Source organism: Trueperella bialowiezensis, assembly GCF_900637955.1.
Taxonomy (GTDB): Bacteria; Actinomycetota; Actinomycetes; order Actinomycetales; family Actinomycetaceae; genus Trueperella; species Trueperella bialowiezensis.
Genome location: NZ_LR134476.1, coordinates 1842130 through 1899034, shown reverse-complemented (window position 1 = coordinate 1899034; position 56905 = coordinate 1842130). Strand labels below are relative to the sequence as shown.

Genomic DNA, 56905 nt, shown 5'->3' with positions numbered 1-56905 from the left:
ATCGACCGTGAACGAATTGTTGGTAGCAACAGCCGTACACGCGTTCGTCGGCACAGTGTTCGTTCCCGCATCCGGTGCGCCGAGAGTTGACGAGAGGGTTTCCCAGCCAGCGTGCGTGTTCAAATCGACGTTGGTGATTTCGTAGAGCGTGAACTGCACGTCGGCGATCGCGTCGCCTTCAACGTTTCCGGTGCCGTCCGGCTTCGCCGCCGTGTTGCCCTTTGTCTCGTGCTTGTGAATGGTAAGGGACCGTGGTGTGTCCGGATTGATGTTATCGGGTACGGCGTATGCGGCGCTACCGGCAGCGATTGCACCGCCGAATGCTAGCGCGGCCGTGACCGCGACAGCAAAGCCTTTACGAAGGCTCCTTGTCGATCTCATTATCTTTCTCTTTCTGTGTTGTGATGACTAACGAATTAGCCCTACTTGGTGGTGCGCCTCCGCCACCACCAAGTGGCGGTGATCGCAGTAGCTCCTATCACGACCAGCGCTGCTGCGCCGATCAGGAATGCGTCCCGACTCATCCCGCCCGTTAGCGGCATTCCAGGCACTGACGGGTTGGTGTTGACGAATCGGTAAATCTTGTGTTCCCCTGGGTAGTCTGTTGACACGACGGTTGTGGGATTGCCGTATTCGTCAACGACGGACTCCCACACGTCTGGATCGTCCCAGCTCGACGAGTCATACGGGTTCTTCGGATCGCCTATATAGACCTCAAGGTTGTTGTAGAGGTATGCGACGTCGGACGTTTCGGAGAGCGTGTACTTGTGCCCGGGTTTGACGAACATCGTGTTCGCCTGATTCGGCTCGTTGCTTCCCGCAACGTTGTCAAGCTTCGGCAAGTTAGGTACAGGTTGGCCGTCATCCCCCGCGTCCGGAGTTGCACTGAGTTTAATCTGCGCTGGGTCTCCGGTTGGGAAGTCCTTGAGAACGGTAATTGCCGACGTCGTGTTAGTAACGAAGCAGATAACATCAATGTCTGACGGGAGATTGACGGTTGCTGTGCCGTCGCCCTTGGCTTCGAATAAACGGCCGCGGCTTTGTAGCAAACTACCGTGGCTTTGCATGGCGAATCCATAGGGTTCACACGTCCAATCGTAAGACAGATCCTGCTCGTAATACGGCCGCGTGTCAGGGATGACCTCGCTGAGCGTGTAGGTTCCCGCACTGAGGTTCTCAACAGTCACCGATTTCGCGTTTCCGTACAGCGAGGCATCGTCCGTAGGGGAAGCGTCAACGGCGTAGTCGGTTGCGCCTTCCTTTTGGGCGCGGAGCTTGAACTCGCTCGGATCGGCCGCCTCAAGGATCCCGTACGTCGGCTCATCCTCGACGATCTTGACGAGCGTCAGATTTGACCTCGGCGTATTGGTGAACTGACAGTTCACTGACTGTATTGGGAGCCCGGCCGTTCCACTCGGACCGGGAATAACAACCTTGTAGGTCAGGTAATTAGTGGCAGCCGGATTCGGCTCATACGGTGTGGCAGTCAGTTCCTGAGGCTGCCCGCCGTCTTTCGTGACGGTACAAGTCAGTTCCTTGTCATAAGCGTTGAACGCCTGGTCACTGACCTCGAGCTGGCCACCCTCATTGTCTCTCTTGAACCGTTCCGTGATGTAGTAGGTGGTACCAGCCTTGATCGGCGACGTGATCTTCTGATTTTGCACGCCCGGAGCGTTGCCAGCAGTCGTCACCGAAGCTACCGCGGCGTTGTCGAGCGGTGCGCTCACATCATCGGGTGCTTTCTCGGTGACGATCAAATCCACCTGATCAGACACGTCGCGCCTGCCCTCGAAATTCTTAGTCACTTCGAGCGTGGCGGGCGTGTTCGTGAACTGGCAGCTCACAGCCGGATCAGCATAAGAGCCGTCGGTGAGATCAGCGGGCAACGTGACTTTGTGGATCACAAAACCTTGAGCCGGATTTGTATCTGCGGGCGCGGTGTTTACGTTGACCCTGGTGCCGTCGGCTTTCTTGGCCGTACACGTCAATGCCTTGTTGTATTGCGTGTATGCGGTGCCGTCTTCTTGACCGTTCCGAAGGAACTGTTCGGCAACATAGTAGGTGCCGCCTGCACTCACCGGGGTGGGAGCAATCTTTTGATCTTGGACGCCCGTAGCGGTACCTGCCGTGGTTGCTTCTGCCAGCGGGTCAGTGAAGTCTGGGGTGTTGTTGAGCACCAGTTTCACCTGGTCCGACGAATCGGCACGCCCGGCGAAATTCTTCGTGACGTCAATCTGTACCGGCGTGTTCGTGTATCGGCAACTGATAGCTGGCTCGGGGTAATCAGCTGTTGCCAACTCCGCAGGAATCGTGACCTTATTCGTCACATAGTTTTCGCCAACCACGTGGGGTGTAACGGGCAGATGTTCAACGCTACCTGGCTGTTTACTCATGGTACACGTGAGCTGCTTTTGGTAGCTCTTCATAGCATCCGCACTCGGGGTGCCATCACGAAGGAAACGCTCTGTAATGAAGTAGTCGTGCCCAGTTCGTACCACGGCTGGGCCAATGTACTCTGGCTGCACGCCGTTCTCCGTACCAGCTGTGGTTACTTGAACATACGGATTATTGATGTCGTCTGACGTGCCGAGGATCAATTCGGCCTGATCCTTCGAATCAGCTCTCCCCTTAAAATCTTTATCCACCAGAATCGTTGGCGGGAAATTACACGACGCCAAATCCTGAGACGTCTGCCCCTGAGTCATCAAGGTTTTGGATACCGGTTTCCAATCTTCGCCGAGCTGTTCCCCGGTCGCCGCACTGAGTTTCCGCACCGCGGTCTCGCCAGAATGCACGTATCCGGCGACCATGGTTCCATCACGATTCACCGCAAGGCCGTTGAACATTACCCCGCCGCTTGCCCACGTCCCGTAAGGATTCTTTTTCGGTAGCGGAGCTGTAGCGATAGCCTTGCCTGGGTCGGCAATCGCCGCGTCGAGAGCTGCCTTGCGCACAGTCACAAGGCGGCCGTCTCCGGTGGTGGCGTTGTGGTACAGGATCATCATGTTGCCCTGAGCGTCGAACGCCAGATCGCCATTCGTTGAATAACTTGTCGGGTCTAAGTGACTATCCCAATTCCGCCGGAAAGAATCGACCTCGACAAGACCAACGTGTCGCACAACCCCATGGCCACTCGGATTGTGCGAAAACTCGTAGAGATGGAAATAAACTGAGTACTGCCAGTAAAATCTATGCCAGTACCTATTTCCCCATCTGTCGTATCGATATTCCCCGACATCTTTGTCAACGGTTTTATAGCCGCCAAAGTAGAACTTGCCATCCTTGTTCGGCGACATGCCACCAGCGATCAGATAGAAGTTATTCCCAATGCCGCCAAGGTTATATCGGGCGTCAAAGACCTTTTTGGTCTCGTTACTGGCCGCATCCCAGCGATAAATCTCTAAAAACGGCGACGAGTTACGCTGCTTTTGAATATTGTAGGCGTATGCGACTTTGCCGTTATCTCCTACAGCCAAGCCGTTGTACTTGCCGTTCCTCTTCGGACTGTTGGGATCCTGCATCGTGAAAACACGTTCAGGATCTGTTCCCTTAGCACCGCCGCCGGTGAGCTTCCACACCTGGCCGTCGTCCAAGCTCAGCCCGTAGTAGACGCCCGGATCACAGCTCAGCGCATTCGCGCTCCGCGACGTGCCCGAAAAGCCCATCTGCTGCGCACCGCGAGAATGCGCTGATAGGGCAGGCCCCTGTTCCAAGGAATATCTGCCCTGCTCGAGGATGTCAGCTTGAGAAGAAGCAGGTTCAAGTGCTTCCGCCTCTTGTTCTTGCTGAACGGGCGCGGGGGCTTCCGGCGCCTCGGCGTCGTCGGCCGGACTGGTGTCGTCTACCGGTGCAGGGTCAGAACTTAATCCCCCTCCCGCGGGATTTTCGGAGGTCTGAGAATTCTCGTCCGCACCTTCTAATGGCGCACTAACGGCAAAACTTCCCTGAAAAATCGTTAACATGAGGAACACAGAAAGAACAACCGCGAAAACCGCACGCCACGGCGTCGCCAACCTTGTGTACCGACCAGACCGTGAGCTGACCTTAGCCATGCCCCTCCTCACCAGTGCAACACGCATCGGATCACCCATGAAAAGCGTGTCTAAAACTTGTGAACAATCAGCCAAAAGCATAGGCCGACTACTCGAAACTAGAAGTATCATATACGCCGCCATAACTCGAAGACAAATTTTTTCCCAACACCCCCTCCCACCTGCAGTTTTACCTGCAACAAATGAACGGCTGACAGAGCGCTAACGTACGGTTGATCGCGCTCGAATATTTATACAACTCGAGGATGATCATCGCCGAATAATACGAGAGTAAAAAAGACCTTATGACTTTTGGACCTGCCTCCCGTTCACTCTTCGGGCTCCTATGCCTACTTATTGTGATCTGCGCTGTGATTGCCGTCGTCGCCATTCGCAAACACCGTCCGCTTCGAGCCGTGCTCGCCACCGTGCTAGCCGGCACGATGGCCATGGGCGGCATTGGTATCCTCGCCAACCGCGAAGGCCAATTCGTGTTCACCTGGCAACAACTAGCTGACTGGCTCAAAGGCACAGACGCAGTCGCAGTGCCACAAGGCATAGCACCCGCCATCGACCCCGAAACCGCAGCAGCAGACCCCGCCTACCACGCGGACTTCATCCCCGCTGGAGACAGCGTGCCAAGCAAAGGCGCCCCCCGCGGCGAATACAAAGTCGTCACCTGGAAAGGCCCACAATCGGGCATTGAGTCTAACGTCGTCGTCTGGCTACCCGACGGATGGCAGAACATGAGCAACCTGAACGTCCTCACGCTCCTGCACGGGCACCCAGGCAAACCCCACCCCGTACCCGAAGCACTCAACATGGACAAAGTCATGGCAGAGGCAATCGACTCCGGCAAACTCCCACCCACCATGGTCGTCCTCCCCCAGCTGCGAATCGACGACCAAGAACCAGACTGCATCGACACCGTCAACCGCCCCAAATGCGGCACCTGGGTAGCACGCGACGTTCCCACGATGATCAAAGCAAACTTCCCCGTCAGCCACGATCCAGCAAAGTGGGCCATCGGCGGCTACTCGTCAGGCGCCTACTGCGCCGGCGTCATGGGCGTCATCGCACAAGACGTTTTCAAAACCGCGATGATATTCTCCGGCTACGACGTACCCGTCGTCGGCTCACTACAAAACGCCTCCCCCAGAATCAAAGCCGAATACACGCTGTCTAACATGATCGCGAAAATGGAACACCCACAAATCCTCGCCTCATCATCGGGAGCTGATCTCGACGCCAACAAACTCGTCGAAAACCTCGGTCACATCGACCCCGGCGACGGCGTTATCACCCTCCACTACGAACCCAGCGGCGGCCACGGGTGGGTGTACTGGGAAAAAGAATTCCCCCGCGTCGTCGACTGGCTCGGCCAAATCGCCGCCAAACAAGCGGAATCCTCCAACGCCGACGTCACCGCCGAAGCTCCCTTCCACCAGTCCATCTACGCGGTCTACACCATCGTGGCAGCAGCCTTTGCGCTGTGGGCGGTAACTCTTATCTGGAGATTACGGTACTACCGGCAGCCGGACGCACTGGCTTCGCACGAACTGGTTCTTGAAACCAGCGCCCGCGAAAGTAGTCCCGACGCCCGGCGTGATGGCCGCCTTGCCCAAACAGGGCGCTTACTGATGGACCTCCTGCCAGTAATCATCGGAATTGCGGCGGTCACCCTCGGAATCGGCATGGCAATCAACCACGCAATCGGAACCATCGGCTCACCGGCAGACCTATGGGGCTTCCTCGTGAAAATCACGCCTCGAAGCCTGCTGTGAGCCCTTTGTGTAACTTCCCGGAATGTTTGATTCTTCATTCCGGGGGTACACGTTCTGTTCTCGGGGTAGACAAATCGCCGGATTCGATACCCCGGGAACGAAACAGGTACCCCGGGAACGCGGATGCATCAGCAGAAACAAAAGTAGATTGCATTTTGATTGCATTGCGCAATATACTTTTCATCCTTCAGCCCATCGGCCATTCCAAGCCAAAAAACACGGGCATCCAGTCACGTGTATTTCCGATTGCGGGCAACCTAATTGGCACTGAGCAAAAAGGCCAAGATTTCGAGTTCGCCACACTTAGGTGCTCGGTTTCGGAAAATCGACTTGTTAGTTTCCACGAGGACACCCTCAAGCGAAAGGCTCCCGGACGTTGGTCCGGGAGCCACTTAGCCGTACCCCGTACCGGATTTGAACCGGTGTTACCGCCGTGAGAGGGCGGCGTCCTAGGCCGCTAGACGAACGGGGCCCGCCATGACTTTCCACCACGAGAGCGGATCATCACCGAGTCAAAAGGCAATCTCACTCAGAAACATCCGATGAATATATTGCTTTTGACTTGTACCCCGTACCGGATTTGAACCGGTGTTACCGCCGTGAGAGGGCGGCGTCCTAGGCCGCTAGACGAACGGGGCCTATGCGCTAACCGCATGATCTTTCGATCGCTGGGGTACCAGGACTCGAACCTAGACTAAATGAACCAGAATCACTCGTGCTGCCAATTACACCATACCCCAATATGGCGCGCCTCCTACTGGAGGGCAACGGATATTTATCTTACGCATCTGCCCTCTTTGTGGCAAACTCACGCACACGTGAATGTACTCACCATCTGCACTGTGGTCTTCTATATGCTGAAAACATGCCCACACGGGCGCCACATCGCCACGTTCATGCAAGGAGAATCCATGCCCGCCAACAAGCACCGTAAGGTTCGCGATTGGCACCCCACCCAGCTACCCGTCCATCGGGGCATCCAAGGCAGGTGTACGGTACGCCAGGTCGCGCGGGCACTTCCGCCGGAATCGCCCTGGGCATGCGAACTTCCGGATATTCCTTTTATTGATCTGCTTCCTGAGCCCGAGCCGAGCACAGCTCAAAGTTTTCTTGCATTCCTTGGAGATGTTACGCAGGCGCAGTTGGGGATCTCGAAGGATCTCCAACCTGACGCCCAGCTCGCCGACGTTCAAGATTTCGTGCACAGCTACGTCGATGCGGTCTTGATGTGGGTGCGCGCGGCGCTCGACGCACGGGCAATATCCCCGCCCGTAGTCAAGTGCGCATTTTCTGACGCGTCGGTTAGCTACGCGTTCGGCACCCACTGGTTGGACATCGCCGTCGATTCGCTTGCTTCTGCCGAACAGCGCCAGCAAGCAGACGCGTACCTGGCTGACCTGCTCGCACTTCCCGGCTTAGAACAGTGGCACGCCTTCCCGCGCGTAGCATACGTGGAGCACCGCACGGATTCCACAGCCACGTTCTCTAACGACTCCGCGCCTGGCGTCGCGCCTACAGTCTCCGATATTCAGTGGTGGGCAAGCTCGCAGATGCCGGCACCCGTCTGGATCGCCTACGACCCCGAAGTCGCCGACCACTTCACCGATCCAGACGATCCGGACGACGACGTGGGCGCGGTACCCGTCGAATCCACCGGCAACGTGTATGGCGACGACGCCGGCGACTTCCCCATCGCCCAACACGCCCGCCTCCTTCGCCCCGGCCTGCGAGTTTACGAGTTCACCGACGTCGCATCCGTGAAGGCCCTCGTCGAACGCTACCCAGCCCGCATTGCCGATCCTGAAGCTGCGGGGCTCTACGACGACTGGGCTGGCAACGACGCGCCCATCAGCGTGGGTGTGGACTGGCGCGGCGTCGCTCAAGATTACGACGGCGTACGGCTCAGCGTACCTGCCGCCATGCACCTTGCCTACGTGCCTGTCAGGGTTAACGTGCCGGCTAGTTCGACTGCCAGCGAGCTCGGCAACTCGCCCACCGGCGAACTGCGCGGCACAGCCATGCTCACGGGCTGGACGCCGGGATCAACAATCTATTTCACCGATCCCGCGGCGCACTAACCCCGCAGTACCCCAGCTCGCTGCGAACCAACCCACGACGAGTTAGAACCAGAGCGCAGTACCCCGCACTTAGAGCGTGGCGCGGAAACGCCGCAGACGCGCCAGAGTCTCGTCTTGCCCCAAGATCACCATGGAATCAACCACGGGAAGTGACACGTTGGTCCCCGTCATCGCCACAAACAGCGGCTGATAGGCAAAGCGTGGTTTGACCTCAAGAGCAGAGATCACGTGCTCGTCCATGGCAGCGCGAATAGCGTCGATACTCCACTCAGACAGCTCACCGAACGCATCAATGGCCGCATCGAGCACCGCCGGAGCTGTGTCGCGAAGTTTGCCTACGGCCTTTTCGTCATACGCCAGGTCTTCGCCGTCTTTAAACAAGAACGCCATCAGTGCCGGCGCTTCGCCGAGCAACTGAATCCGAGTCTGGACTAACGGCGTCGCCTCATCAACGAGGTACTGTTCGCGCTCGGACAGCTTGCCATACTCGGCAGCGGAGACCACGCCGTCGCGATGCAGGTAAGGAGTCAACCGCTCCCGCAAATCCTCAACGTCCAGACGGCGAATGTGCTCCGCGTTGATCGCTACTGCCTTCTTGTCGTCAAAACGCGCCGGGTTCGGGTTGACGTCGTATACGTCAAACTTTTCGATCATCTCATCCCGGTCAAATAGGTCACGGTCAGCAGCAACCGACCAGCCGAGCAGACCCAAATAATTCAGCAGACCCTCGGGGATCATTCCACGCTCGCGGTGCAGCAGCAGGTTGGCCTCCGGGTCACGCTTGGAGAGCTTCTTGTTGCCCTCACCCATGACGTACGGCAGGTGCCCATACTCCGGGATCACTTTCGCGATCCCCAGCTCGAGCAGCGCGTGGTAGAGCACGATCTGCCGCGGAGTAGACGACAGCAGGTCTTCGCCACGCAAAATGTGCGTCACTTCCGTCATCGCGTCATCCACCGGATTCGTCAGCGTGTAGAGCGGCTGGCCGTTCGCACGCACGATCACGTAATCGGGCACCGTACCCGCCTTGAAGGTGACGTCCCCACGCACAATATCCGTAAACGTGATGTCCTCATCCGGCATGCGCATGCGTAGCACGGGCTCGCGGCCTTCCGCGCGATAAGCCGCCTTCTGTTCCTCGGTCAGGTCGCGGTCAAACCCGTCATACCCCAACTTGGGGTTACGACCAGCCGCAACATGGCGAGCCTCGGTTTCCTCCGGCGTCGTAAACGATTCATACGCGTAGCCAGCCTCCACCAACTGACGGGCGACGTCCGCGTAAATATCCATCCGCTGCGACTGCCGATACGGCTCATGCGGGCCGCCAACCTCAACGCCCTCATCCCAGTCCAAACCCAACCAGCGCAACGACTCCAGCAACTGCTGGTACGACTCCTCCGAGTCACGCGCCTGATCCGTATCCTCGATACGGAAAATGAACGTGCCGCCCGTGTGGCGCGCATACGCCCAGTTAAACAGACAGGTGCGGATCAACCCCACGTGCGGGGTGCCGGTAGGAGATGGACAAAAACGAACGCGTACATGTGGTGTGCTCATAGTAGTCCTAGACTACCGCGCTAAAGTAGAAACATGAATTTTGACGACATCACCATCGATCAGCTGCGGTCCTCCGGCAACCTCAAGTGGGCGGGCAGCCCGGATTCGATTGGCATGTTCGTCGCCGAAATGGATTTGGGGCTCGCCGAACCCATTCGCCGCGTGTTACGCCAGTACGCTGACTCCCCCGGCATCGGCTACCGCTCAGCCAGCGCGAAACGTGATCTGCAAGAGGCGACGGCGGGCTGGCTTGCGAAGAATACGGCGTGGGCGCCGCGGCCTGAGCAAGTCCGGGCGGTTCCCGACGTCGTCTCCTCGGCTCGCGTGGTCCTCGACCAGTTAACGACGCCGGGCTCGCCCGCCATCTTGCCCACCCCGGCTTACATGGGGTTCACCTCCCTGATCCCGGCGATGGGCCGCGAGATGATCGAAGTACCCTGTGTGCTCGAGGGCGGGCGCTACCGGCTCGACCTTGACGGTATTCGTGCCGGTTTCGAACGTGGCGCGCAGGCGCTCATGCTCGTCAACCCGGCCAATCCCACTGGGCGGGTCTACACGCGCGAAGAACTGCGTGAGCTCTCTGAGGTGGTGGCTGAATTTCCGGATGCCATCGTGTTCTCCGACGATATCCACGCCCCGCTCGTTCTCGAGGGCGAACACATTCCTTACGCGTCGGTGTCTGAGGTGGCGGCCTCGCACACCGTCACCGCGGTGGCCGCCTCTAAGGGCTGGTCGATCCCTGGCTTGAAATGTGCCCAGCTCGTCATTTCAAATCCGGATCACGTCCGCCGCCTCGAGCCCTACCTAGGCTGGGCAGACTCGATCACGTCAACGGTGGGCGCCGCTGCCGCCGTCGCCGCCTACACCGAAGGCGAAGCTTGGCGAGCAGCACTACTGGACTATCTACGCGGCAACCGCGATCTTTTCGCCGCAGCCGTGGCAGGCTGGCCGGGCGTGTGGGCACCGCACATCGAAGGCACCTATATTGGCTGGCTCGACTTCACCGACGCGCTCGAGGCGGGCGCGCTGGCAGACAGGGGCGGCTCTGTCGGCGGCAAGCAGATCGCCGAATGGCTGGCCGAGCACACCGGCGTCGTGCTCACTCCCGGGGCCGCGTGCGGCAAAGGCTATGAAGCGTTCGCACGCATCATCCTGGCCACGCCGCGCCCGATCTTGGAAGACGCGCTCGGCAGAATGACGGCCGCACTCGAGGGCTAACGCTCGGCCGCGCGGCCGATCCTAGCCGTGACAAGGATGGACGCCACTTCCGGCCTAGACGACCGGGTTGCGCAGTTCGCCGATTCCCTCAACGGTGCACACGACGTCGTCGCCCGGCGCGGCCGCAACAGCAGGGAACGGGCTGCCCGTCAAAATCACGTCGCCAGGCAGCAAGGTAAACATCTGCGAGGCGAGCACAACAAGCTCGCGCGCATTACGTACCAAATCAGCCGTAGTGCCCCGCCCGCGCACCTCACCATTGACCGCGAGCGTAATCTCGAGGTTTGCCGTGTCCAGGTCCGTCACAATCACCGGCCCAATCGGACACGACGTATCGAAGCCCTTCGCCCGCGCCCACTGCGGATCGGATGCTTGCGCGGCAAGATCACCGACGTCGTTGGCCACCGTATAGCCAAAGATGACGTCGTCGACCCGCTCGAGTGGCACATCCTTCGCAATCCGCGAGATCACAACGGCCAGCTCGGCTTCGTGGCGCACGTCCCCCGCCCACTCCGGGATCGTAATCGGTACGTTCGGGCCGACGACGGCGGTGTTCGGCTTCAAAAAGCACGTGGGCAACACGTCCGGGTCAGGCCGGTAATCAGGGCGATTGTAGTTGTCCCCAAAACCAATCACCTTCGACCGCGGAATCATCGGAGAGACCAGGTTCGCATCCGCCGGAGCGACCACCTGCCCTGTGGGGCTCACCTCCGAATACAACGGATCATCAGCAAGAACAATGTAGTTACCGGTGTCCTCATCAACCATCGCAAAACGAGGACCTTGAGCAAGAGATAGGCGCGCAATCTTCATACGCCCAAGCTTAGCGCGCCGCGGACGTCTAGCTGAAGTGGCGGGGTTCTGCGGCGTCGTTAACCAGCTCGACCTGCCCCGATACGTGCCCGCCGTCGAAGAACCACTCGCCGCGCACCACCAACGATTCCGATTCCAGCAAGGACGGCACGTGGCGAACACGCCGATCAAAATCAGCAATAAACTTGTAGAACCGCGGATCCAAATCCACGTACGGAATTTTCTTCCCCACCTGATGAAGCCGCGAGCGCTCATCCATCGTAAACAGGTCTGACCGGATGACCATGAGATCATTCGTGGTCTTCACGGGAATGAAACGTTCACGGCCCACAACAATGGGTTTGGCGTGCTCGAATTTTTCGACGATCGCACCCATCGCGCATTCAATCTGGATAACCTGCGGAGAGTTGGGATCCGTGGGGTCGACGGTCTGGTGATTGCGGATAACCGGCAGATCGACCAACCCGCCCGTGGTCCGAAGCAGGTCACGTAGCGCTTCGATGTTGAACCACATGTTGTTCGTGTTGAAATAAGGATGCCGGTCAATGTCGGTAAAGTGCGCCATATCGTCGGCAGACGTTTGGGCTCTATCGCGGAGAATGACCCGGCCGTCGTCGTTGCGAACCGCCAAATGGCCGCCTTTCCGGTCAGCCGGGCTTCGTTCGCACACTTCCAGCGAACACTGCGAACCGGACTCTTCAAACCAAGCCGCGAGCCGGCCGCTCGGATACGCGCCCAGGTTATCGGAATTAGAGGTCATGAGGTTGCGATAACCCGCGGCAAGGAGATCATCAAGAATGCCAGAATCGAACATGGCCGTATAAATATCGCCGTGCCCGGGCGGGCACCATTCGAGATCAGGATTCTTCTCCCACTGCACGGGATACAGCGTGTCTGCCAAAATCTTCGGCTCACGGTTTTGCAGCAGATCAATCGGAAGATCACCGTGCATGTCCGCAGCCAACACGTCTAACGTGTCTTCTCGCGTGCGAAACGAGTTGAGGAACATGAGCGGAATGAACGACCCCGAACGCTGCCGGGCATCACGCACCTGGGCGGTCATGATGTCAAGGAACGTTTTACCGCTACGGACCGGGAGCAAAGATTTCGCCTTGTCTAAACCCATCGACGTGCCAAGCCCGCCATTGAGTTTCAGGAACACGGTACGGCCAAGCGCATGCACGTCGTCTTCACGTTCGGCCGAATCGTCAACGGCGTCGATATCAACCAGCGGACTGATCGTCTCTTCTGCGATCAAACCGGTCTGCCCGCGCACTATCTGCCCAAAATAGTTGCTGAACACCTGGCGGACCGTTTCGCTTTGCCCATCGGCGCGCATTTTCTGCAGATTTGCCTCGAGCGCCTCGGTAAACTCACCCAACCCGCTGGCATTGCCCATCAAGGACCTCCTCATCCGCAACCGGCGGATTCAGCGTAGCATAGTTGTGCAAAGACGCGGATTCACTATATCAATTAACAGAAGAAGGTCATCATGGCTACCATAAAATTTACGAACCTCAGCGTTTACCGCCAACCAGAGGCAACCGAAATCCTCGTGGAAGACGGCAAGTTTTCCCAGATCGGAAGCAACCTTCCCGATGCCGACGAAACCGTTGACCTCGACGGCATGCTCGTGGCACCACCCTACGTCGATTCGCACCTCCACTTGGACTACGTGGGAACAGGGCGCGACGACGAAGCAGCCGACAACGTATCAGGCACCCTGTTCGAGGGGATCGAGCGGTGGTCGCACATCAAGAAGAATCAGACCATCGAGGACGTCAAACGCAGAGCGCTACGCGGCATTCGCGAAGAAATGATCCACGGCGTCCAATACATTCGCACGCACATTGACGTCACCGATCCCGAGCTCATCGGCATGCAAGCCATGCTCGAACTGCGTGAAGAACTCAAAGACACCGTGACCATCCAGATCGTGTCCTTCCCACAAGAAGGCATGCACAACTACCCGCGCGGGGCCGAACTCGTGGAAGAAGGGCTCAAGATGGGGGCCGACGTCGTCGGCGGTATCCCCCACTCAGAATGGGCGCGCCAATACGGTGAAGAAAGCGTGCACAAAACCGTCGACCTCGCACTCAAATATGACAAGCTCATCGACGTCCACTGCGACGAAACCGATGATCCGATGTCACGCTTCGTGGAACTACTGAACGCGCGTGTGCTCGCCGATGATTACGGCCCGCGTACAACCGCCTCGCACACCTGCTCGTTCGGATCCGTTGATGACGCCTATGCCTTCCGCATGATGGGACTCTTCCGCAAGTCCGGCATCAACTTCACGGCGCAAGGAACCGAGAACGCCTACCTACAAGGCCGCGCCGACACCTACCCGAAACGCCGCGGCCTGACCCGCGTGAAGGAATTCCTTGAGGAAGGCATCAACGTCTCGTGCGGACAGGATTCGATCGTCGATCCGTGGTATCCCGCGGGCAACGGCAACCTCATGAACGTCCTCGACAACACGCTCCACTTGGCGCAAATCATGAGCTTTGACGACATGGAAGTCGGACTCGATCTCATTACCTACAACGGTGCCAAGACCCTATCGATCGAAGACATCTACGGCATCGAAGTTGGTAAGGATGCGAACTTCATCGTCCTCAACGCACCCAACGCGCTCGAGGCGGTACGCCAACGTGCAGACGTGCTCCGCTCGGTTCGCCGCGGCAAGACCATCTTCCAACGCTCGATCACGATAGACAAGGATCTGGAACTGCCCAGCATCTAAGAGAGCTGATCACCGCAGGCTTAGCCGCGGCGGTCTCTCACGTGCGCCGATTCCCGGGGTACACGTTGCGTTCCCGGGGTAGACAAATCGCCGGATTTGGTACCCCCGGAACGTAACAGGTACCCCGGGAGCAGCAACAAGTTCGGTGCGCGAGGTGGGACTTGAACCCACACGTCCGAAGACACTGGAACCTAAATCCAGCGCGTCTGCCAATTCCGCCACTCGCGCGTACCGGTACAGCATACCGGTTTAGCCGGCTTGAGCGTAATCCCGGCCGGGTGCAATTGGGCACGCACGTTTCGTAGATTTACGAGTCGATACCGAGCTCGCGGCGCAGGCGTGCCACGTGCCCGGTGGCTTTCACGTTGTACTTCGCGAGCTTAACCTTGCCATCCGTATCAACCACTACAGTGGAACGGATGACACCCTCGAGCAGCCGGCCGTAGCTATTCTTCTTGCCGAACGCGCCATAGGCTCGCATGACGACCTTGTCCGGATCGGAGGCAAGTGGGAAGTTGAGCGACTCCTTGTCGGTGAACTTGCGAAGCGACTCTACTGAGTCCGGCGAAATCCCGATCACCGTATAGCCGGCTGATTTGAGCGAGTTTTCGCTATCCCGAAAGTCGCAGGCTTCTTTCGTGCAGCCCGGGGTCATCGCCCTGGGGTAGAAGTAGACGACAACTCCGGCGTCGGCCTTCTTGACCTCCTCCGACAGCGTGACCTCGCCATCGGGTGTGGCCAGGGTGAAATCGGGAGCGATATCGCCCACGTCGAGTCGTTGTGTGGTTGCCATGTGGTCCTCTCAGTTCTCGAATGTGCTGGTAAACATGCGCAGTGAAACGATCAGAATGAAAAGTACGAAGCCGATGATCATTGGAATGTAGCCGAACGTGGTCGGGAACAACAGGCCGGCTCCGAGCGCTCCACCCGCTACGAAATAGGCGGAGTCGCGGGACATGCCATAGATGCCTCCACCGGTTGCTACGGAGCCAATGACGGCGGCTGTCACCACTGCTGGTTCAAACTTGACCCGCACCACTGTATACCAGCCGATGACGGCCATGGCGATCATGAAAATTATCGCCACGATCAAAAGGGGACGTTCGTACTTGTGCACACGCCAACTCTTCCACAATCGGGCCGCGCCTGCACCATTGGCTCGTTCACCGGTGGCTAATACGTGCCGTGACACGGCCACGGCCTGGCGTGATGCTGGCACAATGAAACCATGAGTGAAGTGGCATCCGGAGATATGGGACCGTGGCTGTCGCCAGAAGATTTAAGTTTTGTGCGCAGGAAAGTGCCGATCCTGTACGTGGACGCCGTCCCGGTCAAGCTTAACGACGACGGCTCACTCGACTCCGTCGGACTGCTGCTAACCGTTGAGGCCGACGGGCTGACCAGATCCCTCGTGTCCGGGCGCGTGCTCTATCATGAGACGATTCGCGACGCCCTCATTCGCCACCTTGATAAAGACCTCGGCCAGATGGCGCTCCCCCAGTTGCCGGCCAGTACCGTGCCGTTCATGGTTGCTGAATACTTCCCCACCCCGGGTGAAGGCTGGCATGATCCGCGTCAGCACGCCGTGTCCTTGGCGTACATCATTCCGGTCATGGGCGACTGCAAGCCGGCCTCCGATTCGCTTGAGGTCAACTGGTTTACTCCCGGAGAGCTACTCACGCCCGATTTGCAGCGGGAAATCTTGCCCAAGCACGTGGGCATCGTTAAAGCCGCACTGGCATCGCTTGGCTGGGTGTAACGACGGCTGCAGCCAGGCTAACCGAGCACCCCCGGAATATGTGCGGCCAGCTTTTCGAAAGCCTTGCGCCGGTGTGAGATCGCGTTCTTCTGTGTCGGGGTGAGTTCAGCGTTCGTCACGGTAAAGCCCTCCGGCTCAAAAATCGGATCGTAGCCGAAGCCGTTGCTACCTGCGCGCTCAAAGCGTAATGAGCCGCGCATCTCGCCTTCCTCAATCATGACCTCGCCGCTGGGGAGCGCTAATGCCGCGGCGCACACGAAGCGTGCGCCGCGGTTACCCGGCAGGACATCGGCCAGCTGCGCCAACAACAGATCAAGGTTGGCCGCGTCGTCGCCGTGGCGGCCTGCCCACCTGGCAGAAAAAATCCCTGGAGCGCCGCCCATGACGTCCACGCACAGGCCAGAATCGTCGGCCATCGCGGGAACGCCCAACGCGTCTGCTACATGCCTGGCTTTGATCGCGGCGTTTTCGGCAAAGCTCACGCCATCTTCCACTGGCTCACCCAAGTCGCTCGGCATGCCCAGGATGTCGCTGAGCCCCGGCACGAGCGGCTGCACAATCTCACGCACTTCGGCGAGCTTATGCGCGTTGCCCGTGGCAAAGTAAATTACACCCATTGCCCGAGCTCCACCGGCGCCTCCGATTCCAGCGCCAACTTTTGCAGCTCGGCGAGCTCCCGGTTTCCTTTCACTGCCAGATCAAGCATGTCGTTCAGCAACTCGCGGCTAAACGGGCGCTCCTCGGCGGTACCCTGTACTTCCACGAATTCGCCTGCGCCCGTCATCACCACGTTCATGTCCGTCTCCGCAGCCACGTCTTCCACGTACGGCAGATCGAGCACGGCCACGCCATCCACCACGCCTACCGAGATCGCGCTGATCGTATCGCGCAACACCGGTTTGCCCGCTCGCGGCGTGATCATTCCCTGTTCGATCCCGTAGGCCACGGCGTCGGCGAGCGCCACGTATGCTCCGGTGATCGACGCCGTGCGCGTTCCGCCGTCGGCCTGCAACACGTCACAATCCAGCACAATCGTGTTCTCACCGAGCGCCGCAAAATCGACGACGGCGCGCAAGGATCGGCCAATCAGCCGCGAAATCTCCGACGTACGCCCGGAAACCTTTCCCCGCACAGACTCACGCTGCGAACGAGTGTCCGTCGCGCGCGGAAGCATCGCATACTCGCCGGTCACCCAGCCCAGCCCGGAATCTTTGCGCCAACGCGGCACGCCCTCGGTCAGCGAAGCAACACAGAGTACTTTCGTGTTGCCAAACTCCACGAACACGGAGCCTTCGCCCTGTGCCAAATAGTTACGGGTGATACGAATAGGGCGCATGTCAGCGCGGCTACGGCCATCGGCGCGAGTAAATTCAGTCATGGCTCTAGTCTAAAGGGTGAGGACGGCCCTAGATGGTGTAGACATCACCAGCGCTGACCACGGTGACCTCGCCGTCGTAGACCGCCTGCGCGTCACTGGCCGTACGTTTGCGGCTCGTCCACGGCTGCAAATGCGTGAGTAGCAGGCGCTTCACGCCCGCTTCGGTCGCGATCTCGCCAGCACGCTTGCCCGTCAAGTGAATACCACGCGCCTCGTCACGCCCTTCTTCGAACGCGGCTTCAGACAGCAGGACGTCAGCATCCTGAGCGGCCTCCACCACCGTGGGAGCATAGTCCGTATCGCCCGTATAACTCAGCACCACAGAACGCTGCGGATCCTCCTCAGACGGGCCGGTTATCCGAATCGACACCGCTTCAATCGTGTGATTCGCTTCGAAGAACTCGACGCACATCGGTCCCACTTGAACCGTGTCGCCGGGCACCACACGCTGGAAATCAAACTCGGTCTCGTAGGTTTCCCCCTCCGGATCGCCCGCAATACCGCGAGTGCGCTCGGCTCCATCACCGGGCGAGAACACGGGAAGTTGCGACAGCGCGCCCTCCGGATACCACCGCCGGTACACCTGCATGCCCACCAGATCCACACAGTGATCGGCATGCAGATGCGAGATCACGATCGCGTCCACCCGCGCAGGATCCACGTATTTCATCAGGTGCCCCATCGCCCCCGGACCGAAATCCACGACGAGCGACCAGGTGCGGCTTCCCCCGGCGTCGTCTTCACCTTCCGCTTGGACCAGATACGACGACGCCGGTGACTGGGCACCAGACATCGATCCGGAACATCCAATGACAGTAAGCTTCATTGCTTCCTCCCCTCGGTTTCATGCATGGGTTGTACGCCGGTGACTTCCGGGCCTAAAAATCTGCGAGCGAGCCGGCGGAATTCGTCGACGTCGCCGGTTGCGCTAAACGTGTGCGTGGGCGGTGTGGAGGTGCTCTCGCGAAGAAGCCCGCGGGCAGTGAGTTCCCGGTACACGTCCCGGGCAGTTTCCTCCGCTGACGACACGAGGGTCACCCCATCGCCCATCACGTACGAGATCACCCCGGTCAGTAGCGGATAGTGCGTGCAGCCAAGCACCAGCGTGTCAACGCCGGCCGCCTTGATCGGAGCCAAATACTGTTCGGCAAGCGCCAACAACTCCGAGCCGGTGGTAATTCCCCGCTCCACAAACTCAACGAAACGTGGCGCGGCCGCAGTCGTCAACTCCACGTTCGGCACGGCCGAAAACGCGTCATGGTACGCACCCGATTCAATCGTGGCCTGCGTGCCAATAATCCCAATCTTGTTGTTGGACGTCACCCGCGCCGCCCCACGCACCGCCGGATGAATCACTTCCACCACGGGAATGCCCTTAGCTATCGTGTAGCGCTCACGAGCATCATGCAACACCGCTGCCGACGCCGAATTGCAGGCGATCACCAACATTTTCACACCCGAATCAACCAAGCGATCCATAATATTCAACGCGATCTGCCTGATCTGCGCGATCGGACGCGGCCCATACGGGTTGTTTGCCGTGTCGCCAATATAGCTTATCGATTCACCAGGGAGCTGATCGATGATCGCGCGGGCCACTGTCAGCCCGCCGACCCCGGAGTCGAACACCCCAATTGGTGAATTGTCCATAGCCCAATGCTACCTGCGGGCCGCCTTATTCCTGACCGCCGTCACTAGTGAATCTTGCCACCAGGTCGTCATTGTATACAGCACTGCGAGCATGTCGTCCGTTGTTTCAATCACCGGCAGGTCATCCGCATTGCGCGAATGCGAGCCAGTAAACATACCTGCCCGCGCATAGACGGCTGCCGATGAATCGTCGTCGGTAATGTTCAACCGAGCCGCCACCACGAGACGAATGTCATTAAGCGCCGCCATCCACGCGGCCGCATTCTCGTTCGGCACAAAAATCACGTCATTACCCGGCGGAAGCGCTTCCAAACCCTGATAGAACGTGACCAGATTTTCGATCTTGGCGGCCGCCACCGAATTTTCTGTGAGCTCCCGCAACACTCCGGCCTCGTGCGGATCCTCGCTCATGTCCGGCAAGAGCCTTTGGATTGCGCTATCAAGAGGCGGCACCGGAGCCGGATTTTCTTCAGCAGCTATCGCCTCCGCAATATCGGCGACGTCGGCCTCCAACGCTGCCAGCGGATCGTCCGGATCGACGATCTGGTTCCGACGCTCCGATTCATGCTCCACATCAGAGCCGAGAAGAAGGACGACGTCCCGAGCCAAACCCGCCAGCATGGATCGTTCCTGCACATCCGCGCCCGCCTCATAACCGCCACGAACAATGCGAAAGGCTCTCACTCGCCCTCGCTTTCGATAGTCGCCCACAACCCGTACGAATGCATGGCTTGCGCGTCAGTTTCCATCTGTTCGCGCTGCCCTTTCGACACCACGGCACGCCCGTTGTGATGCACTTGCATCATCTTCAAATAGGCTGCCTTTTGGTCCATCCCAAAATATGTTTCGAACACCCATTGCACATACGACATGAGGTTCACGGGATCGTTGTGCACAACTGTTTGCCATCCCGACGTCGGAACGGTAGTCGGGGTTGGCGCCGGGCTGGGTGCAGGGCTCGACTCACTCATCATGTACACGTTCCTATTCTACCTGTTTGTACCCTGCTGAAGGAGCTTTGGGCAGATGGTCAACCATAACAGTTTCCCTGAAATTTTCCTCCAATGCGGCTACCTTAGGAACATGACAAAGTTTAAAAGCACCGCGCTGCTCACGGACATGTACGAACTGACGATGGTCGATTCGGCAATGAAATCAGGAACAGCCAATCGGCGCTCCGTGTTTGAAGTGTTCGGCCGCCGCCTCCCAGGTAGGCGGCGCTACGGCGTCGTCGCTGGTACTGGGCGAGTGCTGGAAGCGCTGGCAGATTTCAAGTTCACTGACGAAGAAGTCGACTACGTTGCTCGCGCCGGCATTGTCTCTGATGACACGCTCGAGTGGCTTGCAGGCTACGAATTTACTGGCGACATCTACGGCTATGGCGAGGGCGAAGTCTACTTCCCCGGCTCGCCGCTCATGACCGTGACGGGCACGTTCGCCGAAGCGGTCGTGCTTGAAACGCTCATCTTGTCAATCCTCAACTATGATTCTGCGGTCGCGACCGCCGCCTCGCGCATGACGATCGCTTCCCATGACCGCCCATGCCTCGAAATGGGTGCCCGGCGGATGCACGAACGCGCTGCCGTCGCCGCTGCACGCGCCTCTATCATCGGCGGTTTCGTCGGCACATCGAACTTGGAGGCCGCACGCTCCTACGGGGTCAAGCCGATTGGCACCGCGGCCCACTCGTTCACGCTCTTACATGACACGGAAGAAGACGCCTTCCGCTCCCAAATTGCGTCCATGGGTACCGACACCACGTTGCTAGTTGATACCTACGACGTCGAACAGGGAGTCGAGCTGGCCGTGCGTGTTGCCCGCGAGGCCGGCGGCGAACTGGGAGCCGTACGCCTAGACTCCGGCGATCTTGTGGCCCAGGCGTTCAAGGTGCGCAAACAGCTCGACGACATGGGTGCGCACTCCACCAAGATCACGGTCACGTCCGACCTTGACGAATACGCGATTGCCGCACTGAACGCAGCCCCGGTTGATTCCTACGGGGTTGGCACCCGGTTAGTGACGGGTTCGGGAATCCCCACCGCGCAGCTGGTCTACAAGCTGGTTGCGAGGGAACGCGCCGACGGCACCATGCAAGAAGTGGCCAAGCGCTCGGACTCGAAAGGTTCGGTGGGCGGGCTCAAAGTTGCAGGCCGTACACACGACGAAACCGGCCGGGCCACCGGCGAACTCGTCGTCTCTGCCGGCTCGTGGGAGGACGGGCTCGCCTACCTCGACGAACACAAGGCACGCCCACTCCAGATGCAACTCGTCAGCAAGGGCAAGATCAACGAAGACTATGTAGCCGACGGCGAAATCGCCCGGGCTGCCGAACGCCACCGCAACTCCCGTGCAGCACTGCCCTATTCGGCGTGGCGGCTGTCCGACGGCGATCCGGCGCTGCCGACCACGCTCGTCGATATCTTTGACGGGGACAACTAACCCGGCTCGCGTCCGGCTACGACTGGCCGACGAACCAACGCTGAATTTTGAGGATCCGCGCCTCGATCTGCTCGAGCGAAGCGCGCGCAACCTCCGGACCACCACAGGCTCTGCGCAAATCCGTGTGGACAAGCGCGTGCGGGCGGCCTGTTTTTGCGGCATAGGCAGCCACGAGATCGGCAAGTTGCTTCCTCGCTTCGCGCCGCTTGCGTGACTCCATGACCCCCGAGCGGGCTTCATCGGGTTCACGTTTGCGCGACTTTTGTGATTGTTGCCGTTCACGCAGCAACGTAGCCACCTGGTCGGGTTCTAACAGCCCTGGAATCCCGAGGAAGTCTGCCTCCTCGTCCGATCCGACCTCCGCCCATGAGCCGAAGTCAGCACCGTCGTAGACCACCCTGTCAAATGTGGCATCGGCAGATAGTGCTTCGTATCCGGGGCCGTCGAGTTCGTCGGAAGCTTTTTCTTCCCGCTGTGCTGCGGAAACAAGGTCGTCGTCCCACCCTTCTTCGCCGGTAGGCACTTTCAGCGCGTGGTCGCGTTCCTTTTCCAGTTCCCCAGCCAGCTCTAACAGTTTCGGCACGGATGGGAGGAAGATCGACGCCGTCTCACCCCGGTAACGCTGGCGCACAAACCGCCCAATCGCCTGCGCGAAGAACAGCGGCGTGGAGGCCGACGTCGCATACACGCCCACCGACAGGCGTGGCACGTCAACTCCCTCCGAGACCATACGTACAGCCACCATCCACTTCGAGCTTCCTTCGGCGAATTCGTGGATGCGGTCAGAAGCGGAGTCGTCGTCTGACAGCACCACGGTGGGTTCCTCGCCCGAAATCTGCGCGAGCAACGCCGCATACGCTCGGGCCGCCTTCTGATCCGTGGCAATGACCAACCCGCCAGCATCGGCGACGCCGTTTCGCACCACGTTCAGGCGGTCGTCAGCGGCGGCCAACACCTGCTTAATCCAGTCGCCCGCAGGATCAAGCGCGGTTCGCCATGCTTGGGATTCCATGTCTTTCGTCATGGGCTCTCCGAGGGTGGCTGCCATGACCTCTCCGTGGTTGGTCTGCCAACTCATCTTCCCGGTGTACGACATGAACATGACCGGCCGGACCACGCCATCTTTCAACGCCTGACCATAGCCGTAGGAATAATCGGCGCGCGAGCGCGGGATCCCATCGCTATCGGGTTCGTAGTCGACGAACGGGATGGCCGCGGAATCTGAGCGGAATGGAGTGCCGGTGAGCGACAGGCGGTGCTTGGCCGGTTCAAAAGCCACGCGGATAGCATCACCCCAGCTCAGGGCGTCGCCGCCGTGATGAATCTCGTCCAAGATCACCAGCGTGGACCGGGCCGAAGTACGGTGCCGGTGGAACAGGGGCGCCCGTGCCACTTGAGCGTACGTGACGCACGCGCCGTTGAAAGACGCTCCGAGCCCGGACTGCGCGTTACTGAAATCCGGATCAAGTTTCAGCCCGACCCGCCCGGCAGCCTCCGCCCACTGATATTTCAGATGCTCGGTTGGGCACACCACGGTGATCTCAGAAACGATCTTACGGGCCATGAGCTCGGTTGCTACCCGCAGCGCAAACGTGGTTTTACCAGCACCCGGAGTGGCGACCGCAAGGAAATCCCGCGGAATAGTTTCGAGGTATTTTTCTAGCGCCGCAGCCTGCCAAGCACGCAAAGATCCGGCTGTCCCCCACGCCGCACGCTGGGGATAAACAGGAGGAAGATTTTGTGCTGCTGAAACCGAAACTGACTGGGGGCGCGGCGAGCGGGCGCTCACGCATCCCCCTGGCCTGAGCCACCGGTGCCGCCAGCGCCACCACCTGGCGGGTTGGGGCCGAATGGCCATGCGCCGTCACCGCTACCAATGCCGTCATAGATCGCTTTGCACGTGGGGCACAGCGGATACTTATCCGGGTTGCGCACGGGCGTCCAAATTTTGCCGCACAGTGCGACCACCGGGCCGCCCTCTACTGCAGAGCGCATAATCCGATCTTTACGCACGTAATGGGCGTAACGATCCTCATCGCCGGGTTCGCGCTGTTCGCGCGTGCGTTCGAGCGTGGCAGTGGTGCCCTCCGGTTGGAGCGAGGGCGCATCAGGCTGGCCCGGGCCCGAAGGAGCTTGCGGATCAGAATGAGGATCGTTCGACATGGCTCCAGTCTATGGCCGACCACCCACAAATTCGACGCGGGCTCGGTGGAGATTCCCACACGGCCCGAAGCCGTACTAGGAGATGACCAAGCCTGCCTAGCGGATGCTCAAGCCTGCTTAGCGGATGCTCGTGGGCATAAGAAAAGGCGCTCAGTTGCCCGAACGCCTTCCCCTAAAAACTGGCTTATTACTTGTTCGAAACAGCCTTCTTCAGCGTGGAACCAGCCGAGATCTTCACGCCGTAGCCGGCCGGAATCTGGATCTCTTCGCCGGTGCGCGGGTTGCGGCCCTTACGCGCAGCACGCTCAGTACGCTCAATGGACATAAGACCCGTGATCTTTACAGCTTCACCCTTGGACAGCGAATCAATAAGAACAGCCTGGAGGCCGGAAATTGCCTTGTCGGCGTCAGTCTTGGTCAGGCCAGACTCTTCAGCAATCTTTGCAATAAGTTCAGTGCGATTGAGGGACATTTATCTACCTCTCCGTTTGTTGTCATTATCGGCCCGGATTTGAGCCGCTAGATAAGAATTTAGCCGAAATCCAAACATAAACACCAACTCAAACCCGTGTTTTCCGCCATGTGAACGCGATTTCTCTCTCAGGTGACAACTTGGGCCACATTGTTCACACTATTCACCGGTTCGGGGGCGTATTCGTGAGCAACATCCTAGTTTTTCCCTGCGCCCGCGCGTGTGCCACTACCCGGCCACAAACGGGCGGATCTGCTCACACAGCCAAGATCACGTAGACCAGCAGGATCTTGATGATCATCGCGAGCGCAAACACGGAGGCGTATCCGGATTCGATGCGCTCGTCGTTTTCTTTCGCTTGGGCGTAGGACAGGATGGCGGGTTGGCCGAAGGCGCCGGCCATGGTGCCGGCCGTGCGTTGCGCGCTCACACCGAGGAGCCTGCCTGCCACGGCGATGACGGCCAAAACGATTATTGCGATGATCGCGCCAACTGCGAGCGCGCGGAGCCCGGTCATGGAGAAGGCCGTGTCAACGAAGGCGGGCCCGGAGGCGATTCCCACGGCGGCAAGGAAGAGGAGTAGGCCGAGCTGGCGAATCGTCTCGTTGGCTGCCATTGGCAGTTGCCACACGAGCGGGCCTGTTCTGCGGAGGTATCCCAGGATCATGCCGACGATGAGCGGGCCTGCCGCTGAGCCGAGGCTGAATGTTCCGCCGCCTGGCAGGCTCACTTCCACCATTCCAAGGAGCAGGCCGAGCACCATTCCCAAGCCGAGGGCGACGGCGTCGACTTGTGAGACCGTTCGTTCGGAGTTACCAAAGAATTTCTCTAGGTTTTGGTGTTCGGAGCGTGGGAAGGCCACCATGACCCGATCACCGATTTCTAGTCGTTCGAAATCTGAGGCGAGTAGTTCGAAGTCACCGCGGTGGATACGGGTGATGACCGCACCGAAGCGGCCTGGCATGTTGAGTTCGGCAACCGTCTGACCAGCCAGATCTTTATCGGAAATGATGAATGCTCGGAAGTCGACTCGGGAGCGATCGTCGGCGAGGTGTTCGGGTTGGGCGTGCCCGATCGCGTCCACTGCCTGCTTCACGTCGTTGTCCATGCCAACGATCACGATTTGATCTTCGGGCTCCAGTTCTTCGCCGGGGCTGACAACGCGCGTGCGGCCATTACGGTAAAGATATGAGGCGCGCACGAGCTGTTCTTGCCAGCCAGGGATCTGCCGCACGGGTAGCGAGTTTTCGACGACGGCCGTGACGGCAGTGAGGGATTGCCCGGCATACGACGGCGTGTCGTTGGGTTCCGGCCAGCGCCGTGACACGATGAGCGAGACGGCCACGATTCCGACGAACACGCCCATCGGGTAGCCGAGCGAGTAGCCGACTCCTGGTTCTGCCGTGCCGGTGACTGCGGTGGCAGCGGCAAGCCCTGGCGTGTTCGTGAGCGAACCAGCGAAGACGCCCACGGACAGTTCGGGGGTGAGTCCAAACAGTGGGCCGACGACGACGGTCGCAACCGCTGCCAGCGCAATTGCACCCACGGCGGCGAACATGATTTTGTAATGCTTTTTCAGGTCATGGAAGAAGGTCTGCCCGGCCGATAAGCCAACCATGTAGACGAACAGCGCCAGCCCGAGGCTTTGGACGAGAGCCATGGACTCGCCGAGCTCGGGAGCGATGTTGCCGATGAACAGGCCGACGAAAAGGGCTCCTGCCGCACCAAATTTAAGTTTCCCGAACGGAATGATCCCGAGGATGCCGCCGAGGGCAACCACGAGGAAAAGTGTCATGAGCGGGGACGACGTGAGCAATTCTTCCATTGCATACCTTTCAATGTTTTAGCGCCACCAGGTGTCATTCACTTCGACGGGCGTGGTCCTCTTGTGCCGCCCGCGCACCCACTTTTGTTCGATGTTCTCCGCCGACGCCGGATCGATCGGCTTGCCTTCAAGGTAGTCGTCGATCTCGTCATAGGTGACGCCAAGCTCGTCTTCGTCCGTGCGCAAAGGTTGGCCGTCAAGCAAGTCTGCCGTAGGAACTTTCTGCCACAGCGGTTCGGGCGCACCTAGATGTTGCAAGATGGCTTTGATCTGGCGCTTATTAAGCCCGGACAGTGGCATGATGTCTGCTCCGCCGTCGCCAAACTTCGTGAAGTAGCCGGTCACCTTTTCTGCTCCGTGGTCGGAGCCGAGCACGATCAGGCCGTGATCACCTGCGATGGCGTATTGGGCGATCATACGCATGCGAGCTTTGACGTTCCCCTTGTTGTAATCGGTGATCTGCTCGCCGAGGCCCGCCTCGTATTCGGCACTGAGCGCGTCCGTGGCACTCTTGATGTTGATCGTCACTTCGCGCTCTGCTGCCACCCAGCGCATGGCCTCAGCGGCGTCGGCCTCGTCTGCTTGCTCACCATACGGGAGCCTGACGGCGATAAACGTGGCCGCGTGCCCGGCGTCGTGCAACTTCTCGACGGCGAGCTGTGCCAGCCGGCCAGCCAACGTGGAATCCACTCCCCCGGAAATTCCGAGCGTGAAGCCTCGTGCTCCGGTGCTCAGCAAATAGTCGCACAGGATTTGTACGCGGCGTTCAACTTCTTCACCCGGATCGATCTGCGGTTTCACGCCCGTTGACTCAATAATTTCCTGTTGGAATGTGTGGTGGTACATGGTCTCTCTCCTTGTGCGGTCAGCGCGTCTGGTGTGGCAACCGCGCCCGTTAGTTTCCGGGATCTCTGTTGTGCGAGTTTGAGCTATAGTCCGAGGTCAAATCCCTGGGCCTGGATATGTGGCAGAGGGTTGCGTTCAGATGGTGCTTCAATGAATTTTCGGACGATCTGGTCGGTGAAACGATCCACCCGGCGGTTGGCTTCGCGTAGATCGTAGTAGGTGTGCATTTCTTCGTCGTAGTCTGCCAGAGCGTCAGTCCAGGACTCGGGTTCCTGATAGGTGTCCGTATGTACGCGCAAGGTAGCCGCCATGCGTGGTTTGAGCTGCGGATCCTGGTTCGGATATCCGAGGATCATGCCTAGTACGGGGAACGTGTACTTCGGTAGTTCCAAAACTTTGATGGTGGCAGCGTAGTCATTGAGCACAGACCCCAAATGTGTGACTCCCAGGCCGAGCGATTCAGCAGCGACTGACATGTTCTGGATCATGAGCAGCGTGTCAGTAAACGCTTCCCGGAAGGCTGACATGTTTGCGGCTTGTGCTGTGTCTGCTCCGCGTTCGTCAAGAATCCGGATAGCTCTGCGTACGTCCGCAATTCCAACGAGTAGCTCCGGAGCCCGCGCAATATATGGCTGGTTGCCGATGCGGGCGAGTTCGTCACGTTTGCTTTGATCTTTGACCCGGATGAAAGCAGCCTGTTGGAATCCTCTCGATGTGGACGTACGCATTGCCACGTCAAAAAGCGTCTGCATTGTTTCTTCGGGGATCGGTTCGGCAGTGAATTCACGGATTGTGCGGTGGGCTAACTGAGTGCGGATCGTTTCATTCATACCGTCAACTCTAGTTCACTGGGAGGGCAACGTGTTCGGAGCCAGCTTTGCCGGTGCTGATTAGGGAATAGGGACGAGGACTGCTTCGGCCTCTACTGCGGTGAGTGGATTTCCGTAGACGACCGTATAACCCAGGCCTGGCACGGTGAACCACTGCCCACCATCAGCACGCACCTCAACCCGCCAACCAATCCGCACACTTGGCTGGAACACACCCGGCTCGTGGTAGATCCCGCGCACATCACCATCAGGCCACACCCCACCGGGGCTCACCGTTGAAAAAGTCGTCCCATCACCCAACGACCATTGAAAACCAACCGGGGTCAACCGCAACGTCCCCGACACACCCAGCACATTGACCGGCGCTTCATACGCCCGTGCCGACGACGCGAAATACACGTCCTTATTGATAAGCACTTCGCCCGAGGCCGGCTGGAAAGTCAAAGTGCCTCCGTCAATGATCTGCTGGGCATGGTCACGCACATAAAACCCACATCAGCCGCCGACACCACCGGAGCCGCCTCTTCAGCATCCTCCCCGTCCGTGGCCGGGTCTGCGGCAGGCTCACTGCCACGGTTCATGCAATATTCAGCGAGCGGGCCGGACATCTGCCAATTCGGCAACGCACCAGGCAACGCACCAGAATGTTGGAATGCATACGACCGACACAACTCATCCACACTCACCGACTCCAAGGCGCTCACACTCCCGCGCGGTGCATCGACCGCTCCCATGTAGGCCGCGTTTGGCGACTTCGGCGACCTGGTCGGAGTGCGCGGCGTCGAGCGATTGCCACCGGCAGCGTGCTCCCCCACGACGACGACCGTGTCACCAGATGTTTGGACTGACCAGTTTCCTCTTTGGTCATCCGGCATACCGTAAGCCATCAAAAGTGTTGAAACGGCTATTAAGGCAAGTATCTTCACGGCAGCTCTTCCTGACCGAAATGGGAGCTGTCGATAATGTCGAAGGTCTTAACTTTAAGCTCATTGTCGACGATTGACACACCGATGACCACAGTGTGCTCGGCAGCAGGAATAGTCTCACTGCCTTCGATCTCATAGATGATGTAATCGCTTCTGTCGGTGAGGAAATCGATGCGATAATCGACGTTTCCGTTTGTCGTATAGAACCACACGGAATCCTTAATCCCAAGAGTCAATTCCCCCCAAACTCCAGTGCGATTATCTTCCTCAACGTCCTTAAGAACTCTCTGACAGTATTCACACTCCGGATGGGCATACTTCTCCCACTCGGCAGTATCGCCCGTCTGATTCACATACGGATATAGCTCTAAGTAATACTCAGCCAGCACGGCCGCATCTTCGAGCTCGACCCCAGTCAGTACAGGCTCGCTCGGTGGAGTCACCTGCGGGCGCGGCGGAATCGTATATTCCTCAGTCGGCGCAGCCGAACCACCGGTCGCAGGACTCCCCGACCCACCGCCATCAGCAGGATCAGCCCCACCGCAGGCAGCCAACACTGCAGCAGCACACACCAACCCCGCGCCTACACGCAAGGCGCGAAAACGCCGTCGTTGACATCTCATATCCCAAACCTAGTGTGCCAGCTATACCCGCGCCGGAGTTTTCCACAACCTCCCCGCCAGCTCCCACACATGACCAAGGAACGGTCAGCTGCTCCGGCGAAAAGTGGCGTGCTAGCGTGGCACCATGAGCATTCGTATTCGACCAGCAACAGTGCTTGATGCGCCCGCCCTCGAGACCATCGAGACGCAAAGTTGGAAAGCGGCAACATCAGGGGGCATTGACGACTCCGTCTACCGCGGTTATCTTGCAGAGCGCCGCGACTACTGGGAAGCCCTGCTGGCCGATCCCCGCTCAACCACCACGTGGGTGGCTACCCGAGACGGCGAGGTTGTGGGTTTTATCTGCGTGGAAGCAGTTGGGCCTGGACACCCGCAACTCATCCGTGTGAACCAGTTACACGCTGTTGGCGACGGCGCTCAGCAAGTTGGTACCGCGTTACTCGGCTACGCGATTGCGGACATGCCTGCCTTCGTGAACGTGCCCACCGACTCCCAATCATGGATTGAGTTTTGGCAAGGCGAAGGCTTCTCGCGTACGGCCCTCGCACGTCACGCGTCTGGAATCGATCTCGCCGTGCTCGAACGCGGCGAAAAAACCGCCGACTAAACACCCAGTTTTGCGAGACTTTTGTTGCGTAATTCGATAAAACCGCAGGTCAATTGCAGAATCGTAGGCTTGCGTAAATAGCGATCATTTTCGAAAAACCTACTCTGACCTGCACTTTTGCAACCGTGAAAGATTGTCGATTTTTGAAACGGCCCGCGATCCAAGAATTGCGAAAGAACATAAGGCAAGCCTGACCTTGCTACCCAAGTTTTTGGATCGGTCTTAGGCTAAAACCAGACAGATCAACTACTAGAACTTAAGGAGTCAACACCATGTCGAACCTCGCAGCGGTCACCAATTGCTCCGCAACAACTTGCTCTTTCAACACCAACAGCGACTGCACGGCAGCAGCTATCACGATTGGCCGGTCGGCTGACGACCGCGCAGCCTGCACCACGTTCATTTCCCTCAATGCCTCCGGCGGTCTGGGAATCGCACGCAGCCAAGTTGGCGCCTGCCAGATCACCGATTGCGGTCACAACAACAAACTGATGTGCTCTGCACCGAACATCTCCCTTAACAGCGCTACGGCCGAGTGCTCCAGCTTCGTAGCTGCCTAACACGCTCGGCTATGCGGCGAAGCGCTGCAAGCTAGGAGATGTCATTGGGGCGGGTTACCGTGTGGTAACCCGCCCCAATGTTGTTCAGCTCCTTCTAGGCGGCCAGCAACGAAACGGCTCGCGCTAAAGCAGCTTCCTCTGACTAGCTGTTACGCCGGCGCAGATTCGTCAGCCAGCCTCCAGCAAGCAGCATCACAGAAGCCACTGCGAGACCGCCAAACACACTGGTGCCCGTCAGCGGAAGCGACTTTCCACTCTTCGCAGCTTGCGCCTTTCCAGCCGGGTCCTTCGCCGCAGGTGCCTTAGCATCAGGCGCCTTGGCATCGGGAGCCTTAGCATCAGGCGCCTTCGGCTCGGACGGCGCCGGCTTATCTGCGACGACGTCGGAGGCGTTAGCATCCGGCGCTGGCGCAGGTTCTGGCTCAGGTTCCGGCGTAGGCGCTGGTTCCGGCTCAGGTTCCGGCTCAGGTTCCGGCTCAGCCGCGGGCTCGGCCCACTGGGCATAAACCTGGCCGTTCTTCACGTACACGTATGCGCGGTAGTAGCCACGTGCACCCAACGGTGTCGGGGCAAGCAACGTGTAGCGGCCGTCCGCCAAACCTGCGGGCAGCGTGACGACCTCGTCGACAACACCATTGCCATTGGCCGTCAGCTTGGTCTCGAAACCGTCCACAGACGCGCCATCTGGCCCGACCAATTTGAGCTCGACCTCGGCGTTCGCCCCGAACGCCGCGTCGCTCACGCCGTCGTTCTCATTGGAGTACACGCGCACCTTCAGCGGCTCGTCAGCAACATCCGCAACGAAAATACCCGTAGCGAACTCTTCCGACGCTGTCACCGCATTCGACACCAGGTGGTTGGAGGTTTGGCCAGTTGCTTCCACGCTGTAGCTCTTAGCACCCTCGGCAAACGGGACCCACAGCACCCCGGCCACATTGCCGCTTTGATCGGCGACGACGTTCTGGGAATCCTGCGCGATAACATCCCCGGCCGCGTTGTAGACGAACACGTTCACCGCAACTTCTTCACCGGTGATGAAGCTACCTGCAACGCCGCCTTCTTCGAAGGTGATCGGGTTGTGGGTCGGCTGCGAGGAGTAGCGGATGCGGTCACCCGGGCGCGGATTGTGCGAGTACAGAGCTTCACCCACATACTGGATGCTCAGGTTCGATCTCGTCAGCTGGGCGTCCTTGGTGGCGGTGTTGTAGACGACGTCGCCCGCCCCGCCCATCACATCAGATGCGCGGCACTCTGCCACTACGGTGTACTTGCCAGCAGGCCACTGGGAAGCATTTTGTTCACCCTTGCGGCTGTTCAAGCTCGTCTTAACGGTACGGTCACCGAATTTGATGGTGACGCGCACATTATTCTGATTCTGCACGGCACAGCCGTCGACGTCCCACGAGAACGTACGGCCATGGGCCGATTCGCTGAATTCAGCCTTAGTGATGCTCAGCTGGTTGGCCGGATCTGCGGCAGGATCAACCGGCGCAGGCGGAGTCGGCGTCGGCGTAGGAGCCGGAGCTGGTGCCGGTGCAGGTGTCGGATCGACCTCAACCGACTTGCTGACCTTCTTCGGGCTCAACCACAGATAGTTACACACGCCCTCAATCGTGTATGTTCCAGCTGAGTCAGCCCCAAGGGCAAACTTACCCGGCGTCGTGATCGACACCGGCGAGCCATCCTTGGTAAGCGTGTACGTCGGCGTCGGGCTCTCCCCCAACACAGTCGGGCAACCAGCACTCGACCACACAAGCTCACCCTGCTCACCAGGGCCACCAACCTGTTCGAAGTTCACATCGAACTCAGTCGGAGCCGGGGCCGGCGTCGGCGCAGGAGCTGGTGCTGGTGCGGGAGCTGGCGCCGGTGCAGGTGTCGGATCGACCTCAACCGACTTGCTGACCTTCTTCGGGCTCAACCACAGATAGTTACACACACCCTCAATCGTGTATGTTCCAGCCGAGTCAGCCCCAAGGGCAAACTTACCCGGCGTCGTCACCGACACTGGCGCGCCATCCTTGGTAAGCGTGTACGTCGGCGTCGGGCTCTCCCCCAACACAGTCGGGCATCCAGCACTCGACCACACCAACTCGCCCTGTTCGCCAGGACCACCAACGTGTTCAAACGACACAGTGAATTCGTCTGCTGCATAAGCCGCGGTCGGTGCTAGCACAGTCACCGACAGCATCACCGCAGCCAGTGCGCCGAAAGCTCTTTTAAGAACTCTCATAAAATCTCCAATGATTAGCATGCTCTCAAACGGCGGCTCCAGTGAACCGCCACCCAGTTAGGCTAGCCTAACCAAACCGCCTCGCACTAGTTGCAATCATTGGATTTAGCTAACACCTCCTATCCGTGCAGGTCAGCCACGGATAGGAGGTGCCAGCAATTCGGAATCGCGCGGAAGTTTTAGGGAACTTTATGCGTCCACTTATCGGTGGTGAACTTCGTCCGCATCAGCTCTTCAGCTTGGCGCAGCTCGTCGTCCGTGAAATCGGATTCCCGAGTGTCATAGCGCTCCGCGAAAGTTTCCAGGAACGAATCGATGATGTCCTCACGGGCCATGCCGGTTTGCGAGCGCATCGGATCAACCCGCTTGTTCGCAGACTTTGTGCCCTTATCCGAGAGCTTTTCCCGGCCGATACGCAAGACGTCAAGCATCTTGTCCGCATCGATGTCGTAACTCATCGTCACATGATGGACCATCGAGCCGTCAATGAACCGCTTTTGCGCTGCACCACCAATCTTGCCCTTATCAGAGGCGATGTCGTTGAGCGGCACGTAGCGTGCGTTCACGCCCACCTTCTTCAGCGCGGCGATCACCCACTCATCTAAATAGGCATAGGACTGTTCAAAGCTCAGCCCCTCCACCAGTGCGGTTGGCACGATCAATGAATAGGTAATGCAGTTACCGGCTTCCATAAACATGGCACCGCCGCCGGTGATCCGGCGCACCACACGCATGCCATGGCGCTCGAGGGCTTCCTGGTCGATCTCGTTCTTGTACGACTGGAACGAGCCGATCACAACCAGCGGATCGTCCCACTCCCAAATCACGAGTGCGGCTTCCCGCTCCCCCTTCGCTACCGAGCCGGGTAGCACCTGGTCGAGTGCCACGTGCATTGCCGGGTTCATCGGTGCGCGGTGGATGACGTCAAACGTGAGGTCATGCCACGACACGGCTTTGCCGAGCGCACGGCGTACAGCGATCCCGACGACGTCGGGCGTGAACCCGATCAGCTCGGCATCGCCTGCGGCCCGTTCAATCGCTGCTGCCATGTCCGCCACCGACGAATCGGCCGGCATGCCATTGAGCGCATCATTCAGATCGTCGATCACCGTGTCAGGTTCCAGGAAGAAATCCCCCGAGATTGACACGTTGGCAAGCTTGCCGTCGTCGACGTCGACGTCAACGGCGACCAGCTTGCCGCCACTGACCTTGTATTCTCCACGCATATCTGTCTTCTCGCCCCTTAGTTGTTACCGAGCACGACGCCGGCCCACGAATTGTGAAGCGATTCCTGGTCGGAGGGCTGGAACAGACCTGCGAGCACGTCACGGTACAGGCGGCTGAGCTCATGGCTATTCGAATACGAAGCACCACCGCACGAGCGGATTGACTCCTCGACGGCGAACAGCGAAGCTTCCGACGCCGCATTCTTCGCAGCCGACAGCTGCGGATACCACATGGCACCCCGGTCGACCTTCGCGTCAAGATCACGAGCAATGAGCGTAACTTCAGCCTGAGCAGAGTTCATCCGGATCGCCGCGTCAGCAAGACGCCAGCGGATCGCCGGATCGTTGGCGTAGACGTCGTCGTTAAGAACTGAGCGGCGCTTGTGCACATGTTCGGCTGCCACCTCAATCGCACGCAGGCCAAGGCCAAGGTACGTGGCAGCAAGGAACACTTCGAACCATGCGAAAATTCCGAACACCACCGGCTCCATCGACGGCCCGGGCTTGACCTTGCCAAGCACCTGATCCGGGCGGGCATAGGCACCGTTGAGCATCGTCGAGTTCGACTGCGTGCCGCGCATGCCGATCACGTCCCAGTCATCCTTAATCTCAATCTTGTCCATATCCCGATCGAGAAGCGCGAACACGGACGTGCCACCGTCTTCCTCCGAATGCCCATAGGTCATCAGCTTCGTCCACGCCGGGGTCAACGACGTAAAGACCTTCATGCCGGTAAACGAGTATCCGCCGTCGTCTTCCTTGCGCGCCTCGGTGATCGAACCGAACAGCACGCGATCATTACCCGGCTCGGAAATTCCAAACGCGTAGAGCTCGCCATTCGCTGCTCCTTCAAGGATCTGCTTACCCGCTTCTACCCCGTTATCGATGAGGTGGCGCGCCAAGCCCACGATAATTTGGTGCATGTTAATCCCAAGCGCAGTGGCTGGGGCAGCCTTCGCTAACTTCGTCTGGTTCTCACAGATTTCTTCCGTGGTCAGCCCCGCACCGCCGTACTCCTTCGGCACGAACGCCTTCAAATAACCGGCAGCCTTAAGATCTTCGAAATCCTGGCTCGGGAACGCGTTATCCCGATCCACCTGATCGGCTCGCGATGCGATCTTTTCCAGCAGTTCATCAGACAAAAATGCCATGGCGTTCTCCTATTCAACAGTCACATAACAAACGTCGTCATTTTATCCGAAAACGCTCGGCGAAAATATTAAAATGTGCACATTGTCGGCGTCTCATCTCAGGGCGAAAACGCTGGTCAAGCAGTTTCTGGCGTTCGCGAGCGCCATGAGCACGCACCACGCGCCTCGTCTGCTCACCCGCTTACTGCGGACTCATGCGCACACGTTCTTGCAGTTCGGCGGTGAGCGCAACCGGACTTTCCTTCGTAGGCGCCGGTTCACCGTCGCCACGGACCTGAACCAACGCCTGCTCACCTTGACGTTCGACGACGGCGACGCTCGCCCCGGGCACAATACCCGCAGCCGTCAGCTCGCGTAACAAGTCCGGATCCCGATCCGACACCTGTTCGACGACGCCGTGGCTCCCCTCCTCCAGCTGCCGCAGCGTTCGCCCGGACAACGGCTCCACCTCGCCGCTCGCGCTCGGAATCGGATCACCGTGCGGGTCACGGGTAGGGAAACCCAAAAACTTATCCATGCGGGCCACGAACCTGTCCGTCAAAGCGTGTTCCATCACTTCGGCGTCGTCATGCACCTCGTCCAGTTCATAACCAAAAACGGTCACTAGCAACGTTTCTAGCAGGCGGTGCCGGCGGACCATGTGCGTGGCAAGCGCACGCCCACGCTCGGTGAGCGCCACACCCGCATAGGGCTTGTAATCCACAAGGCCATCGGCTGCCATTCTCTTGACAGCCTCGGTTACAGTTGACTTCTTCTGGCCGGTACGGGCAACAAGATCACCCATGGAACTCCGCCCGCCCACATACCGATCGTTGTCCCACAGAGCCTTGAGATAGTCCTGATGGGCATCAGACAACCCAGCTAAACCCGAGCGAGTATCCATGTTCACAGTCTACAAAATCGCCTCCGGTTGAGTTCGTTCACGCGTGAGAACTAGGATCATTTTGTTCAACCGCATGAACAATTGAAAGTAGAGAAGAATGAAGAAACTATTTGCACTTCTTGCGGCATCAGCCCTCGCGCTGAGTGCCTGCTCCTCCGATAAGCCGGAGGCTGAATCGACTGACACGAAGGAAACCACGGCGGCAGCCGAAGAGTCGTCGCTGAAGATCTACGCGACCACCGGCTACATTGCCGACGCCGCGAAGAACATTGCTCCGGATGCCGAAGTTATCACGATGGTCGGCCCAGGCGGCGATCCGCACACCTACACGCCGTCCACCAAGGACATCGAGGCCATGCGCGATTCGGACATCGTGTTCTCCAACGGTCTGCACCTTGAAGCCCAGATGGAAGACCAGCTCGCCTCGCTTGGTGACGCCCACCTGGCCGTCGGCGAAACCCTGCCGAAGTCTGATCTCCTTCCGTGGGAAGACAACACCAACGATCCGCACGTGTGGAACAGCCCCGACCTGTGGTCGCAGGTTGTTGACGCCATGACGGACAAGATCGCAGAAGAAGATCCGGACAACGCTGACAAGTACCGCGAGAACGCTGAGAAGTACAAGGCTGACATCGACGCCACACACAAGGAAGCAAAGGAGAAGCTTGACAAGGTCAAGGAACCGCGCATCCTCATCACCGGCCACGACGCCTTCGAATACTTCGGCAAGACCTACGATCTTGACGTTCACGCCACCGACTTCATCTCCACCGAAGCCGAAATCTCGGCCACGGAGATGTCCGAGCTCGCAGACCTCATCGCCAACAACAAGGTTCCGGTGATCTTCATGGACAACACCGCGAACCCGCAGGCTATCGAATCCCTGAAGGAAGCCGTGCACTCGCGTGGCTGGGACGTGAAGGTCTCCGACGTCGAACTGTTCGCTGACACGCTCGGCGAATCGGCACCGACCGACACCTACCTTGGCGTCCTCGAGCACAACTCCTCGGCTGTCGCGAAAGAGCTGAGCTAACAATGAGCCACCCAGTCGTTTCCACTCGAGATCTGACGGTTTACTATCGTGACATCCGCGCACTCAACAATGTGAGCGTAGATATCACGAATGAAGGTATCACCGGGGTGATCGGCCCGAACGGCTCGGGCAAATCCACGTTCCTTAAAGCGCTCGTCGGCCTCGTCCCATCAACGGGCGAGATCACGACCAGCGGGGTGCTCGGCTACATGCCGCAGTCCGCGTCGGTCGACTGGGATTTCCCGGTCACCGTGTACGACGTCGTAGCGATGGGAACGTATCAGGATCTCGGCTGGTTCGCACGGCTGGGTGGTAAGCATAAGGCACGGGTTGAGGCGGCGTTGGCGGACGTGGGCATGAGCCAGTTCGCCTCCCGCCCGATCGGTGCACTGTCCGGCGGCCAGCGCCAACGGGTTTTCTTGGCCCGGGCGCTGGCCCAACAGCCGGACGTCCTCCTTTTAGACGAGCCGTTTGCCGGCGTCGACGTCGCCAGCCAGGAGGCGATCGAAAAAGTTCTCCGGCAGCTCACCGATACAACTATTGTGCTCGTCCACCATGACCTAGCCGACGTCGCCGAACTGTGTGACAACGTGGTTCTTCTTGATGATGGCGCGCTCGTTCACGCCGGCGAGTTCGACCACGAGCAGGTGGCCGCTACTTTTGGCACGCAGGTGGATACTCCGTGACAGCTATTTTTACGGATCATACATATATGGTCACGTTCGTTGGCTCGATTTTGATCGGGGCGACGGCGGGAGCGCTCGGCACGTTCGCCTACCTGCGCAAACAAAGCCTGATCTCCGACGTGATCGCACACTCGTCCTTTCCCGGCGTGCTTGGCAGTTTCCTGCTGTTCACCGCGCTCGGCCTGCCCTCGCGGAGCCTGCTAGGTTTGATGCTCGGCGCGCTCGCCACCGGCGTGTTGGCCGTATGGCTCGTAAATTTTATCGTGGCTCATTCGAAGGTTAATCGCGACGCCGCGATGGCCGTGGTGCTGTCCACCCTGTTCGGCGCGGGCTACATGATTTTGCACTACATTCAAAAAAACCCGATCCCGAACAAGGGCGGTATTGATTCCGTGTTGTTCGGTAACGTTTCTACTCTCACCCTTGGCGACGTGCGACTCAGCGCAGCGATCGCCGTCATCGTCCTCATCGTGGTGACCGTGTTCTTCCGGATTCTCGCCACCTATTCTTTTGATCAGGATTTTGCCACCGTGCTCGGTCTGCGCGGCAACAAAGTAGACGCGCTACTGTTTTCACTCATCGCGCTCGCCACCGTGGTCGGGATCAAAGCTGTTGGCCTGGTGCTCATGGTGGCGCTCGTCGTCACCCCGCCCGCTATTGCACGGCAGTGGACCCGGCGTGTACACACCATGTTCATTCTTTCTGGAGTTGTTGGCGCGATCGGGTGTGCTGTGGGCTCCTACCTGTCGATCAAATATGGCCCGCTGCCCACCGGCCCAGTGATCGTGGTTGTCCTGTTTATTGGCGTCGTGTTTTCCGTGCTCGTTTCGCCTCGGCGCCGCACGGCGATGGCGGAGGTGTAAGAATGTTTATTCTTGGTGTTTTCGCCCTGGCACTGATGACCGCCGCAGCTTGTTCCCTGCCCGGGATTTTCATGGTGTTGCGTAAAAACTCGATGTTGGTGGATGCGATCACGCATTCGATTTTCCCGGGCGTGGCGATTGGTTACCTGCTCACGCGTGACCTGCAGTCTCCGCTATTGATCGTGGGAGCTGCTTGTGCTGGTCTCGCCGTCGTCTACGGGACGCAGGCTCTGGCCCGTACCCGCATGCTTGCTGGCGACTCGTCTATCGGCCTAGTTTTCCCGGCGATGTTTGCGGTGGGCGTGCTTATCACCTCGGCCGGATTCTCCGGGATTCACTTCGACACCCACGTGGCACTCGTGGGCGATCTCAACCTTGCCGCCTTCAGCCGCCTCGAAATCGGCAGGCACGATCTTGGCCCGTCCTACTTCTATACAATGCTGGCGGTCTTCCTCATTAACCTGCTCGTTACTCGCGCGCTGTACCACCAGCTGCTGGCCTCCACGTTTGACGAAGACCATGCCCGCAGCCTGGGCATTAATACTGCCGTGCTGAGCTTCATCCTCATGACGATGGTGGCCGTGACCGCCACCGCGGCCTTCAACGCCGTTGGTGCGATCCTCGTGATCGCAGTGATGATCACCCCAGCGGCCACAGCCAAGGTGATCTCAAAGACGATGCGGCAAATGTTCGCGTGGACGATGGTCTTCGCACTCTTCGGTGCGGGCGCAGGATTCTGGATCGCCTACCACTTGGACACGGGTGCATCGGCTGCGATGGCGGTGGTCTACGGCGTGCAGTTCTTTATCGTGCTGGTCGTTGACGCGTTGCGTACACACTCGCGCAAGCCCCAGCTCGCCACCGAAGCGGCGCAGCGCGTCGCGTAGGAGCGCGGGCTGACAGGCCGCTGTTTTCGTACCTCCCCGAGGCTCATTCGGCGTCGTTATCGCTGCGGTTCGCCGCGCTTAAAATTGAGCCTGTGAATCACGCTGTTACTACGAAAGCACCTGTTAGCACTGCCCCGCGCCGACGCCGTCGCCCCGGCGCACGTACGTTCGTCCGCTGGCTACCGCGCGTCTTTTATGTGCTGGCTGCGATCAGTTTCCTGCTCGGCTTTATTAACACCGATAGTCTGATCGGAAACATTGCGCTCACGATTTACGTGTGGCTGCTGCCGTTACCGTTCGTGGGCTACGTGAGTGCGAGTATTTATTTGATCCTCGGCTGGGCTCTCGCACGCCGCAAGCGCGCCGCATGGCTATTCTTGGTCATCACGGGTGTGCTCATGGAAATCATTGTGGCGTTGGCGCTCGTGGGCACGCTTGCCGAGCCTACCGTGAACGGCACGGTTCTTGCTTCCCTCGTGTCGAACATGGTTGTAGTGGGCGCCCTACTTGTGGCGCTCGTGGTCTACCGCGCTGAGTATCAGGTGAAGGTGCGCCCAGGAAATTTCGTGCGCGCGCTTCTCGTGCTCGCCGGCGGGTTCGCGGTCAGCCTCGCACTCGGCGGAATTTTACACAGGCTGGTTTTCCACACTCCCGAGCGCTACGGGAACGTTATCCGCGAGTTCATCGTGTCAGGCCGCCCGCTGTTGGGCAACCACTGGCTATGGTCGGTCATCTCGTTTATGCTCGCCCTGTCCGTCATCGGCGCAGTCGCAACGCTCATGATGAGCCAGCGGAAACAGGCGCTCATGACCCTCGACGAGGAGCGCGAGGTCCGCCGCCTGCTCGCCTGCTGCAGCACGGATTCGCTCGCCTACTTTTCCACCCGGCGCGACAAGTCAGTGTTCTTCTCCGATGACTGCGCGATCACCTACCGCGTCGTGGCCGGCGTCTGCCTCGCATCGGGCGATCCGATCGGTCACGAAAAGCACTGGCCGAAAGCCATTTCGGAGTTCATCGAGATGGCGCACTCCTACGGGTGGAGCCCCGCCGTCATCTCGGCGTCGAAGGCCGCCGCGAGCGCATACCAAGCCGCCGGGCTTAAGGTTCTCACGCTCGGTGACGAGGCGGTGTTGCATTCGCAGACGTTCCGCCGCAATGAGCATCACGACGTCGAACGCGCAGTTCGCCGCTTGGAGCGGCTCGGTTACACCCTACATATTCGCCGGCACGGCTCGATACCGCAGGCCGAGCTGGACCGCCTGAGCGAGCTTGCCGACGAGTGGTTGCACGACGCCGACGAGCGCGGCTTTTCGATGGCGCTCGGACGGCTGGGCGATCCGGCAGATACTGAGTGCATTATGGTGGAGGCCCGCTTCCCAGACGATCACGAGTTGGCTGGGCGCACGGCCGGGCTACTGTCGTTTGTGCCGTGGGGTGCAACCGGCGCGTCGCTCGACGTCATGCGCCGCCACCCCGATGCCGCACCCGGCGTCACCGAGTTTATGGTGGTCGGGCTGCTGGAGAAGGGTTCCGACGTCGGGGTGTCCTCGCTGTCGTTGAACTTCGCGGTGTTGCGTGAAGCGTTTGCGAAGGGCGCGGAGATCGGCGCTGGTCCGCTCAAGCGCGCATACCGCAAGATCCTGCTTTTCCTGTCGCGTTGGTGGCAGCTGGAATCGCTCTACCAGTCAAATGATAAGTACGGCCCGGATTGGGTACCGCGTTACGTGTGTTTCGAATCGGCGCGCACGTTCGCCCCGACGATGTTCGCCATGGGCGCCGCCGAAGGCTTCGTGAACGCCCCGTTCGGCCTGTTTGATGTTCACCAGGCATCGCTTACCGACGACGAGGCCGCCTACGTGCTCGAAGAAGCCACGGTCAAGCCTGCGGAGGCCGACCCGGTGGCTAGGCCCGAGATGGTTGAGCAGCGCCTGGCCAAGCGTCTCCGGTTGCTCGAGACCGGTATCGAACCTTATCCCGTGGGCGAGCCGGTCACCGATACGTGTGCGGATACTGACGGTGCGGCGACGATCGCCGGGCGGGTCATGCGTCTGCGCGACCACGGCGGGGTCGTTTTCGCGGACATCCGCGACCACAGCGGTGATCTGCAGGTTATTTTTGAGCGGGGCGACGCCGGTGCCGCGGTGCTCGATAGTTTCGCTGCGACCGTGTCGATTGGTGACATGGTGAAAGTCAGCGGGCAGATTGGCGCTTCGCGAAATGGGACTCGCTCGCTTCTGGCCTCGCGCTGGCAGCTGGTTGCGGCGTCGCTCCACCCACTGCCGAACAAGATCGGCGGGCTGAAGGATCCGGAGACTCGCGTGCGCCAACGCTACCTCGACCTCATCGTTAATCCTGGCCAGCGCGACCAGCTGCGCGCCCGCTCGAACGCGATCCAAGCCGTTCGTGAAACGCTGCTCGGCCGTAACTACCTCGAAGTTGAAACGCCGATCTTGCAGCCCGTTCACGGCGGGGCGAACGCGCGCCCGTTTACCACGTTCATCAACGCCTACCAGATGAACCTCTACCTGCGGATCGCGCCGGAGCTCTATTTGAAGCGGCTCATGGTGGGCGGGATGGACCGCGTGTTTGAGATCGGGCGGAACTTCCGCAACGAGGGCGCCGACGCCACGCACAACCCCGAGTTCACGATGCTCGAGGCCTATCAGGCTCACGCCGACTACAACGTCATGCGTGAAGTGGCCCAGTCACTCGTGCGCGAGGCCGCGCTGGCGGCGAACGGGACGTCGGTCGTGCGCGGAACGGTGGACGGCGTCGTACACGAAGTGGACCTGGCCAGCGAGTGGGAGGTCATCTCCGTCACGGACGCAATCAGCCGAGCGACCGGCGAACACATCGATGCCGACACTCCGCTTGCCGCTCTGCACGCCCTCGCCGACCAGCTCAAGATCGCTTACGATCCGCGGTGGAACTGGGGCACGCTCGTCACCGAACTATACGAGCACCTCGTGGAGGGAACCACGGTGGCCCCCACGTTCTACACCGACTTCCCAGCCGACACCTCGCCGCTGACCCGCCCACACCGCACCGAACCTCGGTTCGCCGAACGCTGGGACCTCGTGGGATTCGGCATGGAACTTGGCACAGCCTATTCCGAGCTGACCGACCCGGTCATCCAGCGCGAGCGCCTGACCGCCCAGTCCCTGGCCGCGGCCGGGGGCGACCCGGAGGCCATGGAACTCGACGAAGCCTTCCTGCTCGCCCTCGAACACGGCATGCCACCGGCCGGCGGGCTCGGCATGGGGCTGGACCGGCTGGTCATGTGGCTGACCGACACCTCCATCCGGGAAACCCTCGCATTCCCGCTGGTTCGCCCGCGGTAAACTCTATGGCCATGAAGAAGAATGGCACGCCCGTGCGCGTGCAGATCACGCCGGGCAAGATCGCGTTCGCGGTGCTCATCGCCGTGCTCTACAACTCGTGGGTGTGGTGGACCGCGACAGGCTCCCACTCCCCGTTCATCGGCTACCTGTCCGAGCTTGCGGCGAAGGATCAACCGGCGTCGTGGTTCTTCCGCAGCGCCGACTGCCTAGCGGCGATCACCGTCGGCGTGCTGGCAATCGTGGGAGCGCGCCGCTGGCGGGGCTGGCTGGGTGCAGCGGCTGGTTATTTGTCCGCAGCGTTAGGTGCCTTCGCCGTGTTCACGGTGGTCGACGCCGTGTTTCCGATGCCCTGTGCGACGACGTTCGACGCGGCCTGCAAAGCACGCGAGGCAGAAAACTTCTTCGCACCCGAGTTCTTCATGCACACCGCGGCCTCGACGCTCGTGGGCACGGCCATCATGGTGTCGGTTGCCGTCGTGTGGTGGGTACACAGGTCTCGTGGCGTACTAGCAGTGGGGCTGCTCATTGGAGGCGCCATGCTGGCCACGATCGCGATCGCCTTTACGGTTGGCCGCGGGCACGGCATCTGGCAAGCAATACAAGTTCTTGCCACGACGGGCTGGTTTGCCTACCTAATCTTCCACCTCGACGCAGATTCCAGCCTTGACGCCCGTTTCCACCCAGGCGCTCGGCGGGTGGAGGCACCATGATGCGTGGGCAGGCGAGTACCGCAGCGGGGTTTCCGATCCGGATCTATCGCGGAGGCGACGACGCCGACCTACCGCCGGCGGTGTTCGTCAATGGTTGTGCGCTCACGTCTGAGCTATGGGAGCCCGTCATCGAGCGCCTGGCTGGTCGCCAGTGGCTGGCCTTCGACCGGCCCGGATTGACCACTCCCCTGGGATCTAACGCGAACGTTCGGGGGCTACGTGCCCTTAATACGCACGTGAAAATACTTGAAGAACTGGCCGCCAGCTTTGACCGTCCTGTGGTACTCGTTGTCCATTCGATGGGGGCCATTCACGCCGAGGCGCTCGCGCGCACCCGGCCCGAAGTGGTGGCGGGCATCGTGCTCGTCGACCCGTCCGTAGAGCCGAACGTACGGCGAGCGCTACCGGCAGGCCTAGCCGCCTGGGTGGGCCAGCTCAAGCATCGCGCGAAACTATCCGCATTGGGCGGGCGAATAATCCGCGGCGGATCCACCCTGGCAACCCGCCTATCTCGTGAGCAACTGCCACAGAATGCACACCCGGTCTCAGTGCGCGGGAGTGCCCTCGAGTGGCTGCATTTTCGCCCGCACGCCAACGCCGCCGTCGAACTTCGCGCCCGCCACGGGCTACCCAAGATACCCGTTCGCGCGCTGCTCGCTCCCCCGCGGCTCGACGGCTTAACCGAGATCTGGGTCGGCGCCGCGTCCTACGATGCGCAGCTCTACGACGACGCCCGGCACCTGCTCATGCTCGACTACCCGGATGCGGTCGCCCGCGCTATTGCAACGCTTTAGCAGCTCAGTTTCCTGTTAGCTGCCATCTACGCGATTCCGTCAGCGCCTGCGTGAAGTCGGCGAACTCGCCAGGCTCGTTCGCCAGTTGCTCGGGCGTGCCACGCTGGGCGATCCGCGCGCCCTCCGGCGTCGGCTCCAAGAAAATCACCTGCGCGGCCTCCTTGATCGTGGACAGCCGGTGTGCCACCACGATCACCGTCCGCCCCTCAGCCAGTTCGGAGACCACCTGCGCGATGGCCGACTCGTTTTCGCCGTCGAGCGACGAAGTGATCTCATCGAGCAGGAGGATCGGCGCATCTTTAAGGAACGCGCGGGCGATGGCCACCCGCTGGCGTTCGCCACCCGACAGGCTCTTGCCCGCAGGACCCACTTGGGTGTCCCAGCCGTCGGGCAGCGCGTCGATGACCAGATTGAGCCGGGCCCGTTTGGCCGCAACCTCGAGCTCGGCGTCGGTAGCATCGGGCTTGGCGATCCGTAGATTCTCCCGGATCGACCCGTTAAACAGGTAAACGTCTTGGAACACCATCGCAACACGCTCCATGATGTTGACCGAACCGATGTCGCGCACGTCTTTTCCGCCGATCGTGACCTTCCCGCTATCGACATCCCAGAAGCGGGCTGCAAGGCGCAGCACCGTTGACTTGCCCGAACCAGACGGGCCGACCAACGCCGTCACGGAACCCTGGGGTGCCACGAACGAGATGTCGTTAAGGACTGGCGCCCCGTCGTCGTAGGCAAAACTCACTCCGCTAAATTCGATCTCGCTGGATTCAGGCTCTTGTGCCTGTTCGGGGGCGGGTTCGGGAAGCGGTTCGGCGTCGAGAATCTCGATAATCGCGCGCATTGCCACTTCGGTTCGGTTCGCTTCCGTTTGGAACATGGCCACCTGGGTGAGCGGCAGCAGGGTGCGGGCGACGACGGCGACAACGACGAGGAACGCCACCGGATCGAGCTGCCCGCCAGACACGAGCGCCCAGCCGACCGCGACCGCGATAGCAAACGTCAGGATGACCACCCAGTTAAATCCCTGTGCCGGCCGGCCCGACGCCCGCAAACCCGCGAGCGTGGCATCCGAATCTTTGCGAAGGGCGTCTTGCAATGGTTGCCAGTCCGCTCCCACTCCAGTCGCCCGCAACACGGGCTGGAGCCGTGCGAACTCGATCATTCGCCCTGCGGCCTGTTCCGCCGTCGCGTCCGAACGCTCGTTAGCCCGGGTGATCGACCCAGACATGGAACGCCAGATCAGCGCCAACGGGATCGCAGCCAAAGCCATGATGAGCGCAAGCCGCCAGTCGATAAATGCAGTTGCGATCACCATGACGGACGGGACGATGATCGCGTTCAAAATGTTAGGAATCACGAGTGAGGCCAGGTGCGAAAGCACGGAAACGTGCCGCGACAGCGCGTTCGCCACCGCCGCCTCCCGCTTCGCGGTGAACCAGCCCAGCGGAAGCCGCAGCACGTGGTCGGCCACCCGGTCGATCATCGTGTCGCACACCTCGTATACGGATATCCGGTACGAACGGATCATCGCATACATATCAACGACGGCGGCGGCCACGCCCGAGATCGTGATCGCGATCAGCCAGGAGGTCGTTGACTCCGACCGGGAAAATAGTGCTTGTAGAAACGGGATCATGAGGGCGAGCGTCACGCCCTGGAGCACCGCCGATAGCGAGAACCACACCACCGTGGCCCGCAGCTCGGCTGCGTTAATCACCCGCGTCATTAAATTCCACATTTATGCCTCCCCGCCTTGTTCGCCGACTGCTGCAAGTTGCTGGGCGTCCCACATCTTCGTGTAGGTTCCGCCCGCGGCCAGCAAGTCCTCGTGTCTGCCGCGCTCGGTGATTCGGCCGGAATCGACCACGAGGATCTGATCGGCGTCTTGGATCGTCCACAGGCGGTGGGCGATCATGATGACCGTCTTGCCGCGCGCCAAGCTGTTGAGCGCCCGGTGGATTTCCCGTTCCGACTGCGGGTCAGCCTGCGCTGTGGCTTCGTCCAGAATCAGGATTGGGCAGTCTTGCAAATACGCGCGGGCCAGCGTGATCCGCTGGCGCTCGCCGCCCGAGAGCAGGCCGCCCTCCTCCCCGAGGATCGTGTCGTAGCCGTTGGGTAGCTGGCAGATCCGATCGTGGATGAACGCTGCTTTCGCTGCCTGCTCGATCTGTTCCCGCGTAGCTGTTGGGTCGGCCATCGCGATGTTATCCGCTACCGAATCGTTGGTGAGCGCCACGTCTTGCAACACGACGGCCACCTGCGAGAGCAACCACGAGGAATGAGCCTCCCGCACGTCGACTCCCGAGACGCGGACGGTCCCCTGGTCGACGTCGTAGAAACGGGCGATGAGACGTGCGATCGTCGTCTTCCCACCACCGGATGGGCCGACCAGTGCGGTCACTGTACCAGGCTCGACGGTGAACGAGACGTCGTCGACCACCGGCGTTCCTTCCTTGTAAGAAAACGTGACGTCTTCGAATTCGACCTTGCCAGGTTCTGGGCCTGTGCCGTCCGTCTTGTTGCCTTCCGGCATGTCGTCTTCGGTAAGCAGATTGATCGTGTTCTGTGCGGCCATCTGTGCGGCATACAGGTGCTGCGTCATCCCGATAAAAGTTGAAAAGCCGGCCGGGATTCCCGGCGTGATGAGGAAGAACGGCAGCGTGTCGGACAGCGGCATCCAGCCTTGGGAAACGAACCAGGCCGCGGCTAACGCCGTCGTCACAAAAATCGTGGACGGACGCCACAGCGCACCAAGCACGCTTGTCACCTTTCCTGAACCACTTGCCCACTCGTAAGAAATGTCCGAGTACGTCTGCCGTGCTGTGGCGACGTTCGTGCGCGTGATGTCGGTGGCTTGGAAATTCTTGATCTCTTTAATACCCTCGAGCATCTCTACGGTGGCAGATGACAGGTTTGTTTCCGCCGCGCCGAAGCGCTCAGTGAGATCGCCGTAGCCGCGCATCTGAGCGCCGACCACCACAGTGAGCACAATCCACACGCCAAGCAGCAGGCTCATGAGCCGCCAGTCCACAAAGAACAAGTATCCGGCGCCGACCAATATGGACACGACCGCGTTCGTGAAGTCCCCAGGCAGGTGGGCGACGATTTCGTGGATGGCGCCCGTGTCATCACACACCATTTTGCGAATTCGCCCATGCGGCAACTGCGAGACCTTACCAAGTGGCATCGAATCGATTTTCGCGACGACATCCGTGCGCAGCCGATAGCGCAGCTTCGCCTCCGCCACATGTGTGACGCCGAGTCCGCCAAGATACAGGATTTGCCCAAGGCCGAGCGCTACGATCGCAATCACCACCCACACCCACGGATCAGTAATACCTGCAATCGGTTGCCCGTCTGCAAAATAGATGACCGCCAGCTGTTGGAAAGCCACGAAAGGAATCAGCGTGGCTATTGCACCTAGGGCAGTCATGATTGCGGAGAGAATCATCGCCGGATGTGCCGGGCGAGTGAGGTCATTAACCGTCATATCAGTATCGCTTTCTAGCGCTCCGGCCAGTGAAAAATCCGGGCGCACTACTTAGGTTAGCCTTACCTAATGCTGCGCGCGGAAAATGAGAGCAGGCTAACGCTCTATGTCTGCGTATTGCGGGTGTTTTGCGGTGGATTGGATGCCGGCCGGGCCGGTGCGCAACGAAACGGGAGCTAATGATTGAGGATTACAGATTTGCTGCACATATACGCAAGGTTTCGCAAAATCTCAAGAGTTAGCTCTGCCGCGCGCTGAACCCGAGACCCATAACCTGCCAAACACTTGTGTTTTGTCCATTAAGTCTAAAGGGCTAATGGACAAAAGGGACGCCACCCCGCTGGTTGTAACCACCGACGGCCAACGCGGAGCACTAGCAGCTATCAAACACTGCTGGCCAACTAGCCGTATCCAACGCCGTCTAATCCTCAAGGGATTCCACTACAGAATCAGCTCTAACAGTGGAAGGGGAATGGGGTTTGAGCGTGTGGTGGATTTCCATGCCTAGAGCTACAGCATACTCACGCAGGGTGCGCACACGTGGGTTAATCGATCCGCTTTCGAGCCTGGACAGGTATCCCTGGTCAGTCTCCATGAGGCGGGCAAGATCAGACTGAGAGACGCCGAGGCGCTTGCGCTGTGCGACGAGCTCGCGCAGCAGCTTGTCGTCGCGGTCTATCTGTTCGCGAAAAAGTGTGAAGAGCTGCTCATCCGTGAGCTGCTCTGCGGGAGTCTGTGTCATCGGAGTTCTCTCCCCTTCTGATGGTCTCGATGTCAGTATTCCACACCCGCAACCATATTAATGTCAAATTTGACATATTTAACTAAAGAATTTCACCTTACGACCATCACACAAGCGAATGAACGCATTTTGATCTTCTGTCTTTGCGATGTCGACGTCTTTAACTAGCCCGCCGAGCGAAACAAGTAGCGTAGTTGCCACTGGCTCAACATAGTAGATGCGAACTCGACACCTGCGCCTCGCCAAATAGAACGGTTCAGGCACGCGCAAGAACATGACGTCTGGATTCAGTGCGGTACGCCCTGAATCTTTAGGTCCAGAAGGGACGATGCTGTCAGGAAACTCTTGACTGAGCTCACCGCAGCTAGCGCGTTCAAGGAGCCGGTCAACCTCAGCTAACATGCCGACGACTTTGAATCGCTGGGCGCCGATGTCCTCTGCTTGAGAGTAAAGATCTTCGCGGATCCAACACGCCATATCGCGCCAACCTCGAGGCGGCAGAATACGTCCGTCGAACTGCTCTCCTGGATGGCGCCATTCGTAGGGTGCACCGTCAGCCGTGGCAACGCGCAGTTCGTCGTCCGAGTGAGAAACCTTCATGCGCGATCACTACCCCTGCGATGTTCGTTTGCCGCACTCTTGGCCTGATTGGTTTCCAACAAACGGCGCTCCACATTCGCTCGAGTGCAGGAGCGGTGCAATGTCATCTACTACGGATTGGCCTTCGGACTCGGCATGCTTTACTTCGCGCTCCGCCTCTACGATAAGTTGAGAGACGCTCACACCAATGACATCGGCTATCATGTACAGCTCGCCGAGACTTGCTGGAGGAGTCGCACCGCGAAGAATGGTAGAGACGCGGTTTTGGGACATGCCGACGCGCTTGCCGATCTGGGTATGAGTAACACCCGATGCAGTAACCGCTTCCTTTAGCAGCTCCCGCATCGCGTTATCGATTGGCTCCAGTTCCTTCTTTTTCCGCGCCATGGAATCATCGTAAACCCATTTCGGCAGCCATGCAATCCATTTAGGTTTGAAAGCCGCGGGCCGGTAGCCCACTTGAATTAGGGTGCTTCCCGAACTTCGGAAAGCACCCTAATACAAGTGGGCGATGCATATATGGAAAAGCAACCCAGCTGCGATTCCGTCGGTTGAGGGTATGGACGTGCCCGACTGGTTGACTGATAGGACGATGGACAAGGTCATAAACTACGTTTATCTGAACACGCATACTAGTAGAGTTAAAGTGCCGATGACGAAGGATTGGAGAACGGATGGTTCAGGGTATAGGCTCCCAACCGCTGTTGGAACGTTATCGTGTTGAGATCCTTCCCAAGCTAGGTGGTACTTATCGAGACTCTATTGAGGGTGATCAGCTTGCGGGCGAAGTGTCTTGGGAACTTGATGGCTTTCTTCAGTTTGCTTTGCTTGACGGTGTCGAAATACCGAAGGAGCTTCTTGATATTACCGAGGATGAGGTTCGTGGTGGTTGGGATCCGGAGTTGACCGAGCGGACGCTTGGCTGGATCGCCAAACACCGAGAGAAAAACACCGGCGCCTAGCCGATCGCACTACTGGTTTTCACCCCACCGAACGGTGGGGTTTTGTTTTCCCATCCTGCACGCGGTGGATTTTTGTATGCCCGCACGGAAAGAAAGAAGGTTGACCATGGACGAACCCGGTTTTTCGGCCGTGAAGAATTTGAAGCGATGATGATCATAGATATAGCAGAAAACGTCTTCCTTTACAGGAAGTAATGTGTTATGTTCTAGCAGAGGGGGAAACGAGGCCAGTTCGCCAACTTTTTAGGACAGGTGCTCGCCCCCTCTCACATGCGTTCTGAACTTACTTACCCCACGTTCAATTTTCTATCCGCAATGAGAGGGTTAGCCCGTGTCAGAATCGCAGCCCAAGGTTCCCAGCCTCGTCGATCACGATGTCACTGTCAGTGAGCTCGACCCAGTCTTGGTCTGGCCGATCGAGGAACCGCAAATAGAATCGGCCATCCTCAGTTTCCAGTTGGGTAAGGCCCGCCGCGAAGCGAGCCATCGCCTCATGCTTCGCCATAGCACTAACAAGCTCCTGGACAGTTTGAGCCTGCTCGACGACATGCCCGTACAGTGTAGCGCCGCGGTGAGCAACGAAACGGGAGCTAATGATTGAGGATCCCCGGTTTGCTGCACATATACACAAGGTTTCGGAAAATCTCAAAAGTTAGCTCTGCCGCGCGCTGAACCCGAGACCCATAACCTGCCAAACACTTGTGTTTTGTCCATTAAGTCTAAAAGCGTGTGCCCCGCACTTATCACTGCGCGTGGCACACGCTTGCTTTGTCGGCTAAGCGCCGGTAGTTTCTAGTTCTTGTTGCGATTGGCCATGCCGGCAAGCACCATGACGATAATCGCACCGATGACAGCGAGCACGATGGTGCTGAGCGACCATGGATCGTTCATGACACCTTCGATTCCCTTGCCGCCGATGAGGCCCCCGATGAATCCGCCGACGACAGCGCCGATGACGCCGAGGACAGCGGTGTGCAGAAAGCTCATAGGCTGACTACCAGGCATGATAGCTCGGGCAATAAGGCCAACGATTGCACCGATGATGATCCAGGAAATAATGGCCCAGAGAAGTCCCATGTGAATCTCTCCTAATGTTGTAGCGCCGCTCTTTTCGCGCCACGAACCCGAGTCTACCCTTTCAACCTTAAAAATAGGGATCCTGTTCCACCCGCGGCCGTCCGCACCTTGTCGCTGCAGTAGCGCAAACGCGCAGGATGGCAGGCAGTTGCGACATTACTAAAGTGGCGCTGTCGAGTAGATTTTGGGTTGATTAAGGGCCAGGCCTAGGTCTCTAACCGTGGGCTGCCGGGGTGATACTGTGGGCACCTCCCGGCTGTCGGAAAGTGCCCTTATCCAAGTGGGAGATGCAAACATGGAAAAGCAACCCACCTACGCACGATTATGGCAGACTGTGCACGCACAAACAAACGAAAACCCCGCTAACTCAACGAGTCAGCGGGGCGCCTAGTGGAGATGGGGAGAATTGAACTCCCGTCCGACGATGCAAAACCCAAGACTTCTCCGGGTGCAGTCTGCTGCACGTTGTTTTCAGCTCCAGCACTCACGCAGACGAGTTGCTGACAAACATAGTTACCTAAAGTCGATCACATCCCGGTAACCCGAATGTGATCCAGTGGCTTTCAAAAACGACGCCACGAATCTAGCGTGAAAGCGACGCTAGTGTGACGGACTTCTTTAAGTGCGCTCGCGCTTAGGCAGCGAGGGCGAAGTCAGACTTCTGCTTGTTGGCAGTTATAGTTTGCAAAGATCGTTTAAGAGATGACTTTGCATCCTCTACCCGCTTCCCTTCGGCAGTCATCGCCGTCGAAACCGATCATCCCCATATTTTGTTGTGAAACAACGTCGCCATGAAGGCGTGTTCACACTATACAACGACGCCGTGCCCACGTCTATTCCCGCCGGTTCACCTCACATTCTGCCCCGCGCCGTTATAAAGCCAACTGCCCCGCGGCTGGTAGGTTATCCGCATGACGACGATACTTCAGCCCATCCCTGCTCAGCCCGGCGATAAGGTCGCGATCCTCTCACCTGCATGGGCAGCCCCCGGTTTCTTCCCCCAGCTACACGAGCAGGCGATGGAGCGCGTGGAACGCCACCTCGGTATCACCATCGTCGAATATCCGACCACACGCAAGCTTTCAGCTTCCCCCGAAGAACGTGCCGCGGACGTCAACGCCGCCTTCGCCGACCCCACGATCCGCGCGATCTTCACAACTATCGGCGGCGACGACCAAATCCGGCTCACCCCGCATCTCGATCCACGTCTCCCCCAAGCCGATCCGAAGCCGTTCTTCGGCTTTTCTGACAACACGAACATTCTCAACTGGCTGTGGCGCAACGGGGTGGGCGCCTATCACGGCGGGTCCACCCAGATTCATTTCGGCCCCGGCACGCGAGTGGACGCCGAACACCTGCTCACGTTGCGCGCAGCTCTGTTCGGCGGCGGCGACACGATACTTCCAGCCACCTCGGATTCGGAGGATTTCAGTTTCGACTGGTCTGATCCGCGCTCGCTTACCGACGACGTCGAACGCGGCCCGGCTTTCCCCGTCGAGTTCCTGGGCAGTGACCAGGTCGTTCGCGGGCACACGTGGGGCGGGTGCCTCGAAGTGATCGACCAGCTAGCGTTAGCCGGCCGGCTTCCCACCGTCGACGACCTCGACGGAGCAATCCTCATCTTCGAAACCTCGGAGCTACTGCCACCACCCGACTACGTGGGCCGGTGGATCCGCGCACTTGGTGAACGCGGATACCTAGATGTGGCAAACGGCCTCATGTTCGCTCGCCCGATCGTGCAAGACCGTGACGCGCCGGCCCCAGATCACGTGTTGGCGGCGCGTCACGACGCTTACACCGAATACCTTCTGGCGAACATCTCCAGGTACCGCACCGATCTGCTCGTGGTGCTAAACGCGCCCTTCGGACACACGCGCCCCCAGCTAGTGCTCCCCTACGGCGGTGAGATCACGCTAGACCCGATCAACGCCGAGATTATCGCTCACTATCCACAGGCTTAGGAATTCAGTACTACCAAGCATCACCTTGGATTAGGAAGCTTCCTTCCACTGAAACTCAATCGTGTACTCAGCCACGTTGGTGCCTTGAATGGTTCCCAAAACCTGGCTTTGAAGAAGCAATTCCGCTTGAGTCTTCGCGCGTTCTAGCAGCCCTCCGTCAATTGCTTCCTTGCGGTGACGATCGGTTACTTCAGTGAGAAAGGTCGTCACATCATTGACGGAGATTTGGTTGATTGGATTGAAAGACTGGTCGTATTGTTCAACGGAGTTCGGGTCGATCTTGGCGTCGAGCACGTGCGGTTCCTCGGCGATGACCGTGATTGTTGAATTTGCGTGATTAACCTGGACGTCAATATTTTCAAAGTTGATGCCTGCGGATACTTCGCCGCGATAGGTGATGAGGAATGATTTGCCGGTGAGGGGCACTCCCCAACCGAAAACATTGAGCCCCTTATCAGAGTACTGGCCGACTCCGGAAAATGAATATTCTTGCGTTGCCAGCTCGGCAACGTCTTCGAAAGAGTTGAGAATCGTCGTTGAATTAATCTCGGGATCAGAGTTACCTCGTAAGGCCAATGCCCCAGCGGCGATTAACCCCCCCCGACAATGGCTATGATGGCAACAAGCGTGCCACGACGAAGACTACGGATCCTTTTGCGCAAGCTGCGCGACTTAGTTTCTTCACTCATAGTGAATAAATTACACGTGCTCGATCACGTTCGCAATCGAATTGTGAACGAAGTCCGGCCGGTACGGATACAGCGAAATGTCTTCCTTCTTCGTGGAACCGGTGAGCACGAGGTGCGTGGTCAAACCAGTCTCCACACCAGCCTGAATGTCCGTATCCATGCGGTCGCCCACAATCGCCGTGTGCTCTGAGTGCGCGTTGATCTTGTTCAGGCCGTTGCGCAGCATGATCGGATTCGGCTTGCCCACAAAGAACGGCCGCTTGCCCGTGGCCGTCTCGATCATCGCAGCCACCGCACCGGTAGCCGGAATGTCACCCTCGGCGGAGGGCCCCGTGGCGTCCGGGTTAGTCGCGATAAACCGCGCACCGCTCTGGATCAGCCTAATCGCCTTCGTGATCGACTCGAAAGAGTACGTGCGCGTCTCGCCGAGCACCACAAACTCTGGCGAATCGGCCGTCATAATAAAGCCTTCTTCGTACAGCGCCGTGGTCAGCCCAGCTTCGCCGACGACGTAGGCCCGCTTGTTGTCTGTTTGGTTCGCCAAGAACCGTGCGGTAGCCAGCGCGGACGTCCAAATACGCTCCGGCGGAACCTCGAGCCCCGACGTCGCCAACCTCGCTGACAGATCACGCGTGGTGAAAATCGAATTGTTCGTCAAGATCAGGTGCGGCAGACCCTTTTCCTCGAGTTTGCCGAGGAACTCCTTCGCTCCGTCGAGAGCAATGCCCTCGTGAACCAGCACGCCGTCCATGTCAATCAGCCAAGCTTTACTCATGGTTCCATCAAACCACACCTTGGCTGCCAGCGCGCGAAATTAACACGTTAGCGTTGCCGCCGGCGAGCTTCAGCCATGGCACGCTCAGCTTCACGCATGTCCTGCTTACGCCGAAGGGTTTCGCGCTTGTCCCACTCCTGCTTGCCGCGCGCCAGCCCAATCTCCACCTTGGCCCTGCCGCGAATAAAGTACAGCTCAAGCGGCACAATCGTGTAGCCCTTTTCCTTCGACCGCTGGGCGAGCTCGGCAAGCTCGTCGCGATGCAGCAGCAGCTTGCGCTTCTGTGTGGGCGCGTGATTCGTCCACCCGCCTGTGGAATAGACCGGGATATTAGCCCCAATCAGCCAGCCTTCGCCACGCCGGTCAATCTCGATCCACGCCTCATTGAGCGACGCACGCCCGGCCCGCAAGGCCTTCACCTCGGTACCAGCCAACACGAGGCCAGCCTCATAGGTTTTCTCAATAAAGTAATCGTGGCGCGCCTTCTTGTTACGCGCGATCACCTGTTTCGCATCGGCAGCCTGCTTCGCTTTTTGAGTAGCAGTCAGCTTCCCGGCGTCTTTCTTCCACGCTTTAGGCATGTGACACTCCTCCTAACAGCACTGCTCCCCTAGCGGCATCGCCCGAACAGGTAAGTGTACGCCTAATTTCGGCTTAGCTCCAGCGCCGCGTGAACGAACTCAGGCTCATCGGATCGATTACCCGGCCGTCTTGCCAGACTTCAAAATGCACGTGGCAGGCCGTCACCATGCCGGTTTCACCCGTCCAGCCAATCACGTCACCTTGCGACACGCGCTGCCCCGTCGACACGTTGAATGCCTGCAGATGGTTGGTCACAGTCACCCACGAGCTTCCGTTCACCACGCCATGATTAATGAAAATCTGGTTGCCATGCGTACCGTTACCAGCAGCTGGGACGACGGCGGACACGACGCCGTCCGCAGGCGCAGTCTGTGCTTCACCACAGCGGGACCGCAGGTCGACGCCGTTATGCATCCACACCCCACCAAACGGATAGTGGCGCATACCAAACGGAGAGGTCACGTATACCGGTGCGGGCACCGGGGGCTTGATCCAGCTACCTCCCGACTGACGAGGAGCCGCCGGAGCCGGCGCTGGCGCAGCTGGCCGGTTTCGCTGCCGCGCAGCCGCTTCCCGAGCCGCCTGTTCCGCAGCTCGCCGTTCCTCTTCTTTCCGGCGATTTTCTTCATCGATCGCAGCGATCCTTTGCTGCGTGAGATCACGGGCTTCCTCCAGCCCGGTAATAGAGCTCTGGTAGTCCGACTTCTTCGCTTCCAGATCATCAGATTGCTGTGCCAACTGCTGTTCAAGCGCTACCAGTTCGTTACGCTTTTCGTCGGCCAGCGCCCGTTTTTCTTCTTGGACCTCAACGAGCTCGTCGGATTCCTTCTTGAGCTGTTCGATTTGTTCTTCGACGGCGTTCTGGCGTGCCTCCCGGTTACGGGACTGGGCGGCCTGCTGTTCGAAATGAGTAAGCGACATTGTCTGCGAACGCGCGATGGCCGACTGGGCACGATAAGCGTTGGCGAAGTCTTCCGCCGACGCCGATCCCACAATAATCTCGAGATCAGAGGGCATCAAGTCGCCCCGATACGTGGCACGCGCATATTCACCAAGCGATTTACGGGTGGCCTGCGCGTTGCCCTCGGATTCTTTGATGTCGGCAACGATCCCCTCAAGTTCCCCTTGTGCTGCTGCCAGTAGCGCGGCATTAGCTTCAGCTTCCCGGATCGCTGCCGCCAAATCATTTTCAGCGGCTAACAGTTCGGCTTCGGCGCCGGGAATTTTCCCGCGAGTCTGCTCAAGCTCCAGGTAAGCGCTCTGCAAATTCAGGTCGATGCCCTCGAGTTCGGACTGGAGCCGTTCGATCTCCTGGTTCTGCTCTTCTTGCTTGTCGACGAGGTCGGAACGTTCGTCAGCAACCGCAGGCCACGCAATCGCAACACCCGAGGCCGCAATACTCACAGCGGCGATCGCCCCGATCAATCTACGCATCACAGTCCCCCCACTAAACCTTCGTGTACCGGCGCAACGCCAGATAGGACGCGAGCCCGGCAACGAGCACCGCGCCGCCAATCAGCCACGGGGCAAGCAGAAGCACGTCTTGGCTCGTGATAATCCGCAGCCACGAGCTGGCAAACCAGTCTTGAATAAAGTATTCGACCACCGCCCACAAAGATGCCACAGCAAGGATCGCGCCAACGAGCGCGGCGATCACGCCTTCCAAAATAAACGGAGCCTGGATAAAGCCATTTGACGCGCCCACGAAACGCATGATCTCCGTTTCGTTCCGCCGGAACATCGCCGACAGTCTGATCGTTGCGGGGATCAGTAGCAGGGCCGTCACAATCATCACGCCGGCGAGCGCGCCTGCGATGAGCGTAAACCGGTTAAGCATATTGAATAGGGGCACGAGCTGTTCTCGCTGATCAACGACGACGTCGACACCCGGGCGCCCTTCAAGGCTTTCCCG

Annotated in this window: 56 protein-coding genes, 4 tRNA genes and 1 other RNA gene (2 of these 61 running past the window's edge); 17 read left to right on the top strand and 44 right to left on the bottom strand. The window is 59.3% G+C overall.

The genetic code is table 11. From position 1 onward, the window contains the following. Together EL234_RS08600 and EL234_RS08595 are read right to left on the bottom strand one after the other, a co-directional pair. Positions 1-381, bottom strand: the 5' end (the start) of a protein-coding gene (locus EL234_RS08600; RefSeq protein WP_126417060.1) for a SpaH/EbpB family LPXTG-anchored major pilin. The gene continues 1257 nt to the left of window position 1, outside the view; the window shows 381 of its 1638 coding nt (coding positions 1-381); the start codon lies at positions 379-381; its stop codon lies beyond the left edge, outside the window. Between the two features lie 41 nt (positions 382-422). Continuing rightward, positions 423-4052 (bottom strand): hypothetical protein, encoded by a 3630-nt coding sequence (locus EL234_RS08595; RefSeq protein WP_126417059.1) that lies wholly within the window; start codon positions 4050-4052, stop codon positions 423-425. A 284-nt stretch (positions 4053-4336) separates the two neighbouring features. On the opposite strand from EL234_RS08595, the gene EL234_RS08590 reads away from it, so the two are divergent. After that, positions 4337-5815 carry an alpha/beta hydrolase gene (locus EL234_RS08590; RefSeq protein ID WP_126417058.1) on the top strand — a complete coding sequence of 493 codons (1479 nt, stop codon included), beginning with the start codon at positions 4337-4339 and terminating at the stop codon, positions 5813-5815. Between the two features lie 399 nt (positions 5816-6214). On the opposite strand, the gene EL234_RS08585 is transcribed toward EL234_RS08590, so the two are convergent. From EL234_RS08585 to EL234_RS08575, 3 genes are all read right to left on the bottom strand, one after another. Then, positions 6215-6287, bottom strand: a tRNA-Glu gene (locus tag EL234_RS08585). Between the two features lie 93 nt (positions 6288-6380). Beyond that, positions 6381-6453: transfer RNA gene (locus EL234_RS08580), tRNA-Glu, on the bottom strand. Between the two features lie 30 nt (positions 6454-6483). Beyond that, positions 6484-6555, bottom strand: a tRNA-Gln gene (locus tag EL234_RS08575). Between the two features lie 171 nt (positions 6556-6726). On the opposite strand from EL234_RS08575, the gene EL234_RS08570 reads away from it, so the two are divergent. Next, positions 6727-7893 carry a hypothetical protein gene (locus EL234_RS08570; protein ID WP_126417057.1) on the top strand — a complete coding sequence of 389 codons (1167 nt, stop codon included), beginning with the start codon at positions 6727-6729 and terminating at the stop codon, positions 7891-7893. A 69-nt stretch (positions 7894-7962) separates the two neighbouring features. Here EL234_RS08570 and gltX read toward each other — a convergent pair whose 3' ends face one another. Continuing rightward, positions 7963-9450 (bottom strand): glutamate--tRNA ligase, encoded by a 1488-nt coding sequence (gene gltX / locus EL234_RS08565; protein WP_126417056.1) that lies wholly within the window; start codon positions 9448-9450, stop codon positions 7963-7965. Positions 9451-9483: 33 nt separating this feature from the next. Here gltX and EL234_RS08560 point away from each other — a divergent pair, with 33 nt between their 5' ends. Next, entirely contained in the window at positions 9484-10668 is a 1185-nt protein-coding gene (locus EL234_RS08560) for a MalY/PatB family protein (protein WP_126417055.1), read from the top strand. A 54-nt stretch (positions 10669-10722) separates the two neighbouring features. On the opposite strand, the gene EL234_RS08555 is transcribed toward EL234_RS08560, so the two are convergent. Both EL234_RS08555 and EL234_RS08550 read right to left on the bottom strand, forming a co-directional pair. After that, positions 10723-11481: a fumarylacetoacetate hydrolase family protein gene (locus tag EL234_RS08555; protein ID WP_126417054.1), complete on the bottom strand. Its 759-nt coding sequence runs from the start codon at positions 11479-11481 to the stop codon at positions 10723-10725. A 28-nt stretch (positions 11482-11509) separates the two neighbouring features. Continuing rightward, positions 11510-12880, bottom strand: a complete 1371-nt coding sequence (locus EL234_RS08550) for a UTP--glucose-1-phosphate uridylyltransferase (protein WP_126417053.1) — start codon at positions 12878-12880, stop codon at positions 11510-11512. A gap of 93 nt (positions 12881-12973) precedes the next feature. Between EL234_RS08550 and EL234_RS08545 the strand changes: the two genes are divergently transcribed. Further along, positions 12974-14230: an amidohydrolase family protein gene (locus EL234_RS08545; protein WP_126417052.1), complete on the top strand. Its 1257-nt coding sequence runs from the start codon at positions 12974-12976 to the stop codon at positions 14228-14230. Between the two features lie 146 nt (positions 14231-14376). Here the strand turns inward: EL234_RS08545 and EL234_RS08540 are convergent. The 3 genes from EL234_RS08540 to EL234_RS08530 form a co-directional block, all read right to left on the bottom strand. Beyond that, a tRNA-Leu gene (locus tag EL234_RS08540) sits at positions 14377-14458 on the bottom strand. A 79-nt stretch (positions 14459-14537) separates the two neighbouring features. After that, positions 14538-15023, bottom strand: a complete 486-nt coding sequence (locus EL234_RS08535) for a peroxiredoxin (RefSeq protein WP_126417051.1) — start codon at positions 15021-15023, stop codon at positions 14538-14540. 9 nt (positions 15024-15032) lie between these two features. Beyond that, complete coding sequence (locus tag EL234_RS08530) at positions 15033-15347, bottom strand: hypothetical protein (protein WP_126417050.1); 315 nt, start codon at positions 15345-15347, stop codon at positions 15033-15035. Between the two features lie 111 nt (positions 15348-15458). Between EL234_RS08530 and EL234_RS08525 the strand changes: the two genes are divergently transcribed. After that, a complete protein-coding gene (locus EL234_RS08525) occupies positions 15459-15989 on the top strand; it encodes a DUF4916 domain-containing protein (RefSeq protein ID WP_126417049.1) in 531 nt (176 codons plus the stop codon). Between the two features lie 17 nt (positions 15990-16006). Here EL234_RS08525 and rdgB read toward each other — a convergent pair whose 3' ends face one another. The 6 genes from rdgB to clpS are packed head-to-tail and all read right to left on the bottom strand — an operon-like array spanning position 16007 to position 19988. Beyond that, complete coding sequence (rdgB, locus tag EL234_RS08520; protein WP_126417048.1) at positions 16007-16606, bottom strand: RdgB/HAM1 family non-canonical purine NTP pyrophosphatase; 600 nt, start codon at positions 16604-16606, stop codon at positions 16007-16009. Then, complete coding sequence (gene rph, locus EL234_RS08515; RefSeq protein WP_126417047.1) at positions 16597-17367, bottom strand: ribonuclease PH; 771 nt, start codon at positions 17365-17367, stop codon at positions 16597-16599. The genes rdgB and rph overlap by 10 nt, the downstream gene beginning before the upstream one ends. A gap of 28 nt (positions 17368-17395) precedes the next feature. Next, complete coding sequence (locus tag EL234_RS08510; RefSeq protein WP_126417046.1) at positions 17396-18193, bottom strand: MBL fold metallo-hydrolase; 798 nt, start codon at positions 18191-18193, stop codon at positions 17396-17398. Continuing rightward, on the bottom strand, positions 18190-19017 hold the full coding sequence (gene murI / locus EL234_RS08505; RefSeq protein WP_126417045.1) for a glutamate racemase: 828 nt from the start codon (positions 19015-19017) through the stop codon (positions 18190-18192). Before murI ends, EL234_RS08510 begins: the two co-directional genes overlap by 4 nt. A gap of 9 nt (positions 19018-19026) precedes the next feature. Further along, positions 19027-19701 carry a DUF2017 family protein gene (locus tag EL234_RS08500; protein ID WP_126417044.1) on the bottom strand — a complete coding sequence of 225 codons (675 nt, stop codon included), beginning with the start codon at positions 19699-19701 and terminating at the stop codon, positions 19027-19029. Next, entirely contained in the window at positions 19698-19988 is a 291-nt protein-coding gene (gene clpS / locus EL234_RS08495) for an ATP-dependent Clp protease adapter ClpS (RefSeq protein ID WP_197718493.1), read from the bottom strand. Before clpS ends, EL234_RS08500 begins: the two co-directional genes overlap by 4 nt. A gap of 112 nt (positions 19989-20100) precedes the next feature. On the opposite strand from clpS, the gene EL234_RS08490 reads away from it, so the two are divergent. Beyond that, positions 20101-21456 carry a nicotinate phosphoribosyltransferase gene (locus EL234_RS08490; RefSeq protein ID WP_126417043.1) on the top strand — a complete coding sequence of 452 codons (1356 nt, stop codon included), beginning with the start codon at positions 20101-20103 and terminating at the stop codon, positions 21454-21456. A gap of 16 nt (positions 21457-21472) precedes the next feature. On the opposite strand, the gene EL234_RS08485 is transcribed toward EL234_RS08490, so the two are convergent. The 9 genes from EL234_RS08485 to EL234_RS08445 form a co-directional block, all read right to left on the bottom strand. Further along, on the bottom strand, positions 21473-23245 hold the full coding sequence (locus tag EL234_RS08485) for a DEAD/DEAH box helicase (RefSeq protein WP_241969004.1): 1773 nt from the start codon (positions 23243-23245) through the stop codon (positions 21473-21475). After that, positions 23242-23619 carry a DUF3039 domain-containing protein gene (locus EL234_RS08480; RefSeq protein WP_126417041.1) on the bottom strand — a complete coding sequence of 126 codons (378 nt, stop codon included), beginning with the start codon at positions 23617-23619 and terminating at the stop codon, positions 23242-23244. Before EL234_RS08480 ends, EL234_RS08485 begins: the two co-directional genes overlap by 4 nt. Positions 23620-23806: 187 nt before the next feature. Beyond that, entirely contained in the window at positions 23807-24091 is a 285-nt protein-coding gene (locus EL234_RS08475) for an HU family DNA-binding protein (RefSeq protein ID WP_126417040.1), read from the bottom strand. 256 nt (positions 24092-24347) lie between these two features. Beyond that, complete coding sequence (locus EL234_RS08470) at positions 24348-25916, bottom strand: aspartate:alanine exchanger family transporter (protein WP_126417039.1); 1569 nt, start codon at positions 25914-25916, stop codon at positions 24348-24350. 18 nt (positions 25917-25934) lie between these two features. Next, positions 25935-26762: an ammonia-dependent NAD(+) synthetase gene (gene nadE, locus EL234_RS08465; RefSeq protein ID WP_126417038.1), complete on the bottom strand. Its 828-nt coding sequence runs from the start codon at positions 26760-26762 to the stop codon at positions 25935-25937. 83 nt (positions 26763-26845) lie between these two features. Beyond that, positions 26846-27592: an NADPH-dependent oxidoreductase gene (locus EL234_RS08460; RefSeq protein WP_126417037.1), complete on the bottom strand. Its 747-nt coding sequence runs from the start codon at positions 27590-27592 to the stop codon at positions 26846-26848. 60 nt (positions 27593-27652) lie between these two features. Next, positions 27653-28036 carry a hypothetical protein gene (locus tag EL234_RS08455; RefSeq protein ID WP_126417036.1) on the bottom strand — a complete coding sequence of 128 codons (384 nt, stop codon included), beginning with the start codon at positions 28034-28036 and terminating at the stop codon, positions 27653-27655. Continuing rightward, positions 28033-28479 (bottom strand): hypothetical protein, encoded by a 447-nt coding sequence (locus EL234_RS08450; protein WP_126417035.1) that lies wholly within the window; start codon positions 28477-28479, stop codon positions 28033-28035. Before EL234_RS08450 ends, EL234_RS08455 begins: the two co-directional genes overlap by 4 nt. Positions 28480-28514: 35 nt before the next feature. Next, complete coding sequence (locus EL234_RS08445) at positions 28515-29141, bottom strand: DUF6318 family protein (RefSeq protein ID WP_126417034.1); 627 nt, start codon at positions 29139-29141, stop codon at positions 28515-28517. A gap of 124 nt (positions 29142-29265) precedes the next feature. On the opposite strand from EL234_RS08445, the gene EL234_RS08440 reads away from it, so the two are divergent. Together EL234_RS08440 and EL234_RS08435 are read left to right on the top strand one after the other, a co-directional pair. Beyond that, the gene (locus EL234_RS08440; protein ID WP_126417033.1) at positions 29266-29748 is read left to right on the top strand and encodes a GNAT family N-acetyltransferase; all 483 of its coding nucleotides are present in this window, start codon (positions 29266-29268) and stop codon (positions 29746-29748) included. Between the two features lie 272 nt (positions 29749-30020). Beyond that, the gene (locus tag EL234_RS08435; protein WP_126417032.1) at positions 30021-30308 is read left to right on the top strand and encodes a DUF1540 domain-containing protein; all 288 of its coding nucleotides are present in this window, start codon (positions 30021-30023) and stop codon (positions 30306-30308) included. A 142-nt stretch (positions 30309-30450) separates the two neighbouring features. Here EL234_RS08435 and EL234_RS09375 read toward each other — a convergent pair whose 3' ends face one another. From EL234_RS09375 to EL234_RS08410, 4 genes are all read right to left on the bottom strand, one after another. Further along, on the bottom strand, positions 30451-32538 hold the full coding sequence (locus tag EL234_RS09375; protein WP_164712455.1) for a hypothetical protein: 2088 nt from the start codon (positions 32536-32538) through the stop codon (positions 30451-30453). A 179-nt stretch (positions 32539-32717) separates the two neighbouring features. Next, on the bottom strand, positions 32718-33764 hold the full coding sequence (locus tag EL234_RS08420) for a lipoate--protein ligase family protein (RefSeq protein ID WP_126417030.1): 1047 nt from the start codon (positions 33762-33764) through the stop codon (positions 32718-32720). A 17-nt stretch (positions 33765-33781) separates the two neighbouring features. After that, positions 33782-34915 carry an acyl-CoA dehydrogenase family protein gene (locus EL234_RS08415; RefSeq protein WP_126417029.1) on the bottom strand — a complete coding sequence of 378 codons (1134 nt, stop codon included), beginning with the start codon at positions 34913-34915 and terminating at the stop codon, positions 33782-33784. A gap of 181 nt (positions 34916-35096) precedes the next feature. Beyond that, positions 35097-35798, bottom strand: coding sequence for a metal-dependent transcriptional regulator (locus EL234_RS08410; protein ID WP_126417028.1), 702 nt, complete (start codon positions 35796-35798; stop codon positions 35097-35099). A gap of 97 nt (positions 35799-35895) precedes the next feature. On the opposite strand from EL234_RS08410, the gene EL234_RS08405 reads away from it, so the two are divergent. From EL234_RS08405 to EL234_RS08375, 7 genes are all read left to right on the top strand, one after another. Then, complete coding sequence (locus EL234_RS08405; RefSeq protein WP_126417027.1) at positions 35896-36831, top strand: metal ABC transporter substrate-binding protein; 936 nt, start codon at positions 35896-35898, stop codon at positions 36829-36831. Positions 36832-36833: 2 nt separating this feature from the next. Further along, positions 36834-37517 (top strand): metal ABC transporter ATP-binding protein, encoded by a 684-nt coding sequence (locus EL234_RS08400; protein WP_126417026.1) that lies wholly within the window; start codon positions 36834-36836, stop codon positions 37515-37517. Positions 37518-37543: 26 nt separating this feature from the next. Then, positions 37544-38380, top strand: a complete 837-nt coding sequence (locus tag EL234_RS08395) for a metal ABC transporter permease (protein ID WP_126417025.1) — start codon at positions 37544-37546, stop codon at positions 38378-38380. A 2-nt stretch (positions 38381-38382) separates the two neighbouring features. Further along, on the top strand, positions 38383-39267 hold the full coding sequence (locus tag EL234_RS08390) for a metal ABC transporter permease (protein WP_126417024.1): 885 nt from the start codon (positions 38383-38385) through the stop codon (positions 39265-39267). 92 nt (positions 39268-39359) lie between these two features. After that, positions 39360-42608 carry a bifunctional lysylphosphatidylglycerol synthetase/lysine--tRNA ligase LysX gene (gene lysX, locus EL234_RS08385; protein ID WP_126417023.1) on the top strand — a complete coding sequence of 1083 codons (3249 nt, stop codon included), beginning with the start codon at positions 39360-39362 and terminating at the stop codon, positions 42606-42608. 11 nt (positions 42609-42619) lie between these two features. Beyond that, complete coding sequence (locus tag EL234_RS08380; protein WP_164712453.1) at positions 42620-43318, top strand: DUF998 domain-containing protein; 699 nt, start codon at positions 42620-42622, stop codon at positions 43316-43318. Then, positions 43315-44112, top strand: coding sequence for an alpha/beta fold hydrolase (locus EL234_RS08375; protein WP_126417021.1), 798 nt, complete (start codon positions 43315-43317; stop codon positions 44110-44112). Before EL234_RS08380 ends, EL234_RS08375 begins: the two co-directional genes overlap by 4 nt. Before the next feature lie 4 nt (positions 44113-44116). Here EL234_RS08375 and EL234_RS08370 read toward each other — a convergent pair whose 3' ends face one another. The 5 genes from EL234_RS08370 to EL234_RS08350 all read right to left on the bottom strand — a co-directional run bounded on the left by EL234_RS08370 (position 44117) and on the right by EL234_RS08350 (position 49406). Next, a complete protein-coding gene (locus EL234_RS08370; RefSeq protein ID WP_126417020.1) occupies positions 44117-45853 on the bottom strand; it encodes an ABC transporter ATP-binding protein in 1737 nt (578 codons plus the stop codon). After that, entirely contained in the window at positions 45854-47605 is a 1752-nt protein-coding gene (locus EL234_RS08365; protein WP_126417019.1) for an ABC transporter ATP-binding protein, read from the bottom strand. Between the two features lie 421 nt (positions 47606-48026). Beyond that, positions 48027-48347, bottom strand: a complete 321-nt coding sequence (locus tag EL234_RS09505; RefSeq protein WP_126417018.1) for a helix-turn-helix domain-containing protein — start codon at positions 48345-48347, stop codon at positions 48027-48029. 78 nt (positions 48348-48425) lie between these two features. After that, positions 48426-48947 (bottom strand): hypothetical protein, encoded by a 522-nt coding sequence (locus EL234_RS08355; RefSeq protein WP_126417017.1) that lies wholly within the window; start codon positions 48945-48947, stop codon positions 48426-48428. Between the two features lie 9 nt (positions 48948-48956). Next, complete coding sequence (locus EL234_RS08350) at positions 48957-49406, bottom strand: helix-turn-helix domain-containing protein (protein WP_206750437.1); 450 nt, start codon at positions 49404-49406, stop codon at positions 48957-48959. Between the two features lie 215 nt (positions 49407-49621). Here EL234_RS08350 and EL234_RS08345 point away from each other — a divergent pair, with 215 nt between their 5' ends. Beyond that, a complete protein-coding gene (locus EL234_RS08345; RefSeq protein ID WP_126417015.1) occupies positions 49622-49909 on the top strand; it encodes a hypothetical protein in 288 nt (95 codons plus the stop codon). Here EL234_RS08345 and EL234_RS09370 read toward each other — a convergent pair. From EL234_RS09370 to ssrA, 4 genes are all read right to left on the bottom strand, one after another. After that, positions 49906-50067: a hypothetical protein gene (locus tag EL234_RS09370; RefSeq protein ID WP_164712451.1), complete on the bottom strand. Its 162-nt coding sequence runs from the start codon at positions 50065-50067 to the stop codon at positions 49906-49908. The genes EL234_RS08345 and EL234_RS09370 overlap by 4 nt on opposite strands. A gap of 176 nt (positions 50068-50243) precedes the next feature. After that, positions 50244-50414: a hypothetical protein gene (locus tag EL234_RS09365; RefSeq protein ID WP_164712449.1), complete on the bottom strand. Its 171-nt coding sequence runs from the start codon at positions 50412-50414 to the stop codon at positions 50244-50246. A 287-nt stretch (positions 50415-50701) separates the two neighbouring features. Further along, complete coding sequence (locus EL234_RS08340) at positions 50702-50986, bottom strand: GlsB/YeaQ/YmgE family stress response membrane protein (protein ID WP_126417014.1); 285 nt, start codon at positions 50984-50986, stop codon at positions 50702-50704. A 388-nt stretch (positions 50987-51374) separates the two neighbouring features. Next, positions 51375-51751, bottom strand: a transfer-messenger RNA (tmRNA) gene (gene ssrA, locus EL234_RS08335). Positions 51752-51897: 146 nt separating this feature from the next. Between ssrA and EL234_RS08330 the strand changes: the two genes are divergently transcribed. Further along, positions 51898-52947, top strand: a complete 1050-nt coding sequence (locus tag EL234_RS08330; RefSeq protein WP_126417013.1) for a S66 family peptidase — start codon at positions 51898-51900, stop codon at positions 52945-52947. A gap of 30 nt (positions 52948-52977) precedes the next feature. Here the strand turns inward: EL234_RS08330 and EL234_RS08325 are convergent, their stop codons facing one another. From EL234_RS08325 to ftsX, 5 genes are all read right to left on the bottom strand, one after another. Continuing rightward, positions 52978-53523 carry a DUF4230 domain-containing protein gene (locus tag EL234_RS08325; protein ID WP_164712447.1) on the bottom strand — a complete coding sequence of 182 codons (546 nt, stop codon included), beginning with the start codon at positions 53521-53523 and terminating at the stop codon, positions 52978-52980. A 123-nt stretch (positions 53524-53646) separates the two neighbouring features. Next, complete coding sequence (locus tag EL234_RS08320; protein ID WP_126417011.1) at positions 53647-54411, bottom strand: HAD-IIA family hydrolase; 765 nt, start codon at positions 54409-54411, stop codon at positions 53647-53649. Positions 54412-54458: 47 nt separating this feature from the next. Continuing rightward, complete coding sequence (gene smpB, locus EL234_RS08315) at positions 54459-54992, bottom strand: SsrA-binding protein SmpB (protein WP_126417010.1); 534 nt, start codon at positions 54990-54992, stop codon at positions 54459-54461. 73 nt (positions 54993-55065) lie between these two features. After that, positions 55066-56427: a M23 family metallopeptidase gene (locus tag EL234_RS08310; RefSeq protein ID WP_241969002.1), complete on the bottom strand. Its 1362-nt coding sequence runs from the start codon at positions 56425-56427 to the stop codon at positions 55066-55068. Positions 56428-56440: 13 nt separating this feature from the next. Then, on the bottom strand, positions 56441-56905 hold the 3' portion of the coding sequence (gene ftsX, locus EL234_RS08305) for a permease-like cell division protein FtsX (protein ID WP_126417009.1). 444 nt of this gene lie beyond the right edge of the window; the window shows 465 of its 909 coding nt (coding positions 445-909); its start codon lies off the right edge, out of view — the gene reads right to left on this strand; it ends in the stop codon at positions 56441-56443.

Coding starts and splice junctions, on each gene's coding strand:
- smpB (WP_126417010.1), bottom strand. CDS start 54,992: ATGCCTAAAGCGTGGAAGAAAGACGCCGGGAAGCTGACTGCTACTCAA.
- EL234_RS09370 (WP_164712451.1), bottom strand. CDS start 50,067: ATGATCATCATCGCTTCAAATTCTTCACGGCCGAAAAACCGGGTTCGT.
- EL234_RS08420 (WP_126417030.1), bottom strand. CDS start 33,764: ATGCGTGGAGAATACAAGGTCAGTGGCGGCAAGCTGGTCGCCGTTGAC.
- EL234_RS08490 (WP_126417043.1), top strand. CDS start 20,101: ATGACAAAGTTTAAAAGCACCGCGCTGCTCACGGACATGTACGAACTG.
- EL234_RS08550 (WP_126417053.1), bottom strand. CDS start 12,880: ATGGGCAATGCCAGCGGGTTGGGTGAGTTTACCGAGGCGCTCGAGGCA.
- EL234_RS08400 (WP_126417026.1), top strand. CDS start 36,834: ATGAGCCACCCAGTCGTTTCCACTCGAGATCTGACGGTTTACTATCGT.
- EL234_RS08450 (WP_126417035.1), bottom strand. CDS start 28,479: ATGGCTTACGGTATGCCGGATGACCAAAGAGGAAACTGGTCAGTCCAA.
- EL234_RS08595 (WP_126417059.1), bottom strand. CDS start 4,052: ATGGCTAAGGTCAGCTCACGGTCTGGTCGGTACACAAGGTTGGCGACG.
- EL234_RS08345 (WP_126417015.1), top strand. CDS start 49,622: ATGGTTCAGGGTATAGGCTCCCAACCGCTGTTGGAACGTTATCGTGTT.
- EL234_RS08375 (WP_126417021.1), top strand. CDS start 43,315: ATGATGCGTGGGCAGGCGAGTACCGCAGCGGGGTTTCCGATCCGGATC.
- EL234_RS09365 (WP_164712449.1), bottom strand. CDS start 50,414: ATGGCGAAGCATGAGGCGATGGCTCGCTTCGCGGCGGGCCTTACCCAA.
- EL234_RS08380 (WP_164712453.1), top strand. CDS start 42,620: ATGAAGAAGAATGGCACGCCCGTGCGCGTGCAGATCACGCCGGGCAAG.
- gltX (WP_126417056.1), bottom strand. CDS start 9,450: ATGAGCACACCACATGTACGCGTTCGTTTTTGTCCATCTCCTACCGGC.
- EL234_RS08370 (WP_126417020.1), bottom strand. CDS start 45,853: ATGTGGAATTTAATGACGCGGGTGATTAACGCAGCCGAGCTGCGGGCC.
- EL234_RS08475 (WP_126417040.1), bottom strand. CDS start 24,091: ATGTCCCTCAATCGCACTGAACTTATTGCAAAGATTGCTGAAGAGTCT.
- EL234_RS08410 (WP_126417028.1), bottom strand. CDS start 35,798: ATGGATACTCGCTCGGGTTTAGCTGGGTTGTCTGATGCCCATCAGGAC.
- EL234_RS08340 (WP_126417014.1), bottom strand. CDS start 50,986: ATGGGACTTCTCTGGGCCATTATTTCCTGGATCATCATCGGTGCAATC.
- EL234_RS08310 (WP_241969002.1), bottom strand. CDS start 56,427: ATGCGTAGATTGATCGGGGCGATCGCCGCTGTGAGTATTGCGGCCTCG.
- EL234_RS08440 (WP_126417033.1), top strand. CDS start 29,266: ATGAGCATTCGTATTCGACCAGCAACAGTGCTTGATGCGCCCGCCCTC.
- EL234_RS08570 (WP_126417057.1), top strand. CDS start 6,727: ATGCCCGCCAACAAGCACCGTAAGGTTCGCGATTGGCACCCCACCCAG.
- EL234_RS08390 (WP_126417024.1), top strand. CDS start 38,383: ATGTTTATTCTTGGTGTTTTCGCCCTGGCACTGATGACCGCCGCAGCT.
- EL234_RS08590 (WP_126417058.1), top strand. CDS start 4,337: ATGACTTTTGGACCTGCCTCCCGTTCACTCTTCGGGCTCCTATGCCTA.
- EL234_RS08415 (WP_126417029.1), bottom strand. CDS start 34,915: ATGGCATTTTTGTCTGATGAACTGCTGGAAAAGATCGCATCGCGAGCC.
- EL234_RS08480 (WP_126417041.1), bottom strand. CDS start 23,619: ATGTCGAACGATCCTCATTCTGATCCGCAAGCTCCTTCGGGCCCGGGC.
- EL234_RS08395 (WP_126417025.1), top strand. CDS start 37,544: ATGGTCACGTTCGTTGGCTCGATTTTGATCGGGGCGACGGCGGGAGCG.
- EL234_RS08330 (WP_126417013.1), top strand. CDS start 51,898: ATGACGACGATACTTCAGCCCATCCCTGCTCAGCCCGGCGATAAGGTC.
- murI (WP_126417045.1), bottom strand. CDS start 19,017: ATGGACAATTCACCAATTGGGGTGTTCGACTCCGGGGTCGGCGGGCTG.
- EL234_RS08445 (WP_126417034.1), bottom strand. CDS start 29,141: ATGAGATGTCAACGACGGCGTTTTCGCGCCTTGCGTGTAGGCGCGGGG.
- EL234_RS08535 (WP_126417051.1), bottom strand. CDS start 15,023: ATGGCAACCACACAACGACTCGACGTGGGCGATATCGCTCCCGATTTC.
- EL234_RS08545 (WP_126417052.1), top strand. CDS start 12,974: ATGGCTACCATAAAATTTACGAACCTCAGCGTTTACCGCCAACCAGAG.
- EL234_RS08365 (WP_126417019.1), bottom strand. CDS start 47,605: ATGACGGTTAATGACCTCACTCGCCCGGCACATCCGGCGATGATTCTC.
- EL234_RS08355 (WP_126417017.1), bottom strand. CDS start 48,947: ATGAAGGTTTCTCACTCGGACGACGAACTGCGCGTTGCCACGGCTGAC.
- EL234_RS08525 (WP_126417049.1), top strand. CDS start 15,459: ATGAGTGAAGTGGCATCCGGAGATATGGGACCGTGGCTGTCGCCAGAA.
- EL234_RS09505 (WP_126417018.1), bottom strand. CDS start 48,347: ATGACACAGACTCCCGCAGAGCAGCTCACGGATGAGCAGCTCTTCACA.
- EL234_RS08470 (WP_126417039.1), bottom strand. CDS start 25,916: ATGGAAGAATTGCTCACGTCGTCCCCGCTCATGACACTTTTCCTCGTG.
- clpS (WP_197718493.1), bottom strand. CDS start 19,988: ATGAGTGAGTCGAGCCCTGCACCCAGCCCGGCGCCAACCCCGACTACC.
- EL234_RS09375 (WP_164712455.1), bottom strand. CDS start 32,538: ATGAGAGTTCTTAAAAGAGCTTTCGGCGCACTGGCTGCGGTGATGCTG.
- rph (WP_126417047.1), bottom strand. CDS start 17,367: ATGACTGAATTTACTCGCGCCGATGGCCGTAGCCGCGCTGACATGCGC.
- EL234_RS08560 (WP_126417055.1), top strand. CDS start 9,484: ATGAATTTTGACGACATCACCATCGATCAGCTGCGGTCCTCCGGCAAC.
- EL234_RS08435 (WP_126417032.1), top strand. CDS start 30,021: ATGTCGAACCTCGCAGCGGTCACCAATTGCTCCGCAACAACTTGCTCT.
- EL234_RS08320 (WP_126417011.1), bottom strand. CDS start 54,411: ATGAGTAAAGCTTGGCTGATTGACATGGACGGCGTGCTGGTTCACGAG.
- EL234_RS08510 (WP_126417046.1), bottom strand. CDS start 18,193: ATGAAGCTTACTGTCATTGGATGTTCCGGATCGATGTCTGGTGCCCAG.
- nadE (WP_126417038.1), bottom strand. CDS start 26,762: ATGTACCACCACACATTCCAACAGGAAATTATTGAGTCAACGGGCGTG.
- EL234_RS08460 (WP_126417037.1), bottom strand. CDS start 27,592: ATGAATGAAACGATCCGCACTCAGTTAGCCCACCGCACAATCCGTGAA.
- EL234_RS08405 (WP_126417027.1), top strand. CDS start 35,896: ATGAAGAAACTATTTGCACTTCTTGCGGCATCAGCCCTCGCGCTGAGT.
- rdgB (WP_126417048.1), bottom strand. CDS start 16,606: ATGGGTGTAATTTACTTTGCCACGGGCAACGCGCATAAGCTCGCCGAA.
- EL234_RS08555 (WP_126417054.1), bottom strand. CDS start 11,481: ATGAAGATTGCGCGCCTATCTCTTGCTCAAGGTCCTCGTTTTGCGATG.